Origin of the sequence: Glutamicibacter nicotianae, assembly GCF_006539525.1 — a bacterium.
Classification (GTDB): Bacteria; Actinomycetota; Actinomycetes; order Actinomycetales; family Micrococcaceae; genus Glutamicibacter; species Glutamicibacter nicotianae.
Genome location: NZ_BJNE01000009.1, coordinates 1 through 57,671, shown reverse-complemented (window position 1 = coordinate 57,671; position 57,671 = coordinate 1). Strand labels below are relative to the sequence as shown.

Annotated in this window: 50 protein-coding genes and 1 tRNA gene (1 of these 51 running past the window's edge); 35 read left to right on the top strand and 16 right to left on the bottom strand. The window is 62.6% G+C overall.

Annotation, left to right across the window (positions count from 1 at the left end):
* From ANI01nite_RS11260 to ANI01nite_RS11245, 4 genes are all read left to right on the top strand, one after another.
* Positions 1-407, top strand: partial view of a cytidine deaminase gene (locus ANI01nite_RS11260; protein ID WP_141358061.1) — the 3' portion only. 4 nt of this gene lie to the left of the window's left edge; only the last 407 of its 411 coding nucleotides appear in the window; its start codon lies off the left edge, out of view; the stop codon is at positions 405-407.
* A 43-nt stretch (positions 408-450) separates the two neighbouring features.
* The gene (locus tag ANI01nite_RS11255) at positions 451-1,764 is read left to right on the top strand and encodes a thymidine phosphorylase (protein ID WP_141358059.1); all 1,314 of its coding nucleotides are present in this window, start codon (positions 451-453) and stop codon (positions 1,762-1,764) included.
* Between the two features lie 279 nt (positions 1,765-2,043).
* Positions 2,044-2,718 carry a DedA family protein gene (locus ANI01nite_RS11250; RefSeq protein ID WP_141358057.1) on the top strand — a complete coding sequence of 225 codons (675 nt, stop codon included), beginning with the start codon at positions 2,044-2,046 and terminating at the stop codon, positions 2,716-2,718.
* Positions 2,719-2,821: 103 nt separating this feature from the next.
* Positions 2,822-4,006 (top strand): adenosine deaminase, encoded by a 1,185-nt coding sequence (locus ANI01nite_RS11245; protein WP_121866309.1) that lies wholly within the window; start codon positions 2,822-2,824, stop codon positions 4,004-4,006.
* Positions 4,007-4,082: 76 nt separating this feature from the next.
* On the opposite strand, the gene ANI01nite_RS11240 is transcribed toward ANI01nite_RS11245, so the two are convergent.
* On the bottom strand, positions 4,083-5,573 hold the full coding sequence (locus tag ANI01nite_RS11240) for an aldehyde dehydrogenase family protein (protein ID WP_141358055.1): 1,491 nt from the start codon (positions 5,571-5,573) through the stop codon (positions 4,083-4,085).
* Between the two features lie 110 nt (positions 5,574-5,683).
* Between ANI01nite_RS11240 and ANI01nite_RS11235 the strand changes: the two genes are divergently transcribed.
* The 13 genes from ANI01nite_RS11235 (at position 5,684) to ANI01nite_RS11175 (ending at position 20,409) form a co-directional block, all read left to right on the top strand.
* Positions 5,684-6,382 (top strand): MazG nucleotide pyrophosphohydrolase domain-containing protein, encoded by a 699-nt coding sequence (locus tag ANI01nite_RS11235; protein ID WP_141358053.1) that lies wholly within the window; start codon positions 5,684-5,686, stop codon positions 6,380-6,382.
* A 91-nt stretch (positions 6,383-6,473) separates the two neighbouring features.
* Complete coding sequence (gene eno, locus ANI01nite_RS11230) at positions 6,474-7,754, top strand: phosphopyruvate hydratase (RefSeq protein WP_038989910.1); 1,281 nt, start codon at positions 6,474-6,476, stop codon at positions 7,752-7,754.
* 145 nt (positions 7,755-7,899) lie between these two features.
* Positions 7,900-8,718, top strand: a complete 819-nt coding sequence (locus ANI01nite_RS11225; protein WP_141358051.1) for an FtsB family cell division protein — start codon at positions 7,900-7,902, stop codon at positions 8,716-8,718.
* 29 nt (positions 8,719-8,747) lie between these two features.
* Positions 8,748-9,458 carry a DUF501 domain-containing protein gene (locus ANI01nite_RS11220; protein ID WP_141358050.1) on the top strand — a complete coding sequence of 237 codons (711 nt, stop codon included), beginning with the start codon at positions 8,748-8,750 and terminating at the stop codon, positions 9,456-9,458.
* A complete protein-coding gene (locus ANI01nite_RS11215) occupies positions 9,458-10,384 on the top strand; it encodes a Ppx/GppA phosphatase family protein (protein ID WP_174787683.1) in 927 nt (308 codons plus the stop codon). Before ANI01nite_RS11220 ends, ANI01nite_RS11215 begins: the two co-directional genes overlap by 1 nt.
* A 34-nt stretch (positions 10,385-10,418) precedes the next feature.
* Positions 10,419-11,924 carry a S8 family serine peptidase gene (locus tag ANI01nite_RS11210; protein ID WP_141358046.1) on the top strand — a complete coding sequence of 502 codons (1,506 nt, stop codon included), beginning with the start codon at positions 10,419-10,421 and terminating at the stop codon, positions 11,922-11,924.
* Between the two features lie 190 nt (positions 11,925-12,114).
* Positions 12,115-13,482, top strand: a complete 1,368-nt coding sequence (locus ANI01nite_RS11205; protein WP_141358044.1) for an NAD(P)/FAD-dependent oxidoreductase — start codon at positions 12,115-12,117, stop codon at positions 13,480-13,482.
* Between the two features lie 117 nt (positions 13,483-13,599).
* Positions 13,600-13,681 (top strand) — tRNA-Leu (locus ANI01nite_RS11200).
* A gap of 297 nt (positions 13,682-13,978) precedes the next feature.
* Positions 13,979-14,785, top strand: coding sequence for a Bax inhibitor-1/YccA family protein (locus tag ANI01nite_RS11195; protein WP_083515510.1), 807 nt, complete (start codon positions 13,979-13,981; stop codon positions 14,783-14,785).
* A 214-nt stretch (positions 14,786-14,999) separates the two neighbouring features.
* The gene (locus tag ANI01nite_RS11190) at positions 15,000-16,457 is read left to right on the top strand and encodes an APC family permease (RefSeq protein WP_141358042.1); all 1,458 of its coding nucleotides are present in this window, start codon (positions 15,000-15,002) and stop codon (positions 16,455-16,457) included.
* 192 nt (positions 16,458-16,649) lie between these two features.
* Positions 16,650-17,981, top strand: coding sequence for an AI-2E family transporter (locus ANI01nite_RS11185; RefSeq protein ID WP_141358039.1), 1,332 nt, complete (start codon positions 16,650-16,652; stop codon positions 17,979-17,981).
* Between the two features lie 3 nt (positions 17,982-17,984).
* The gene (ilvA, locus tag ANI01nite_RS11180) at positions 17,985-19,256 is read left to right on the top strand and encodes a threonine ammonia-lyase (RefSeq protein WP_141358037.1); all 1,272 of its coding nucleotides are present in this window, start codon (positions 17,985-17,987) and stop codon (positions 19,254-19,256) included.
* A 151-nt stretch (positions 19,257-19,407) separates the two neighbouring features.
* Complete coding sequence (locus ANI01nite_RS11175) at positions 19,408-20,409, top strand: S-layer homology domain-containing protein (protein WP_170214632.1); 1,002 nt, start codon at positions 19,408-19,410, stop codon at positions 20,407-20,409.
* Between the two features lie 92 nt (positions 20,410-20,501).
* On the opposite strand, the gene greA is transcribed toward ANI01nite_RS11175, so the two are convergent.
* Positions 20,502-20,999 carry a transcription elongation factor GreA gene (greA, locus tag ANI01nite_RS11170; RefSeq protein WP_141358033.1) on the bottom strand — a complete coding sequence of 166 codons (498 nt, stop codon included), beginning with the start codon at positions 20,997-20,999 and terminating at the stop codon, positions 20,502-20,504.
* Positions 21,000-21,289: 290 nt separating this feature from the next.
* The gene (locus ANI01nite_RS11165; RefSeq protein ID WP_052253530.1) at positions 21,290-21,709 is read right to left on the bottom strand and encodes a DUF4307 domain-containing protein; all 420 of its coding nucleotides are present in this window, start codon (positions 21,707-21,709) and stop codon (positions 21,290-21,292) included.
* 239 nt (positions 21,710-21,948) lie between these two features.
* On the opposite strand from ANI01nite_RS11165, the gene mca reads away from it, so the two are divergent.
* The 5 genes from mca to phoH2 all read left to right on the top strand — a co-directional run bounded on the left by mca (position 21,949) and on the right by phoH2 (position 27,752).
* Entirely contained in the window at positions 21,949-22,815 is an 867-nt protein-coding gene (gene mca / locus ANI01nite_RS11160) for a mycothiol conjugate amidase Mca (RefSeq protein WP_052253578.1), read from the top strand.
* 26 nt (positions 22,816-22,841) lie between these two features.
* The gene (locus ANI01nite_RS11155) at positions 22,842-23,141 is read left to right on the top strand and encodes a hypothetical protein (protein WP_141358032.1); all 300 of its coding nucleotides are present in this window, start codon (positions 22,842-22,844) and stop codon (positions 23,139-23,141) included.
* 32 nt (positions 23,142-23,173) lie between these two features.
* The gene (locus ANI01nite_RS11150) at positions 23,174-25,288 is read left to right on the top strand and encodes a thioredoxin domain-containing protein (protein ID WP_141358030.1); all 2,115 of its coding nucleotides are present in this window, start codon (positions 23,174-23,176) and stop codon (positions 25,286-25,288) included.
* 118 nt (positions 25,289-25,406) lie between these two features.
* Positions 25,407-26,168, top strand: a complete 762-nt coding sequence (locus ANI01nite_RS11145) for an isoprenyl transferase (RefSeq protein WP_141358028.1) — start codon at positions 25,407-25,409, stop codon at positions 26,166-26,168.
* A gap of 267 nt (positions 26,169-26,435) precedes the next feature.
* Positions 26,436-27,752: an RNA 5'-3' helicase PhoH2 gene (gene phoH2, locus ANI01nite_RS11140; RefSeq protein ID WP_141358026.1), complete on the top strand. Its 1,317-nt coding sequence runs from the start codon at positions 26,436-26,438 to the stop codon at positions 27,750-27,752.
* On the opposite strand, the gene ANI01nite_RS11135 is transcribed toward phoH2, so the two are convergent.
* Positions 27,749-28,567 carry a hypothetical protein gene (locus tag ANI01nite_RS11135; protein WP_141358024.1) on the bottom strand — a complete coding sequence of 273 codons (819 nt, stop codon included), beginning with the start codon at positions 28,565-28,567 and terminating at the stop codon, positions 27,749-27,751. The genes phoH2 and ANI01nite_RS11135 overlap by 4 nt on opposite strands.
* Before the next feature lie 83 nt (positions 28,568-28,650).
* Between ANI01nite_RS11135 and ANI01nite_RS11130 the strand changes: the two genes are divergently transcribed.
* From ANI01nite_RS11130 to ANI01nite_RS11120, 3 genes are read left to right on the top strand one after another with little or no spacing between them, the layout of a single operon-like run.
* On the top strand, positions 28,651-29,154 hold the full coding sequence (locus ANI01nite_RS11130; RefSeq protein WP_141358022.1) for a prepilin peptidase: 504 nt from the start codon (positions 28,651-28,653) through the stop codon (positions 29,152-29,154).
* 4 nt (positions 29,155-29,158) lie between these two features.
* A complete protein-coding gene (locus ANI01nite_RS11125; RefSeq protein WP_141358020.1) occupies positions 29,159-29,626 on the top strand; it encodes an NUDIX hydrolase in 468 nt (155 codons plus the stop codon).
* Between the two features lie 46 nt (positions 29,627-29,672).
* Positions 29,673-30,242: a GNAT family N-acetyltransferase gene (locus tag ANI01nite_RS11120; RefSeq protein WP_141358018.1), complete on the top strand. Its 570-nt coding sequence runs from the start codon at positions 29,673-29,675 to the stop codon at positions 30,240-30,242.
* A 115-nt stretch (positions 30,243-30,357) separates the two neighbouring features.
* On the opposite strand, the gene ANI01nite_RS11115 is transcribed toward ANI01nite_RS11120, so the two are convergent.
* The 3 genes from ANI01nite_RS11115 to ANI01nite_RS11105 form a co-directional block, all read right to left on the bottom strand.
* Positions 30,358-31,770, bottom strand: a complete 1,413-nt coding sequence (locus ANI01nite_RS11115; protein WP_141358016.1) for a class II fumarate hydratase — start codon at positions 31,768-31,770, stop codon at positions 30,358-30,360.
* A gap of 130 nt (positions 31,771-31,900) precedes the next feature.
* Positions 31,901-32,515 carry a carbonic anhydrase gene (locus ANI01nite_RS11110; protein WP_100339307.1) on the bottom strand — a complete coding sequence of 205 codons (615 nt, stop codon included), beginning with the start codon at positions 32,513-32,515 and terminating at the stop codon, positions 31,901-31,903.
* 81 nt (positions 32,516-32,596) lie between these two features.
* Positions 32,597-33,271, bottom strand: a complete 675-nt coding sequence (locus ANI01nite_RS11105) for a DUF4245 domain-containing protein (RefSeq protein WP_170214631.1) — start codon at positions 33,269-33,271, stop codon at positions 32,597-32,599.
* A 156-nt stretch (positions 33,272-33,427) separates the two neighbouring features.
* Here ANI01nite_RS11105 and glpX point away from each other — a divergent pair, with 156 nt between their 5' ends.
* Positions 33,428-34,462, top strand: a complete 1,035-nt coding sequence (gene glpX, locus ANI01nite_RS11100) for a class II fructose-bisphosphatase (RefSeq protein WP_038989890.1) — start codon at positions 33,428-33,430, stop codon at positions 34,460-34,462.
* An 81-nt stretch (positions 34,463-34,543) separates the two neighbouring features.
* On the opposite strand, the gene manA is transcribed toward glpX, so the two are convergent.
* The 4 genes from manA to ANI01nite_RS11080 form a co-directional block, all read right to left on the bottom strand.
* Complete coding sequence (manA, locus tag ANI01nite_RS11095; RefSeq protein ID WP_141358012.1) at positions 34,544-35,752, bottom strand: mannose-6-phosphate isomerase, class I; 1,209 nt, start codon at positions 35,750-35,752, stop codon at positions 34,544-34,546.
* Positions 35,753-35,818: 66 nt separating this feature from the next.
* Positions 35,819-37,435 carry an LCP family glycopolymer transferase gene (locus ANI01nite_RS11090; RefSeq protein WP_141358010.1) on the bottom strand — a complete coding sequence of 539 codons (1,617 nt, stop codon included), beginning with the start codon at positions 37,433-37,435 and terminating at the stop codon, positions 35,819-35,821.
* 17 nt (positions 37,436-37,452) lie between these two features.
* Positions 37,453-37,983, bottom strand: coding sequence for a 5-(carboxyamino)imidazole ribonucleotide mutase (gene purE, locus ANI01nite_RS11085; protein ID WP_141358008.1), 531 nt, complete (start codon positions 37,981-37,983; stop codon positions 37,453-37,455).
* 71 nt (positions 37,984-38,054) lie between these two features.
* Positions 38,055-39,215: a 5-(carboxyamino)imidazole ribonucleotide synthase gene (locus tag ANI01nite_RS11080; protein ID WP_141358006.1), complete on the bottom strand. Its 1,161-nt coding sequence runs from the start codon at positions 39,213-39,215 to the stop codon at positions 38,055-38,057.
* Between the two features lie 176 nt (positions 39,216-39,391).
* Here ANI01nite_RS11080 and ANI01nite_RS11075 point away from each other — a divergent pair, with 176 nt between their 5' ends.
* Positions 39,392-39,961 (top strand): GtrA family protein, encoded by a 570-nt coding sequence (locus ANI01nite_RS11075; RefSeq protein WP_038989884.1) that lies wholly within the window; start codon positions 39,392-39,394, stop codon positions 39,959-39,961.
* On the opposite strand, the gene ANI01nite_RS11070 is transcribed toward ANI01nite_RS11075, so the two are convergent.
* Positions 39,958-40,686 (bottom strand): TIGR03089 family protein, encoded by a 729-nt coding sequence (locus ANI01nite_RS11070; RefSeq protein ID WP_141358004.1) that lies wholly within the window; start codon positions 40,684-40,686, stop codon positions 39,958-39,960. The genes ANI01nite_RS11075 and ANI01nite_RS11070 overlap by 4 nt on opposite strands.
* Before the next feature lie 288 nt (positions 40,687-40,974).
* On the opposite strand from ANI01nite_RS11070, the gene ANI01nite_RS17110 reads away from it, so the two are divergent.
* From ANI01nite_RS17110 to ANI01nite_RS11050, 4 genes are read left to right on the top strand one after another with little or no spacing between them, the layout of a single operon-like run.
* Positions 40,975-41,499: a WhiB family transcriptional regulator gene (locus ANI01nite_RS17110; protein WP_073706835.1), complete on the top strand. Its 525-nt coding sequence runs from the start codon at positions 40,975-40,977 to the stop codon at positions 41,497-41,499.
* Positions 41,499-44,975: a glycosyltransferase family 2 protein gene (locus ANI01nite_RS16870; protein ID WP_176586724.1), complete on the top strand. Its 3,477-nt coding sequence runs from the start codon at positions 41,499-41,501 to the stop codon at positions 44,973-44,975. The genes ANI01nite_RS17110 and ANI01nite_RS16870 overlap by 1 nt, the downstream gene beginning before the upstream one ends.
* On the top strand, positions 44,975-47,518 hold the full coding sequence (locus ANI01nite_RS11055; protein ID WP_141358000.1) for a DUF5719 family protein: 2,544 nt from the start codon (positions 44,975-44,977) through the stop codon (positions 47,516-47,518). Before ANI01nite_RS16870 ends, ANI01nite_RS11055 begins: the two co-directional genes overlap by 1 nt.
* Before the next feature lie 26 nt (positions 47,519-47,544).
* Positions 47,545-48,474 (top strand): COX15/CtaA family protein, encoded by a 930-nt coding sequence (locus tag ANI01nite_RS11050; RefSeq protein WP_073706626.1) that lies wholly within the window; start codon positions 47,545-47,547, stop codon positions 48,472-48,474.
* A 12-nt stretch (positions 48,475-48,486) separates the two neighbouring features.
* Here ANI01nite_RS11050 and ANI01nite_RS11045 read toward each other — a convergent pair whose 3' ends face one another.
* Positions 48,487-48,945, bottom strand: a complete 459-nt coding sequence (locus ANI01nite_RS11045) for a metallopeptidase family protein (RefSeq protein WP_141357998.1) — start codon at positions 48,943-48,945, stop codon at positions 48,487-48,489.
* 91 nt (positions 48,946-49,036) lie between these two features.
* Between ANI01nite_RS11045 and ANI01nite_RS11040 the strand changes: the two genes are divergently transcribed.
* Together ANI01nite_RS11040 and ANI01nite_RS11035 are read left to right on the top strand one after the other, a co-directional pair.
* A complete protein-coding gene (locus tag ANI01nite_RS11040; protein ID WP_218024321.1) occupies positions 49,037-49,438 on the top strand; it encodes a DUF3499 domain-containing protein in 402 nt (133 codons plus the stop codon).
* Positions 49,439-49,646: 208 nt separating this feature from the next.
* Entirely contained in the window at positions 49,647-51,110 is a 1,464-nt protein-coding gene (locus tag ANI01nite_RS11035) for a TIGR01906 family membrane protein (protein WP_141357994.1), read from the top strand.
* Between the two features lie 71 nt (positions 51,111-51,181).
* Here the strand turns inward: ANI01nite_RS11035 and ANI01nite_RS11030 are convergent, their stop codons facing one another.
* The gene (locus ANI01nite_RS11030; protein ID WP_141357992.1) at positions 51,182-53,023 is read right to left on the bottom strand and encodes an AMP-dependent synthetase/ligase; all 1,842 of its coding nucleotides are present in this window, start codon (positions 53,021-53,023) and stop codon (positions 51,182-51,184) included.
* A gap of 78 nt (positions 53,024-53,101) precedes the next feature.
* Entirely contained in the window at positions 53,102-54,712 is a 1,611-nt protein-coding gene (locus tag ANI01nite_RS11025; RefSeq protein WP_141358163.1) for a dolichyl-phosphate-mannose--protein mannosyltransferase, read from the bottom strand.
* A gap of 68 nt (positions 54,713-54,780) precedes the next feature.
* Here ANI01nite_RS11025 and rsmI point away from each other — a divergent pair, with 68 nt between their 5' ends.
* Positions 54,781-55,641, top strand: a complete 861-nt coding sequence (gene rsmI, locus ANI01nite_RS11020) for a 16S rRNA (cytidine(1402)-2'-O)-methyltransferase (RefSeq protein WP_141357990.1) — start codon at positions 54,781-54,783, stop codon at positions 55,639-55,641.
* Positions 55,642-55,779: 138 nt separating this feature from the next.
* Positions 55,780-57,267: an NAD-dependent succinate-semialdehyde dehydrogenase gene (locus tag ANI01nite_RS11015; RefSeq protein ID WP_073706631.1), complete on the top strand. Its 1,488-nt coding sequence runs from the start codon at positions 55,780-55,782 to the stop codon at positions 57,265-57,267.
* An 82-nt stretch (positions 57,268-57,349) separates the two neighbouring features.
* Here the strand turns inward: ANI01nite_RS11015 and ANI01nite_RS16710 are convergent.
* Positions 57,350-57,671, bottom strand: a 322-nt coding sequence (locus ANI01nite_RS16710; RefSeq protein ID WP_170214630.1) for a hypothetical protein, incomplete at its 5' end; no start/stop codon positions are given.

The following is a 57,671-nucleotide window of genomic DNA, read 5'->3' as shown; positions in this document are numbered from 1 at the left end:
ATAGCATCAACGCGCCGTGGCCGCAGCTCGAAGCAGCGGCCGCGGCCGCGCTGTCCCAGGCCTACGCGCCCTACTCGGAATTCCGGGTGGGCGCCGCGGCCCTGGCCAGCGACGGCCGCCTGGTTTCCGGATGCAATATCGAGAATGCCGCCTACGGTGTCACCCTGTGTGCCGAATGCGCCATGGTGGGCCAGCTCTTCGCCACCGGCGGGGGCACCCTTGAATACTTCCTGTGCTTCGGCCAGCTGCGCGACGGCGAGCTGGAGCTGATCACCCCGTGCGGCCGCTGCCGCCAGCTGCTCTTCGAGCACCGCGGGGCCGATATGAAGATCAAGACCGCCCGCGGAATTCTCGGCATCGACGACCTCTTGCCTGACGCGTTCGGGCCGAACAACCTCAACGCCTAGCGCCGGAGCACACCGGCCAACAGCAGAACGGAAGGTGCCTTACATGGCTGCCGAGCAATTCAGTGCCGTCGAAGTCATCCGCGCAAAGCGCGATGGCGGCGAACTGAGCAACGAGATGATCGACTGGACCATCGATGCCTACACCCGCGGGGTCATCGCCGAAGAGCAGATGTCCGCGCTGAACATGGCCATCTACTTCCAGGGCATGAACCGCAACGAGATCTCACGCTGGACCGCCGCGATGATCAATTCCGGCGAACGCATGGACTTCTCCGCCCTCACCGACCCGTCGGGCAAGAAGCTGGCCACCACCGACAAGCACTCCACCGGCGGGGTGGGGGACAAGATCACCTTGCCGCTGGCTCCGCTGGTCGCCAGCTTCGGCGTGGCCGTCCCGCAGCTTTCCGGACGCGGGCTGGGCCACACCGGCGGCACGCTGGACAAGCTCGAAGCCATCCCCGGCTGGAAGGCGGATCTGTCCAACGAAGAGCTGTTCTCCCAGCTGTCCAACGTCGGCGCGGTCATCTGCGCCGCCGGCACCGGGCTGGCTCCGGCCGACAAGAAGCTCTACGCCCTGCGCGACGTCACCGCCACCGTGGAAGCCATCCCGCTGATCGCCTCCTCGATCATGAGCAAGAAGATCGCCGAAGGCACCGGCACCCTGGTGCTGGATGTGAAGGTCGGTTCCGGCGCGTTCATGAAGGACGAGGCCATGGCCCGCGAGTTGGCAGAAACCATGGTGAACCTTGGCACCGATGCGTCGGTGAACACCGTGGCCCTGCTGACCAACATGGAAACCCCGCTGGGCCTGACCGCAGGCAACGCCATCGAGGTGGAGGAATCCGTCGAGGTCCTGGCCGGCGGCGGACCCAGCGATGTCGTGGAGCTGACCGTGGCCCTGGCCACCGAGATGCTGGCCGGTGCCGGCATCAAGGACGTGGATGTCGCCGGCGCGCTGCAAAATGGCAAGGCCATGGATGTGTGGCGCAGGATGATCGCCGCCCAGGGCGGCGACTCGGATGCCAAGTTGCCGGTAGCCAAGGAGTCGCACACCGTGGTGGCACCGGCCGAGGGCGTGCTGCTCAAGCTCGATGCGATGGACATCGGTCTGGCCGCATGGACCCTCGGTGCGGGACGTGCCCGCAAGGAAGACAGCGTCCAGGCCGGCGCAGGCGTGCGCATGCACGTGAAGCCGGGTGCCCTGGTCCGCCGCGGCGAGCCGATTGCCACCTTGCTGACCGACACCCCGGAAAAAATGGAGCGTGCCATCGAGCTGGTCCAGCGGGCCATCATGATCGGTTCGGCCGATGACCGTCCGGACACTCGTCTGATCCTGGATCGCATCGCGGCCAAGTAGGCGGACAAGAATCCATGGCAAAGAGCCGGGAAACACTGTGCAGTGTTTCCCGGCTCTTTCGTTGCTTGCGCAGCGGGAGATGCCCCATGGAAGTTCCCAGAGATTTCCCGGGAACCAAAACGGACTAGTCAAACGTTGGACAAGTTATCTCCTACCTAGGTAGCGGGTGGGAATTGTCCACAACGCCACCTAAGCAGGATGCGGGCGGGTGAGTTCTCGAGCGAAAATGGATAGAAATTCAGCGCATTGAGCGCATTGGGAAAGTAGATGTAAGCACGCATGGAATTAGTCAATGAAGCAATTGCGCAGGCAGCCAGCGCATGGTGGATCCTGCCGTTATTGTTTCTGTTCTGCATGATCGATGCCATTTTCCCAATCGTGCCGAGCGAATCATTTTTGGTTTCATTGGCCGCGGTCGGCGTCCACACCGGAGTTCCCAACCTCATGCTGATCGGCCTGCTGGGTGCCAGCGGTGCCTTGATCGGCGACCAGATCACCTACGCCATCGGGCGGAAAATCGGATCCCGGGGCTTCAAATGGATGCGCGGGCAACGCGCGCAGCGGGTGCTGGCCTATGCCGAGAAAAAACTTGAAACCTCCGGAGCACTGCTGATTTTCACCGCCCGGTACATCCCCATTGGCCGTGTGGCCGTCAACCTGACCGCCGGCGCCACCGGGTTCAGCCACAAGCGCTTCACCCTCTTCGACACCATCGGCGTGCTGACCTGGGCCACCTATTCCATCAGCATCGGCGCACTGGCCGGCAACTGGATGCACGACAACAAGCTGCTGGGAATCATCGTCTCGATTGTCATTGCCGTGGTGCTCGGCTTCGTCATCGACCGGATCGTCAGCTGGGTGTTGGGGCGCCTGCATCGCCGTGCCGAGAAGCGCGAAGAACACGCGGAAGAACGGGTCCGCGAGACCGTGCCGCCAACCGGTGACGAGGGTTAACCTGCAGTATTGACCAGGGTCACATTGCGGCTTGCAGATCTTTACCCGCGGGAGCTGTCAGTTCAGCGAAAATGCGACTAGGCTCAGTGGTGTGACTGAAGAAATGATTCATACTGACTACGATCCCGAGTTCGACTTCCGGGATCTGCCTAAAGTTTCGCTCCACGACCACCTCGACGGTGGCCTGCGCCCTCAGACGATCATCGAGCTGGCCGCCGAGATTGGACACGAGCTGCCAGAGACCGAAGCCGAAGCATTGGGCGAATGGTTCCGTGAATCAGCCGATTCCGGCTCGTTGCCACGCTACCTGGAAACCTTCGAGCACACCGTCGCGGTCATGCAGACCCGCGATGCGCTGATCCGCGTAGCCCGCGAATTCGTCGAGGACCTCGCCGAGGACGGCGTCATCTACGGCGAAGTCCGCTACGCCCCGGAACAGCACCGCCGCGAGGGCCTGAGCCTGGACGACGTCGTCGACGCGATCCAGGAAGGCCTGGACCAGGCCTGCGAGCAGCTCAACGCCGAAGGCCACCCAATGCAGATCGGCCAGATCCTGGTCGCCATGCGCCATGGCGACCAGGGCGTGGAAATCGCCAAGCTGGCCCTGCGCCACCGCGGCCGCGGCGTGGTCGGTTTCGATATCGCCGGCGCCGAAGACGGGTTCCCGCCATCGGCAATGAAGGAAGCCTTCGACCTGCTGGCCGAGAACCTCTTCCCGACCACCGTGCACGCCGGCGAAGCAGCCGGGCTGGACTCCATCAAGGAAGCCATCCTGGTCGGCCGCGCCCAGCGCCTGGGCCACGGCGTCCGCGTTGCCGAAGACATTGAGATCGAGTTCGGCGCGATCGACGAGAACGGCGAAGAACTCAGCGACGATACCGGCCTGGTCTCCCTGGGCCCGGTCGCGAACTGGGTTCGCGAACGCGGCATCCCGCTGGAAGTCTGCCCGTCTTCGAACCTGCAGACCGGCGCCACCGCCAAGTTCGGCGAAGGCATCGAGAACCACCCAATCGACCTGCTGGTCCAGACCGGTTTCAATGTCACCATCTCGCCGGATAACCGCCTGATGTCAGGCACCAGCTTGTCCGACGAATTCGAGCTGCTGGTCGAAGCCTTCGACTACGACCTGGAAGACCTGCTGGATTTGACGCTGAATGCCGCCGAAGCCGCCTTCGTCCCGCTGGAAATGCGCGAGCTGCTGGTCGAGTACATCAACGACTACTACGACAACCTGCTGGATGACGAGGAAGACTACGACGAAGACGAATACGAGAACGTCGCCGACTAGTTCCCGGGATTCAATTCCCAAACAGCGAAGCCGCCCGTGCAGTGCACGGGCGGCTTCGCTGCATCCGGGAGGATGCCTAGAACGGGTACTGCTTCTTGGTGGACTGCACGCCGACCCAGTGGTCGGTGGTGAACTCCTCGATGGCCCATTCGCCGTTGAAGCGGCCCAGCCCCGAATTCTTCTCGCCGCCGAACATCACATGCGGTTCGTCGTTGACCGTGATGTCATTGACGTGGGTCATTCCGGCCTTGATGCCGCGGGCGAAGGCGACGCCCTTCTCCAGGTTCTGCGTGAACACTGCCGAAGACAAGCCAAATTCGGTGTCATTGGCCAGTTGAAGCGCATGCTCTTCGGAGTCGGCCTTGGCGATGCCCACGACCGGACCGAAAATCTCCTCGCGGAACAGTTCCATGCCGCTGGTGACATCGGCGAAGACGTGGGGAGAGACCACCCGGCCAGTAATCGAGCCGGAGAGGACTTCGCGCGCACCCTGCTCGCGGGCGGTGGCGATCTTGCCGCTGACCGACTCAAGCTGCGCATCATTGATGATCGGTCCCACGAGGTTGGCCGGATCCGCGGCATCGCCATAGCCGAGCTTGCTGACCTGCTCGATGAACTTCTCGATGAACGCCTCGTAGACCGGGGCCTGGACGATGATGCGGTTGATTGCCATGCAGATCTGCCCCTGGTGCAGGAACTTGCCCAGGGTCGCGGCCTTGGCCGCTTCGTCGAGGTCGGCATCTTCCAGCACCACGAAGGGCGCGTTGCCGCCAAGTTCCAGCGCTACGCGCTTCATGTGCTCGCCGCTGACCGCGATCTTGCCGACGTTTTTGCCTACCGGGGTCGATCCGGTGAAGGACACCAGCGACGGGGTCTTGTGCGCCACGAAGTAGTCGCCGATTTCCGAACCGGAACCGACCACCGCGTTCAAGACGCCCTCGGGCAGGCCAGCCGCGGAGAACGCCTTGGCCAGGACCAGGGCGCCAACCAATGGGGTGTCCGAGGCAGGCTTGAGCACTACCGCGTTGCCCAGTGCCAGGGCGGGAGCCACGGATCGGGCGGAGAGCAGCATCGGGAAGTTCCAGGGGCTGATGATGCCCACCACGCCGACCGGTTCGCGGTAGACCCGGTTCTCCTTGCCTTCGGCATTCGAGGGAAGGATCTTGCCGTGCACCCGGGTGGGGAAGGTGGCGGCTTCGCGGATGGCGGCGATGGTGCCGCCCAATTCGATGTTCGCCTTCAGATGGGTGGAACCGGACTCGGCAATCAGCAGCGCCAGGATGTCCTTGAAGTTCGCTTGCAGGTAGTCTGCGGCCTGGCCCATGATCTTGGAACGCTTGCCGGGGGAGAGCGCCGCCCAGCCGGCCTGGGCCTGCTCGGCGGCCTGGTAGGCGGCGTCGACGTCGTCGGTCGAGGCCTGGCGGATCTCGGCCAGCAGCGAGTCATCGAACGGGTTGGCCGTGCGCAACACGCTTTCGGACCGCCCTTCAACCCACCGGCCGCCGATGAAGAGCTTGGCTGGAACCTGCTCCAGGAATTCGAGCCGGGCGGTATCTTGGATGGTCATTGGCAATCCTTCGCGTCGTCGGGATGAACTACGGCCATGCTAGCCCGAATAGGCAGTGAATGGGACCGAATCGGCCGCCAGCTGAACACCCGCTTCGATAGCATGGCCATATGCCGGAGAACAGAACGCAACTCGAACAGCTCGCCGCCACCGTCCGGACCCTGCGCAGCAGATGCGCGTGGACCAAGGCGCTGACCCACGAGTCGCTGCGCACCTACCTGATCGAGGAAAGCTATGAGGTTCTCGATGCCATCGCGGAGCAGAACCCGGCCTTGCTCAAGGAGGAGCTGGGGGACTTGTACTTCCAGATCCTGCTGCACTCGCTGATCGCCGAGGAGCACGGGCACTTCGGCCTGGAGGACGTTGCCGAAACCCTGAATGCGAAGCTGCTGCGCCGCAACCGGCATATCTTCGACGAGCAGGGGCAGGTCCGCGAAGACATCATCACTGACATCGATGAAATCATCCGGGTTTGGGATGCGGCGAAGCAGACCGAGCGCGCCGGGCAGCCGAAGAAGCGGAAGAATGCGGGACTGCCCGCCGGGCTGCCTTCCCTGGCGCTCGCGCAGAAATTGCTTGACCGCCATGCCAGGGCCGGGTCGGCGCAGCCTGCTGACGGGCTTGTCACCGAGCAGGTTCGCCAGCGGATCACCGATGAGCAGTCCTTGGCCAATGAACTGATGGCCCTGTCAGCGCGGGCCGAGGAGCTGGGCCTGGACGCAGAGTCGGTGCTGCGCTCGGCCTTGAACCAGCAATACGGCGCGGAACTGGATGACATAACATCGCGTAAATCACCATCGAAGCGCTAGGCTAGAGACAGGCAATGGCGCCGACGGTCTAATCAGCGACCGCTGGTTGGCCTGCCCCAAGACCACCCCTTTCTACAAGGAGTCCATACTCATGGCATTGATTGACGCCATTCACGCGCGCGAAATCCTCGATTCCCGCGGCAATCCGACCGTTGAGGTCGAGGTCCTGCTTTCCGACGGCTCGCACGGCCGTGCTGCTGTTCCTTCCGGTGCATCCACCGGCGCCTTCGAAGCGGCAGAGCGCCGCGACGGCGACAAGGACCGCTACCTCGGCAAGGGCGTACTGGGCGCTGTAGAGTCCGTCATCGACGAGATCGCCGACGAGCTGGAGGGCCTGGACGCCACCGACCAGCGCTCCATCGACGCCGCCATGATCGAGCTGGACGGCACCGCGAACAAGTCCAAGCTCGGCGCCAACGCCATCCTCGGCGTCTCCCTGGCCGTGGCCAACGCCGCGGCAACCAGCTCCAACCTGCCGCTGTTCAAGTACCTGGGCGGCCCCAACGCGCACGTGCTGCCAGTGCCGCTGATGAACATCCTCAACGGCGGCTCCCACGCCGACTCCGACGTGGACATCCAGGAATTCATGATCGCCCCGATCGGCGCACCGACCTTCTCCGAGGGCCTGCGCTGGGGCGTCGAGGTCTACCACAGCCTCAAGTCCGTGCTGAAGGAAAAGAACCTGTCCACCGGCCTGGGCGACGAGGGCGGCTTCGCCCCGAACCTGCCAAGCAACCGCGCGGCACTGGAACTGATCACCGAAGCGATCAAGCGCGCCGGCTACACCCCGGGCCAGGATATCGCCCTGGCGCTGGACGTCGCCTCCTCCGAGTTCTACGAGAACGGCGCCTACCAGTTCGAAGGCAAGGCGCTGTCCGCCAAGGACATGAGCGACTACTACGCCGGCCTGGTGGCCGACTTCCCGCTGGTGTCCATCGAGGATCCGCTGGACGAGGACGACTGGGATGGCTGGAAGACCCTGACCGACGCCATCGGCGACAAGGTGCAGCTGGTGGGCGACGACCTGTTCGTCACCAACCCGCAGCGCCTGGCCGACGGCATCGCCAAGGGCACCGCCAACTCGCTGCTGGTGAAGGTCAACCAGATCGGCACCCTGACCGAGACCATCGATGCGGTGACCATGGCGCAGCGTGCCGGCTACACCACCATCACCTCGCACCGTTCGGGCGAGACCGAGGATGTCACCATCGCTGACATCTGCGTGGCAACCAACGCCGGGCAGATCAAGACCGGTGCACCGGCCCGCTCCGAGCGCGTAGCCAAGTACAACCAGCTGCTGCGCATCGAAGAGGACCTGGGCGCCTCGGCGGTCTACGCTGGCCGCAGCGCGTTCCCGCGTTTCAACAGCTAATATTCAGCAATAGCGAATAAGCTCGTCGGTAGTGGATACCGGCGGGCTTTTCGTTATTTAATGGAATTATCTTGCCAAGTCCACGGCAAGACCGCACGACAAGCACCATGGGAATTGGGGGAGTATGGCTCAGCGACCACCGCGAATGCCTCGCCGTAATACTCCGGATCCGGCTAAAGACGCCACAGTAACCCCGGTTGACCAGGCAAAACACGCCGGCGCGGATTCCCAAGCTGAACCGCCAACCGACGCCTTGCGCATTGTCGAGCCGCAGCCGGCGGCCAAGCAGGCTCCCGCGAAACCTCGCCGGGTGAAGGATGCCTCCTCCGCGCCGAAGCCGAAGAGCGCTGCCGCCAAGCCGAAACAGGGCGCCTCCCCAGCGTCAGATGCGTCACGTGAGCCGAAAAAATTTGCCGGCAACTACGCGCAGAAGCCCAAGGTGCCGCTGCGTGAACGCGCCAAGGAAAAGCAGAGCGAACGCCGCCGCGATGACCGGCTGAAGTTCTCCGCCGCGGTCCGCCGCAAGCCGGGAGAAAAGCCGGTGGACCAGAACCAGGTCCCCGAGGGCGAACCCGTTGCGGCGCACCGTTTTTCCGGCCGCATCGCCGCGCTGATCGTGGTCCTGGCCTTCTTCGCAGTGATGCTGGTGCCGACGGTGAATTTCTACCGCACGCAGATGGCGGAACTGAACGAGCTGCATGCCTCGATCGAAGCGCTGGAGGCGCAGCGCGATGACCTCAAGGAGGAAATCGCGCGCTGGGATGACCCGCTGTACATCAAGCAGCAGGCACGCGAGCGGATAAACTTGGTCATGCCTGGCGAGAAGCTCTACATGGTGGTGGGCGAACGCCCCAAGGATGAAGAGACGCCCGCCGACGGCAATGGAAGCACCTTCGAGGTGCGCCAGGAACTTCCATGGGTTGATGCGCTGCTCGACTCTGTTCGACGTTCTGCCACCGACTAACCACTTTAAACACGAAGAGACCAATAACCGTGACTGAACAGCCAATCCGCGAAGCCCTTGACGCCGCCGGACGAGTACCGAGCGAAGCCGACCTGGACACCCTGTCCCGCCAGCTGAACCGCCCGGTGCGCGATGTGGTGGAGATTGGTGCGCGCTGCGTGTGCGGCAATCCGCTGGTGGCGACGACCGCCCCGCGGCTGTCCTCGGGCATCCCGTTCCCGACCACTTACTACCTGGCGCACCCGGTGATCACTTCGGCTGTTTCCCGCCTGGAGGCGGCCGGGCTGATGAACGAGATGAATGACCGCCTGGGCGAGGACGTTCAGCTGGCGCAGGCCTACGCCGCGGCCCACGAGTCGTACCTGGCCAACCGCGATGCCATCGGCCAGCGCTCGGGCACCGGCGCCGTTCCGGAAATCGCCGGCGTTTCCGCTGGCGGCATGCCGACCCGCGTCAAGTGCCTGCACGTGCTGGTGGGCCACTCGCTGGCAGCCGGCGAGGGCGTGAACCCGCTGGGCGACGAGGCGCTGGCCGCCATCGCCGAGTGGTGGACCAAGGACAAGTGCTACTGCGTTGGCGCGTGGGACACCGAATCCGAGGCGCCGAGCCGTGACCGCTCGCGCCACGTGAAGACCCAGGAACAGCAGGACCCGGAGGCCAAGCGCGCAGAGCGTGCCCGCAAGCGTGCCGAGCGCGAGGCGGCCCAGACGGCCGAGTCCGCCGAGCAGGGTGATGCCTGATGCGCGTTGCCGGTATTGACTGCGGAACCAACTCCATCCGTCTGCTGATCGCCGATGTCGATGCCGATGGCCAGCTGGTCGACGTGCTGCGCACCATGCGCATCGTGCGCCTGGGCCAGGGCGTCGACGCGACCGGCGCCTTCGCATCCGAAGCCTTGGAACGCACCTTCGAAGCCGCCCGCGAGTACAAGAAGCTGTGCGATGAGCACCAGGTGGAAGCGATCCGCTTCGCCGCGACCTCCGCAGCCCGCGATGCATCGAACCGCGAAGTCTTCTCCGAGCGGATCACCAAGATCCTGGGCGTGGCCCCTGAAGTGATCAGCGGCGAGGAAGAAGCCTCCCTGTCCTTTGCCGGAGCGGCATCGGTCCGGGCGGGGCAAAGCGGCAAGTCACTGGTGATCGACCTCGGCGGCGGATCCACTGAATTCGTGCTCGGTGATGCCACCGGCCCGCTGGCGGCCAAGAGCCTGGACATGGGGTGCGTGCGCGTCACCGAGCGCTTCCACCAGACGGGACTGCGTTCGGATGAGGCGCTGGAATTCATGGACAGCACCTTGGAAACCCTGTCCGGAACCGTTGATGTGACGCAGGTGGATGCGGTGATCATGGTTGCCGGCACCTTCACCACGCTCACCGCCCAGGCCCTGGGTCTGAAGCAGTACGAGTCCGAGAAGATCCACGGGGCGCAGCTGAGTTTCGCCCAGATGCGCCAGGCGACCGCAAGCATGCTGTCCTACACCCGGGACGAGCGCGCCGCGCTGGGCTTCATGCATCCTGGCCGCGTCGACGTGATCCAGGCCGGTGCCGCAATTGTCCAACGCATCCTTCATTACCTCGAAAAGGCCAGCGGAAACCGCGAAATGGTCCTAATTGCCTCGGAACACGATATCCTCGACGGAATCGCGGCTTCAGCTGCCGTGGCCTGAACCTGTCATCCAGTCACCGACCCAAGGAGTTGTCTTGAGCTCAGCTTTGCGCGCCAGGAATAGAACGGGCTTGATCAAGCTCAGCTCTCTGCTCGTCGCAGCACTGCTGGCGGCCACCCTGCTCAGCGTGGGCGCTCCGGCCCGCGCCGACAACATGCGCGAGTCCGAGTACTGGCTCGATTCCCTGGGCGTGACCGAAGCGCACAAGACTACCAAGGGCGAAGGCGTCAAGGTCGCGGTCATCGACACCGGCATCGATACCACTCATCCGGATCTGAAGGGTGCTGTGGTCGGCGGTGCGGACATGTCCGGCTCGGGCGGCGAAAAAGGCAACAAGCCGATTGGCGTAATGAGCGAGCACGGCACCCTGGTGGCGACCCTGCTCGCAGGACGCGGGAACAACAAGGGCGAGATCAAGCGGATCAAATCCGAGAACGAGCGCTTGAAGGCCGCGTGGGAAAAGGCCAAGAAGCACGCCGAGGAAGAAGACGAGGACATTCCCGAGGAGCCTGAATACGAAAAGGTTCCCAAGCTGAAGAGCGGCAAGGACGGCGTGCTCGGCGTCGCCCCGGCAGCGGATCTGCTGTCAGTGTCGCTGTGGATGGGCGAGGGCAACCCGTCGAAGATTCCGGTGGAAACCCAGATTCCCCGCGCGGTGAAGTGGGCCGTGGATTCCGGAGCCAAGGTCATCAACATGTCCCTGGGCTCCACCAGCCCGGCGTGGCCGGAAAGCTGGGATGACGCATTCAAGTATGCAGAAGACCATGACGTCGTCATTGTCGCAGCGGCGGGCAACCGTTCGGGCGGCATGAGCCAGGTGGGCGCCCCGGCGACCATTCCCGGGGTGCTGACCGTGGCCGGCGTCGATACCAGCGGCAAGGCGTCGCAGGATTCCTCGACCGAAGGCATCTCCATCGGCGTGGCGGCCCCTGCCGAGCAATTGGTCGGCGGCTTGCCGGATGACGGCTACGCACGCTGGTCGGGCACCTCCGGCGCGGCCCCGCTGGTGGCCGGCGTGGCAGCGCTGATCCGCTCGCAGTACCCGGAGATGAAGGCTCCCGCGGTCATCAACCGCATCCTGAAGACTGCCAAGGACACCGGCGCACCCGGCGTGGACAACCTCTACGGCTACGGAATCATCGATGCCCAGGCTGCGGTGACGGCGACCGTCCCTGCAGTTTCGGAAAACCCGCTGGGCACGATCAGCGAGTGGATCCGAGTGCATCGCCGCAACACCGAGAAGACCACCGATACCCCGGCTCCGGGTGTTTCGATGGAGAAATCGGACCTCAAGCAGGTCGCTGCGCCCAAGCCGATCCTTCCGGACGACTCGGCACCGGCGCTGCAGCCGGTGCTCATCGTGGGCGGGGGAGTGCTCCTGCTGCTGGTGCTCATTGCCGGCTCCACCCAGACCCTGGTGCGCCGCCGACGCGAGAAGGCCGCGGCGCAGCTCGGTTCGGCGTCGTTGAGCTCGCTGCAAGTCCCGGACCAGTCAGATGGACGGGACCTGTTCGACGAGATTCCCGAGGAAGAGAAGTAAATAGCGTTTCCAGCGGGGTGGATCCTGAAGATCCACCCCGCTTTTGCACGCTTTCCATCCGTTAATTCGACGCCTGGGGGCACGTTGTGCCGGTACGAAGTTCCGCAGCCTGGCGAAGACGTGACACACCGAACGAAAATAGTTAGTGAATGTTTTCACTAACTCGGAAAATCCGCGTAGAATCAACAGTATGTCGATCATCGAAACCTCCCAGAAGCGTCCGCGCATCCTGATCGTCGGCGGTGGCTACGTAGGCCTGTACGTCGCGATGAAGTTGCAGAAGAAGGTCAAGGCACACGGCGGCATCGTCACCGTTGTCGACCCGAACCCCTACATGACTTACCAGCCTTTCCTGCCAGAAGTTGCAGGTGGCCAGATCGAGCCACGCCACGTTGTGGTCTCGCACCGCCAGCACTTGAAGCACTCCGAGCTGGTCAACGGCAGCGTGCTGAGCGTCGACCACGCCAACAAGAAGGCCGTGATTGCTCCGGTCAATGGCGAGCAGTTCGAGCTGGAGTACACCGACATCGTGATGTCCGCTGGTGCGGTTACCCGTACCTTCCCGATCTCCGGCCTGGCTGAAACCGGCATCGGACTGAAGACCATCGAAGAGGCCGTCGCCCTGCGCAACAAGGTTGCCGAGCGCATCGAGTCCGCTTCGAACATGACTGATCCAGTGGCCCGCAAGCGCGCACTGACCTTCGTCGTTGTCGGTGGCGGCTTCGCCGGCATCGAAACCATCGCAGAGCTCGAAGACATGGCTCGCCACCTGATCAAGCTCAACGACCGCATTGACGAAAAGGAAGCACGCTTCGTTCTCGTCGAGGCCATGGGCCGCATCATGCCAGAGGTCACCGCCGAGCAGGCCGAGTGGGTTGTCGAGCACCTGCGCAGCCGCGGCATCGAGGTACTGCTGAACACTTCGCTGAACAACGCTGAAGAAGGCAACCTGGAACTGATCAACATGGCTGACAAGTCCCCAGCGGGCGAGTTCGGTGCAGACACCCTGATCTGGACCGCTGGCGTCATGGCCAACCCGATGGTCCGCTCCACCGATTTCCCGATCGAGCAGCGCGGCCGCATCGAGACCCGCACCGACCTGCGCATCAAGGACGCCAACGGCGAACCGCTGGAAGGCGCCTGGGCAGCCGGCGACATCTCGGCAGTCAAGGACGTTACCGGCGGCCTGCCAGACGGCACCTGCGTTCCGAACGCGCAGCACGCTGTGCGCCATGCCAAGCTGTTGGCGAAGAACCTGTATGCTGCCCGCTACGGCGTTGGCACCATCAAGGAATACAAGCACAAGAACCTCGGCGCGGTCGCCGGCTTCGGCAAGAACAAGGGCGTTGCCAAGGTTGTCGGCATCAAGCTCAAGGGCTGGCCAGCATGGATGGCGCACCGTGGCTACCACGGCATGGCCATGCCAACCTTCGAGCGCAAGTTCCGCGTTGTCGGCGACTGGCTGGTTGCGCTGTTCTTCAAGCGCGATGCGCTGCAGCTGAACAACCTCGAAGCGCCACGCACTGCTTTCGAGGAGTCGGCCAAGCCAAAGAAGTAGGCTTGGGACGCAGATGATCGACGATGATGCGAGGGGCCAAGCGATTGGCTCCTCGCATGCGTCAGCAAAGCTGAATTTTCTATTTGCTTTGCCGATCACGTAAAATTTGAGAGTCCTGCCCCTATGGTGGAATTGGCATACACGGCTGACTTAAAATCAGCTGCCGAAAGGCTTGTGGGTTCGAGTCCCACTGGGGGTACAGAGTAAGGCCGACGTGTTCCGGATTTTCCGGTCCGCATCGGTCTTTTCTCTTGCCGTCAGCAAGGGCACGTTCGCCGTCCACCCTCCGGCATCGTTCCTCGACCATATTTTCGTCTTACGCAACCATGATGCTGGAAGTTTCAAGAATATCGCTGAGAGAGTAGTTTTTCCTCGGGAAATTGCCCTATATCATCCTTCCGACTGAGTGATTTCACAGCAATCCTCAATAGGATTAAGCAAAAGATCTTCAGCTAGCCAAGCGGCTGGCGAATTCGCAATCTATAGGGGAATGACATTGGGCAATCCAATTTTTGGTTCTAGCAGCCGCTCCGATGCTTGGGGAACCAAGCCTGGAAGTCCTGTTGGATTCCGCGACACCGAAAACATGAGCGCAGACCAGCTGAATCAGATGTACCAGCAGCCTGCCGCAACCAGCGCCGACACTGGCCGCATGACCATCGGTGACACTATCAACAAAACCGTGTTCTGCCTGGCCTTGGTTGTCGTTGGCGCCGCGATTGGTTGGGTCATGCCGGCACTCATGCTGCCAGGCGCCCTGGTTGGTTTCGTCCTCGGCCTGGTTAACGCTTTCAAGAAGCGCCCATCTCCAGTGCTGATCCTCCTGTACTCTGCAGCCCAGGGCTTGTTCCTCGGCGGTCTGTCCGGTTTCCTCGAGAACATGCAAGGCATGCAGGGAATCGCGATCCAGGCTGTGCTTGCGACCCTGTGTGTTGCCGGCGTAACCCTGGCGCTGTACCGCTCGGGCAAGTACCGGATGACGCCTAAGCTGAACAAGATGTTCATGATCGGCATGGTCGGCCTGATCGTCTTCTCGCTGCTCAACATGGTCCTGATGCTCACCGGCGTGATCGACGGCATGTTCGGCATGCGCGGTGGCGTGCTCGGCCTGGTTATCGGTGTCGTTGCCGTACTGCTGGCAACCTACGCACTGGTTGCCGACTTCACCATGATCGAGGAACTGTCCAACCAGGGCGCTCCGGCCATCATGGCTTGGCGCGGTGCCTTCGGCCTGACCATGACCCTGATCTGGCTGTACACCGAAATCCTTCGCATCCTCGCGATCCTGCGCGGCGACGACTAGCCGCAGCAGCACAGCTTGCAAGGACCAGCGCCCATTCAGGGCGCTGGTCTTTCTGCATTAAGCGGCTGTTCAAATATGAATCCAATATGTACTGCCGAAACCGCCAATGCGATGGAAAATGACAGCTGATTGGGCAGCTACGCGAATCCTTGGTTAGATTTCCCTGTAGCTATTCAGTTATCCAACTCACAGTTATTTTGACAGGAAGAGCGCAATGGCAGTCGAGCAAGCAGAAGGAAATTCGCCGGGTCTGGTGAAGTCCCTGGGCAACCTGGATGCCCTGGCCCTGGGGTTCGGAGCGATGATCGGCTTCGGCTGGGTGGTGCTCACCGGTGGATGGCTGGATAACGCTGGCACCATGGGTGCTGTGCTGGCCATGGTCGTTGGCGGTGGCATCATGGCTGTCGTCGGCTTGACCTATGCCGAACTGACCGCGGCCATGCCGAAAGCCGGCGGCGAGCACAACTTCATCCTGCGTGCTTTGGGAGCCAGGCCGTCATTTATCGGTTCCTGGGCGATCACCGGCGGGTACGTGACCATCGTGGCTTTCGAAGCGGTCGCCTTGCCACGGACTGTGGAATACATCTTCCCCGGCATGAGCCGGATTCCCCTGTGGACCATTGCCGGTTTTGAAGTAAACCTGACCTGGGCATTGGTCGGCGTGCTGTCGGCAATCATCATCACCTGGATCAATATTCGCGGCGTGAAGCAAGCCGGGGTGCTGCAGACTTTCGTGGTGCTGTTCCTCGTGGCCATCGGCCTCTTGATGATAGCCGGGGCCTTTGCCGGTGGCGAAGCCAAGAACATGGAACCGTTCTTCACCCCGGGAACCAGCGGGTTCTTTGCCGTACTGGTGGCCGTGCCCTTCTTGTTCATCGGCTTCGACGTGATTCCGCAGTCTGCCGAGGAAGTGAAGATTCCGGCCAAGCAAATTGGCAAGCTCGTGGTCCTCTCCGTCATCCTGGCCACCGTCTGGTACGTGATGGTCGTCCTGACCACGTCCTCGGCGATGCCGGCAGCGCAACTGGCCGGAGCCGACATTGCAACGGCGGATGCGTTCGGAGCCTTGTTCGGTTCGGATCTGATGGCCAAGGTGCTGATCGCCGGCGGCATCGCCGGCATCCTGACCTCGTGGAACTCGCTGCTACTCGGAGCCTCCCGGCTGGTCTACTCGCTGGCCCGCAGCGGCATGCTCCCATCCTGGTTCGGCAAACTGCATCCCAAGTACCGCACCCCGGCCAACGCCCTGGTCTTCATCGGCGGAATCTCCATGCTGGCCCCATTCTTCGGTGCCGAAATGCTGGGATGGCTCGTTGATTCGGGAGCGCCAAGCATCATCGTTGCCTACTTCCTGGTCTCGGTCACCTTCCTGGTGCTGCGCAAGCGCGAACCGAAGATGGACCGGCCGTTGCGCGTCGGCGGCACCGGAAATGCTGGAGCGGTCATCGGCTGGATTTCGGTCCTGCTTACCGCTGCGCTCTTCAGCCTGTACATGCCGGGCATGCCTGCATCATTGAGCTGGGAACCATGGGCCATCTTCGCCATCTGGTGGGCCTTGGGCGCAATCTACTTCTTCAAGGTGCCAGCCGGTATCAAGCCCGGCGAAGACGCCGAGGAAAAGGTCCTTGAAGCTGTCATGCGCCGCCGGAGCAAGGGTGCGCGAAACGCCTGATGAACCGTGGCTTCCACGCCCCATGTCCAGGATCGGGCGGCCTGCGCAATCTGGTTACCTGCGGCGGAGTGAAATACACATATTGAATTAGATTTCTAGGACCAGTGCCCATATCGGGCACTGGTCTTTGGAATTTGTCACAATTGAGACATGGATCAAGACGCTGTCTGGCAAACGCGATAGCGTAGTTCCATGAAAAGCAGCCGGTTGGAACGTCTACGCCGTATTCGTGTCTCGCTTCCGAGCAAGCCGGCGGAAATCCCTGCCGCAACGAGCCCAGACCTGACGGATTTCAAAAGCGCCGAGGACATGCCCTACGCAGTGCGCATGGCAGCCGCGTGGGCCTGGCGTTTCTTGATCATCGTCGCGGCCGTGGGCGTACTGGTGTGGGCGCTGTCAAAAGTCTCCCTGCTGGTCATCCCGGTTCTCGTCGCGGCGCTGCTGGCCGGGCTGCTCTCACCGGTCGTGAACACGATGAACCGCAAGCTGGCGGTGCCCCGCGGGTTGGCCGTCGGCATTACGCTCATCGGGTTCCTGGCGCTCGTTACAGCTGGACTCTCGGTTGCAGGGCAAAAGCTCTCAGCCGGATTCACCGCCCTGTGGACCCAAGCCCTGTCGGGCATCGAGCAGGTCCAGGGTTGGCTGTTCAACGGCCCGCTCAAGCTGACCAATGACGACCTGCAAAACGTGCTGGACGACGCCCTGGTCCAGCTTCGCGGCAATGCCACCAACATCCTGAGCGAGGCCATCAGCTGGACTTCGGCGATCGGGCAGATCCTGACCGGCACTTTGCTGGCAGTCTTCGCGCTGATTTTCCTGCTGCTCGACGGACGCAAGATCGGCTTGTTCCTGGTGAACCTCTTGCCGCGCCGCGCCCGCCCGGCGATGGACGGGGCCCTGACCCGCGGCTGGGGGTCGCTGGTCCGCTACGTGCGCGTCCAGATGGTGGTGGCGCTGATCGACGCTATCGGCATCGGGTTCGGCGCCTTCTTCCTCGGCGTGCCGCTGGCGATGCCGCTGGGCGTGCTGGTCTTCGTCGGCTCCTTCATCCCGATCGTCGGTGCGCTGCTTACCGGCGCCCTGGCAGTTTTGCTTGCCCTGGTCGCCAATGGCTGGATCAACGCGCTGATCATGCTGGCCGTCGTGCTGCTGGTCCAGCAAGCCGAATCCAATATCCTGCAGCCGCTGATCATGGGCAAGGCCGTGAGTCTGCATCCGCTGGCCGTGGTGCTGGCGGTAGCCGGCGGCACGATGCTCGCAGGCATCCCGGGCGCGCTGTTCGCTGTTCCGCTGCTGGCCGTGCTCAACGCCGTGATCAGGTATCTCTCGCACAGATCATGGGAGACCGATGCGCACGTCATCAAGCTCTACGGCGAGCAGATTATCAAGGCGGGTTCTGCAAAGAATCCGCCGGTAAAGAACCCAGCCCCAGCAGTCCCGCCGGCCGATATCGACAGCCCGGCTGCCACCCCGCAAACTTCGCCGGAGCTCCGGCATCCTGAAACAAAAGCAGATGAGGAATAATCCATGAGCACTGAAACTACTTTGCCGGTCACCTTGGCTGACATCGAAGCCGCAGCGAAGGTTCTCAAACCGGTTATTGCCCGCACGCCAGTAGAGCACTCTCGCGTGCTCTCCCAGCACCTGGGCTCGGAAGTTTTCCTCAAGTGCGAGAACATGCAGCGCGCCGGCTCCTTCAAGGTCCGCGGCGCCTATGTGCGCATTTCCAAGCTCAGCGACGAGGAAAAGGCCCGTGGTGTGGTCGCGGCCTCGGCAGGCAACCATGCCCAGGGCGTGGCGCAGGCAGCCAGCCACTTGGGAATCAAGGCACGCATCTACATGCCGCGCGGTGTTGCGCTGCCCAAGCTCACCGCCACCCGCGACCACGGCGCTGAAGTCGTGCTCTTCGGCGACACCGTGGACGAGGCATTGGCCGAAGCCCAGCGCTTCGCCGATGAATCCGGCGCGGTCTTCGTGCATCCTTTCGACCACCCGGACATCATCGCCGGCCAGGGCACCATCGGCCTGGAACTGCTTGAGCAGCTTCCAGAGGTGGACACCGTGCTGATGGGCGTGGGCGGCGGCGGCCTGCTGGCCGGCGTGGCCATCGCGCTGAAGGAAAAAGCCCGGGAACTGGGCCGCGAGATTAAGGTAGTCGGCGTGCAGGCGGAGAACGCCGCAGCCTACCCGCCATCGCTGGCCGCTGACGCGCTGGTGCCGCTGGATACCGTGCACACCATCGCCGACGGCATCGCCGTGGGCAAGCCGGGCCAGCTGCCCTTCGCCATCATCAAGGAACTGGTCGATGACGTGGTGACCGTGTCCGAAGATGCGCTGGCCCGCGCCCTGGTGGTGCTGCTGGAACGCAACAAGCTCGTGGTGGAACCTGCCGGCGCGGTGGGCGTGGCAGCTTTGCTGGAGAACCGTCTGGAAGAGCACGGCATCAACCCGGCAACCACCGCGGTCATCCTCTCGGGCGGCAACATCGATCCGCTGCTGATGCTCAAGGTGATCCAGCGTGGCCTGTCAGCGGCCGGCCGCTTCTTGACCATACGCATGATGCTTCCAGACCGCCCCGGCTCGCTCGCGCAGATCTCCAACATCATTGCCGAATCGGATGCGAACGTGACCCGCTTGGACCACACCCGCATCGGCGGTTCGCTGTCCATGGGCGACGTGGCGATCACCATCGATCTGGAAACCAAGGGCCATGAGCACTCCAAGCAGGTGCTCAACAACCTGCGGGCCGAAGGCTTCGACCCGCAGATCACCAACAACGCCGGCGGCTCCGTGGCCTAAAGGCCGCTGAATGCAGAAAATCCCCAGAACAGCTTGGAGAAGCTGGTCTGGGGATTTGTTCGTCTATACTCCCATTAATCAATTAGACTTTTATTTGAAAATGGGGCTCTGCCCAGGGTCCTTGTTCCACCGTGCATATCGAGGAGATTTCATGGATTGTCTTTCCCGCAGGTCATTTCTAACGGCGGCGATTGCTGTTCCGCTAATCGCTACAGCAAGCGCTCCATCCGCATTGGCCCAAACCTCGGAGTTCGGCGATTTGGTATTGGAGATCAATCCTGAAGTCGATAGAAGGCAATTCTTTACCGGCGAACTTTCCGCAAAAATCTATGAAAACGGAATAGCTGTCACTAGACGCGGACTGACGATGGCCCGTAAATCGAAAGCCGCCATGGCTAAGCTTTGGCGTCCATCATTCGGTTTCCCCACAGATGATATTAGTTATCAAAGCAACGGCTCCTACTATCAGGAATTTACCGGCGTAACAACTTATTGGTCGGGCGGAGATTTTATAGGATCGGAAACGATCCACCCATCAGCTGAATGGGAAACGAACACTTTCAAAGATGTGCCGGAAAGCCATGACCTGTACCGGTACGTGGAGATTCTCTCCAAACTGGGAGTTACTAATGGCTGGCCCGACGGAACCTTCCGCCCGCAGGCACCTGTACTGCGTGATGCGTTCGCCGCATTCTGCTACCGCATCAACGGGTCGCCTGCTTACACTCCGCCTAATGCCTCTCCATTCAAGGACGTTGCGCGAGACAACATTTTCTACAAGGAGATTTGCTGGCTACATGCCCAAGGCATCGCGAATGGATGGCCAGACGGCACATTCCGGCCATTGGCTCCAATATTGCGCGATGCCATGGCGGCGATGTTGTACCGGATGACTCCAAAATCGGTCTATTCATTTACACCCCTCGCGGAGAGCGGCTTTCGGGATGTAGCTAAATCCAATTTGTTCTATCGCGAAATCGAATGGATGCGTGCTACCGGAATCTCAACGGGCTGGCTGACCGACTTCGGCGAATACGAAGAATGGTATGTAGAGTACAAGCCTTTCGCCAAGGCGACACGTGCTGAAACAGCCGCCTTCTTGGTTCGGTGGTTCGATCTGTTCGGCGATCGAAGGCTGAACGTGATTTCGTAAACGCGGCGAACCGGGTGGTAATCGTCCTGAACGCAGAAAATCCCCAGAACAGCTTGGAGAAGCTGGTCTGGGGATTTCTTTTGCTCAGGCGCTTACTTTGCTCCGTAAGGCTTGGCGGAGATGATCTCGACCTTGATGTCGCGGCCGTTTGGAGCCAGATACGACAGCTTGTCGCCCACCTTGGCGCCGTGCACGGCAACGCCGATAGGGGACTGCTCGGAGTAGACCTCGAGGTCGGTGTCGCCGGCAACTTCGCGGGAGCCGAACAGGAAGGTGGTTTCGTCGCCTGCGATATTGGCGACTACCAGCATGCCAGGCTCGACAACTCCGTCATCGGCAGGAGCTTCGCCTACGTCGGCGCGACGCAGCAGATCCTTCAGGTACAGGATGCGGGCTTCGGCCTTGCCCTGCTCTTCACGAGCGGCGTGGTAACCGCCGTTCTCCTTCAGGTCACCTTCCGAACGTGCCTGCTCGATACGGGCAACGATCTCGGCACGTCCCGGGCCTGAGAGGAAAGTCAGTTCGTCCTGGAGCCGATCGTAGGCTTCCTGAGTCAGCCAAACGACAGGTTCGTTGCTGTTGGTGCTCACGTTGTACTTCCTTTGGTCAGTAGGGACTTCGCTCTGCCTTGGGAACCTGCAACAGGTCCTAAAGCCGAACGCCACCGGAACGGTGGCGTCGACGAAGTCGGATTCGGTACGGATCTGCGGGCTCGCACGTTATTGGAGATGCAAGCAAAGACCCCGCTAGGCTCATGTCCTTTTGCTTTGCTAGAACCATGCGCCGATGCGGGGCGAAACGTATCTTTTCAACGATAGTAGTCGCCAAAACGCTTTAAGCCCAATAGATTCAGCTATTAGGGGATGAACAAGCTGAAATGTTAACCCTTGTATTCTTGCGGAACCTCGTAGCAGGACTCCACGCCAACGGTGGTCGCAAGGTTATCGGTGTGCAGGTCGACATCCAGGCGCTGGGTGATGTGCCCGGTAGCTTCTCCTGGATCAAGCAAGACGGTTTCGTAACCGACAATCGCCTTGGATTCATTCATCGCTCGAATGTCGCACTGCACGCGGTGCTTGGCGTTGTATTCAACCGCGACAATGGCCTTGGCCTGGGTTGCGGAAACGACCTCGAACTCGATGTCCTGCGCCTGGATGGCAGTGTAATTGCTGAAGCCGAAATAAGCGGCCCCGGCAACGCCGACGGAGAGCGCGGCAGCAATCAGCCAATTACGCGTTTTCTTAGGAAGACTGCGTTTCTTGGGGTTGTTGTAGCGAGCCGTTAAGCTTGGATCAGACATTACTTGCCTTGCACCACTCTCTTGCCTGGCGGAATTTGAATAGGGAATGCCGTATAGAGGTTCCCTGCTCAAGTTTACCGTCTTTCGGCATGGGGGAATAACCGGTGGTCGGCTATGAGTTGTTATGGATGACGGGCAGATTTGAGGCTTCGGGCTGTCCAAAAACGTGGCATAAGGAAAGAAGATAAGTGGAGATTCACGACGTGAAGAAAATTGCTCCTTCGCAGGGTCTGCGGCTCATGGCTATTCACGCGCACCCGGATGACGAATCTTCGAAGGGCGCCGCAACGATGGCCGCCTATGTCGATGCCGGCGCCGAGGTCATGGTCGTTTCCTGCACCGGCGGAGAGCGCGGAGATATCCTCAACGCCGCCGCTGGCGAACTCGCCCATGCGCACCGCGACCTCGCGGGCGTTCGTCGCACCGAAATGGCCGAGGCCGCTGCGGTCCTGGGCGTCAAGCACCGCTGGCTGGGCTACGTCGACTCCGGCCTGCCGGAAGGCGATCCGCTGCCCGAGCTGCCTTTTGGTGCCTTCGCCTTGCAGCCAGTTGAAATCGCCGCTGCCGGGATCATCAAGCTGATCCGGGAATTCCGTCCACATGTCATCACGACCTATGACGAAAATGGCGGCTACCCCCACCCGGACCATATCCACTGCCACAAGGTTTCCACCTTTGCCTTCGAGCATGCGGCCAATCCTGAAATGTACCCGGAGCTGGGCGCCCCATGGTCGGTCAGCAAGCTGTACTACGACCGTGCCTTCGCCTCGGATCGCTTCCGCACCTTGCACTACGCGATGCTGGAAGCCGGCTACGAATCCCCGTACACCGAGCGCGTTGCGCAGTGGGAAGCAGACGAAGGCAACCAGATGTTCAAGTGGGTTTCCCCACACACCACGACCACCCAGATCCACTGCGCAGACTTCTTCTCGCAGCGCGACCAGGCGTTGCTGGCGCATAGAACCCAGATTGATCCGGAAGGTTTCTTCTTCGCCGTGCCGGAACACGTCTACGCGGAGCATTGGCCGTGGGAGGACTACACGCTGATCTCCTCCAAGGTAGCCACCGAGTTGCCCGAGACCGACCTGTTCGCCGGACTAAGATAGTACTAAGCGCTTTTCCAGTACTAGAAATGAGTTGTCTTTACATCGTGAATACGATCTTTGAATCCTTGGCTCTGACTTCCTCGACCTTGGGTTTCGGCACGGAGACTGCCAGCGATTACGGTCCAGGATTCCTCGGATTCATTTTCACCGCAGCCATGGTCGTTGCCGTGATCTTCCTGATCCGCGACATGATCCGCCGTGTCCGCCGCGTGCGCTACACCTCGGAAGCAGAGGCAAAGCAGCAGGAGATGGTGTCCAAGGGCGAAGAGCGCAAGCTCCAGGAACCCGATGAGCCGCACGACCCGAAGACCGACGAGCAGCAGTAGGAGCTTTGTGAGCTGCGCGATAGCATGATTGCGTGGCACAACGACTCGCTGGCTCATCCAGCCAATACCTCAGACAGCATTCGCATCAACTAGTCGACTGGTTCCCCTATGGGGACGAAGCCTTCGAACAGGCCCGGTTGCGCGACGTACCGGTGATGCTTTCCATCGGCTACGCGGCCTGCCACTGGTGCCACGTGATGAGCCACGAGTCCTTCGACGATCCCGAGCTCGCGGCGCTGCTGAACGAGAACTTCGTCGCCATCAAGGTCGACCGCGAAGAGCATCCGCTCGTCGACGACACCTACATGCTGGCCACCCAGGCGCTCACCGGTGCCGGAGGCTGGCCGATGACCATTTTCGCGCTGCCCGACGGGCGAACCGTGCATGCCGGCACGTACTATCCGAAGAAGCCCCGCGGCAAGACCCCGAGCTTCCGCCAAGTGCTCGATGCGGTCCATGAAGCCTGGGAAACCAAGCGCGAATCGCTGGAGGAGCAGGCCCAGATGCTCGCCGGGCATCTGGCCGAACTCGGAAGCCGGCAAAGCTCGCTGTTGTCCCTGCAATCCCAGGAACCAGCGGACAAGGCCTTCGGGGCAGCGCTGGACCGGTGGATTGCCGGCACCAAGCCGGAAGGCGGCTTCACCCCTGCACCCAAATTCCCTCCGACCTGGGCCCTGAAAACACTGTGGCGTGCAGTAATCACCACCCCTGATCGGGCCGAAGAGGCCTTCACCGCCGCGGCCACCCACCTCGAAGCAATGTTCCTCGGCGGCTTGCAGGATCACGTTGAGGGCGGTTTCGCCCGCTACTGCGTCGACGAGAACTGGTCGGTCCCGCATTTCGAGAAGATGCTCTACGACAATGCCGGGCTGCTGTCGCTGGCGGCACGCACCAGCGCGCTGGCCGCTGAATTCTCCCGCACCTCCGAAGGGGAAGCGGCCCAGCGCGCGCAGAAGCTTGCAGGACTGGCCCGGCGCAGCGCCGAAGGCATCATCGATTTCCTCAACGAGGAACTGCTCACCGCGTCGTCCGCCGCTCCGGCCTTCGCCGCGTCGCTGGATGCCGATTCATCCCGTGATGGCAAGCAGATCGAAGGCGCGTACTACACCTTCAACCGCGAGGAGATGGCGCTGGTCTCCGACCCGCTGATTCATCGCCTGCCCAAGGGGCTGCTGCGCTTCGCGCCGGTGGCCGAGGAACCGCAGAACTTCTGCTTCTCGCTGCTGCGGGCGCCCGAGCCGAGCGAACTTGGCGTCCTGCAGGAACTGCGCGAGGCAATGCGGGCGCTGCGCCGCTCGCGGATCATGCCGGTCCGCGACGAAAAGGTGATCGCCGGCTGGAACGGCCTGGCCATCGAAGCCCTGGCTGAAGCCGCGCTGCTGCTGGACCAGCCGATGGCCCTGGAGCTCGCCGAGAAGGCGGCCAATTCTGTGTGGCAGATGCAGTGGGATGAGCGTGCCCGACGGCTGGCTCGGGTGAGCTTCTCCAACCGTGCCGAGCACGGCAACGAAGGCACCTTGCAGGACTATGCCGCCTTGGCCCTGGGCTTCTTGGCGTTGGGCCAGGCCAGCGGCCAGAAGCAGTGGGCAGCGAGGGCCAGCCAGTTGCTGGGACGTGCAGCCGACTTCGTGGATCCGGAAACCGGGGTGCCGCGCGACGCGGTGGGCGCCGATGCGCGGATCGCCGCCCAGCGCGGCAACATCGCTGCGGTCACGGTGCTTGATGACGCGCTGCCGGCTTCGGGGGCGCTCTACGCCAAGGCGTTGGCAATGCATGCGCTGCAGTCCATGGCTGCAGGGGAGTACAGCGAAGCTGATGCGGCGGCCTTGGACAGCGCCCGCGTGCTCTCGGCCCATGCGCTGGCGTTGGCCAGCGATGCGCCGACACAGGTGGCGACCGCCTTGGAAGTGCAATGCATCGTTTCCAGCCCCGTCCAGTATCTCGCGATGTCGCAGTGGGATTCGGCAGAAGCCAAGCGCGTGCGTTCCGTGGCGTTGAGCCTGGGGATGAATGCGCGCCACGATCCGTCGCTGCCCGGCGCGGAGAACGGCCTGCAGATCCAGCCGTGCCGCGAGGAATTGTGCCAGATGCCAGTGGCCGGGATGGACGGATTCTTCTCGCTGTTCGCTTCGGGAAAGGACGCCTGAGCCCAGGGCGAAGCGTCCGCCGTGGACGCGGTGCGGCGGGCAGATGCCCGCGCTTGGTGATAAATAGCGGTAGATTTAGAACCTAGAGTTTTGGAATTTACCGAAAGGAAGGGACAAGGTGCAGCTACCGAACCTTGCGTACCGTTACTACGAACGGCGCTTGGCGAAGTCCCTTCCAGCCGACAAGCTTCCGCACCATATTGGCGTGATGGTCGACGGCAACCGCCGGTGGGCCAAGCTGGCCGGCACCCCGACCGTTGCGGGCCACCAGGCCGGTGCCGACAAGATCCTGGAATTCCTCGACTGGTGCGAGGACCTGGATATCCAGATGGTCACCTTGTACATGCTCTCCACCGACAACCTCAACCGGGAAGCCGGCGAGCTGCGCGACCTGCTGGAGGTCATCGGCTCGACCCTGGACCGGCTGGGCGAGACCAACCGGGTCAAGGTCCAGCAGGTGGGAGCGAAGGACCTGCTGCCTGAGGACTTGGCGCAGAAGCTCGCCGCCCTGGAAACCGTGACTGCCAACCGCACCGGCGTCCATGTGAACGTGGCCATCGGCTACGGCGGGCGCCGCGAGATCCTCGATGCGTTCAAGGCGTTGCTGTGCAAGGCCGCCGAGGATGGGCGCACGATCGAGGAGCTAGCCGAGGGCCTGTCTACCGAAGACATCGAATCGGCACTCTACACCAAGGGCCAGCCGGATCCGGACCTGGTGATCCGCACCAGCGGCGAGCAGCGCCTGTCCGGCTTCCTGACCTGGCAAAGCGCCTACTCGGAGTTCTACTTCTGCGAGGCGCTGTGGCCGGATTTCCGCCGCGTTGACTTCCTGCGCGCTCTGCGCGACTTCGCTGACCGCCAGCGCCGCTTCGGAACCTGAGCCGAGCGCGTTGCGCCAGGCTCGGCTGTTCAACTAATCGTTACCTGAACGTAGTGTGTGCGTCGTCTCTTGGTGGCGTTTCGGGGTCTAAGGTGATCATAAGGCCGGGGCATCAAGTCCCAGCTGAGCGAAGGGTTCCACACTAGATGACCAAATGCAGCGCCAGCCGGATTGCTATCCGGAATCGCCTTGGGCATCCGGTGCCGGGATTCCCCACTGACGCGTGGGGAGAGTCCCCACGCCGGATTCGAGAATGGGTGCGCTGCCATGACACGAACTGCCGAACAGGGTGTACGAACCTACGTCATTGATACGTCGGTCTTGCTTTCCGATCCGAAAGCCATGTTCCACTTCGATGAGCACCATGTCGTGATTCCGCTGACCGTAGTCACCGAGCTGGAACACAAGCGCAAGGACCCGGATCTGGGTTTCTTCGCACGCCAGGCCTTGCGGCTGCTTGATGACTTGATCGCCAGCCATGGCGGGCTGGCCCAGGCGGTACCGGTGTCCAAGACCGGTGGAACGCTGCGCATCGAATTGAATAATATTGCCCCAGAGGTCCTCCCGGTGGGCATGCGCTCAGGCGATAACGATTCACGCATCCTGGCTGTCGCCAAGCACCTGCTGGATGAAGGCCTCGACGTTGCCCTGGTGACCAAGGATCTGCCGATGCGCATCAAGGCCTCGGCCATGGGGATCCTTGCCGAGGTGTACCGCAATGAGCTGATCGCCTCAACCGGGTGGAGCGGCATCCAGCAGCTGGAACTGGACGAAGAGACCATGGCCAAGCTCTACGAGCATGAGCAGCTGCTGAACCACCCTGCGGCAGCCGATGAACCGATCAACACCGGCTTCGTGATCACCTCACCGCGCGGAAGCGCCCTGGGCCGCAAGGTGGATGCGAATACCGTGAAGCTGGTGCGCGGAGACCAGCAGGCCTTCGGACTGCACGGCCGCAGCGCGGAGCAGCGCATCGCCCTGGACCTGCTGATGGACCCTTCCGTGGGCATCGTGTCGCTGGGCGGCAACGCCGGCACCGGCAAGTCCGCGTTGGCGCTGTGCGCCGGCATGGAAGCGGTGCTCGAACGCAGGGAGCACCGGAAGATCACCGTGTTCCGTCCCCTGTACGCTGTCGGCGGCCAGGAATTGGGCTACCTGCCCGGATCCGAAGGGGAGAAAATGGGACCGTGGGCCCAGGCGGTCTTCGATACCCTCGGGTCGATCGTGTCGAAGAACGCCATCGATGAAGTGGTGGAACGCGGGATGCTGGAAGTGCTGCCGCTGACCCACATCCGCGGGCGTTCGCTGCATGATTCCTACGTCATCGTCGACGAAGCCCAGTCCCTGGAACGCAATGTGCTGCTCACGGTGCTCTCGCGCATCGGGCAGAATTCCAAGGTGGTGCTCACCCATGACGTGGCGCAGCGCGACAACCTGCATGTGGGCCGCTACGACGGCGTCGCCGCGGTGGTGGAACAGCTCAAGGGGCACGCGCTCTTCGGGCATGTGACCCTGACCCGATCCGAACGCTCTGCCATCGCCGCGCTGGTCACCAACCTGCTGGATACTCCGACACTGGCCTAGGACCGGCGTTCGCTGCGCAGCTCCCACGGAATCGGTGCCCGGACATCGGTCAGCGTGGGAGCTGGGGCCGTGAACAGCGAATCGATGTAGTACTCGTTGTGCGCGAGAACCTGGAGCGAGAGTTCCGGGGCCGGCGGCACCCCGGTTGAGGCGGCCAGCACCCGGCGGCTCAGGCAGACGCCGGTTGCCAGATCCAGGACCAGGAGGGTCCGAGCGCCTTCGGGAACCAGGGGAGCGCTGGCCAGCGTGGGCTGGTAGGTATGCCCCGCGGTGAGGACGGCGGCCAGCGCTGGCCGGCCGTCGTGAGTGATCTCGGCCAGCTCGTGGATGTAGGTGGGGTGGTCGAATGCCAGATCATGCGAGGCGGGCTCGGTTCCGGCAAGCTCCACGGGATCGAGCATCGATTCCCAATGCTCCAGTGGCAGCAGCCCGTTGAAGCCGGAAATATCTGGACGGCGCAATATCAACTGGTCCGAGGTGTACACCGGGGAGGTCAGCGAGGCAGGCAGCTTCCAAGAGGAATTCGTGGCAGCGACATAGCCGCGGCTGCGGTCCGCGGTGAACTTCTCCTGCTGGTACACCAGCTGCCCATCTGCCGAACGCACGGCAATGGCTTCGCGCTGGCGGATGATGGCGGTCAGCGTTCCTTCCAGGCCATCTTCCGGCTTGGCGTACTCGCCCGGGACCTGGACCTGGAACTGCAACGAGGTGCTCAGCCAAGGGGCTGAACGGGCCAGGGCGCGGAAACGGCGCCGGGCAGCGGATTCAGGGGCAGACTGCCCGGGGAAAAGAAGTGGAACTGCTGGAACGTCCATACACTAATTGTAGAAGCGGCAGAATTATTCACAAGGGGAATACCCCTCTGCCGTACAGGCGTGGACATGCCTATGCTCTACACATGTCAGAAATTTGGAACGTGGCCCAGGAAGGCCCGGCGGTCGCGGCAGCAGTCGTTATCCAGCTGGCCTGCTTTGCCGGCTTCGGGTTCCTCCTGGCGAAGGAAGACATCGCAACCCATCGCCTGCCCAATCGGCTTATCGCGTACTGGCTGGCCGCCAGCGCCGTGGTGATCGTGTTGCTGGGCACCCTCCGTTTTGATGCTCATGGCGTGCTCATGGGCCTGCTGGGGTTGCTGCTGCTGGGCGGAGGATATCTGATCATTACGCTGATCTCCGCGGGCGCCATGGGCATGGGAGATGTGAAGCTGGCCGGAGTGCTGGGAATGAACCTGGGCTACTATTCTGTGCCCAGCTTGTTCTTCGCAACCGTGCTCACCTTCGTGCTGGCGACCTGCTGGGTGATCGGGGGAATGGCAGTGCGGAAATTGACACTGAAATCGGCGGTCCCTTTCGGCCCTTTCATGCTGGTTGGAGCATTGGCCGTACTGCTTGTGGCACGATGAAATCATGGCAACTCCTGAATTCATCACCCATCTTCGGCAACGTATCGGACATGAACCGCTGTGGCTCTCCGGGGTGAAAGTCGTTGTCTTCCAGGACAGCCGAGTGCTGCTGGTGCGCCGTGCCGACAATGGGCAATGGACCCTGCCGGCAGGGATTATCGACCCTGGCGAAGAACCATCGCACACTGCGCATCGCGAAGTCCTGGAAGAGACCGGCGTTGAATGCGAAATCACGGACCTATTGGGTGTCGGGGTGACCGCGCCAACGGTCTATCCCAATGGGGATCACGCCCGATACCTCGACGTGGTCTTCAAGGCCCGCCATGTGTCTGGCGATGCGAAGGTCAATGACGACGAGAACCTGGAAGTGGGATATTTCGAGCTAGCTGATCGGCCAGAGCTCCCGCCGCTGCACGAACGGGCTGTGCAGTGGGCCCTGTCCCCGCGGCCCGGCGGATACTTCGCCAGCTGATGAGTCCTGCAATCACTTGCCGATGGCATGAGCATAGGCTTGCTCCATGACCGGGATTGAACTGATTGAACCAACTGCCTCACTCCACGCTTCTTTCATACGGAGCACTGCTGAATGGGCGGGAACGGATCAAGACGGCGCCTCGGTCTTCTTCGCTGCCAAATACGGCTGGGATCTGCACAACGCGGACGACTTCGCTCAATGGGTCCAGCTGCTCAAGGATCTGGAAACGCCGGACTTCACGCCACCAGAAGGTTTCGTCGCGCAAAGCACACTGTGGCTAGTGCATGGCGATGAATACTTGGGTGCAGCCAGCTTGCGTCATGAGCTGGGCAATGATTTCCTCCGCGAAGTTGGCGGGCACATCGGCTATGGAATACGCCCGAGCGCCCGCGGAAACCGCCTGGCCAGAATCGCGCTCGCCGGATCCTTGGAACAGGCGCGCAACCTGGGCCTGCCACGAGTCATGCTCACGTGCAACGACTCCAATATTGCTTCGGCGAGAACTATTGAAGCTTGCGGAGGAGTCCTCGAAAGCATCGCTCCGGTTTCCGAAATCGGTCCTCGCTTCGGCTCCCGGGAGGACCTGCGACGCTATTGGATTGAACTGGGCTAGTTCGCTGGAGGCACCCCACGTCGGCTCATTTAGCTGTGCCCCAACTGATTAAGCAAGCTACCGCGGCCAGTTGCCGGCAACTGTCCGCGGTAGCTGAGCTTGGAATAGCTCGGTGCTAGTGCTTGCCCACCATGGTGGAAACATCCAGCAGCTCATCGAGCTGCTCCTCGGTGACTTCGCCGCGCTCGACGAAGCCCAGAGCGATGGTTGCCTCGCGGACGGTCAGACCCTCGGCCACAGCCTTCTTGGCGATCTTGGCGGCATTCTCGTAGCCGATGAGCTTGTTCAGCGGGGTGACAATCGATGGGGAAGCCTCGGCCAGGAAGCGCGCGCGTTCCACATTGGCCTTGATGCCGTCGATCATCTTCTCAGCCATCACCGTCGAGGTGTTGGAGAGCAGGCGAATGGATTCGAGCAGGTTCGAGGCCATGACCGGGATGCCCACGTTCAGCTCGAAGGCTCCGTTGGTCCCGGCCCAGGCGATGGCCGTGTCGTTGCCGATGACCTGGGCTGCCACCTGGATGGTTGCCTCCGAGATGACCGGGTTGACCTTGCCGGGCATGATGGAGGAACCGGGCTGCAGGTCTGGGATCGCGATTTCGCCCAATCCGGTATTCGGGCCGGAGCCCATCCAGCGCAGGTCGTTGGCGATCTTGATCAACGAGATCGCGATGGTGCGCAAAGCAGCCGATGCCTCGACCAGGCCATCGCGGTTGGCTTGGGCTTCGAAGTGGTTGCGCGCCTCGGTGATGGGCAGCCCGGTGTCTTCGCGGAGGAATTCGATGACCCGCTGGGGGAAGCCATCCGGGGTGTTGATGCCGGTGCCTACTGCGGTGCCGCCCAAGGGAACTTCGGCAACTCGCGGCAGCGCGGCTTCGATGCGTTCAATGCCGTAGCGGACCTGTGCTGCATAGCCGCCGAATTCCTGGCCAAGGGTGACCGGGGTGGCATCCATCAGGTGGGTGCGGCCCGATTTGACTACATCCTTGAACTCGGCAGACTTCGCTTCGAGTGCGGAAGCCAGGGTGCCCAACGCCGGGACCAGGTCGTTGATCAGCGCTCCGGTGACGGCAACGTGCACGGAGGTGGGGAAGACGTCGTTGGAGGACTGCGACGCGTTCACGTGGTCGTTCGGGTGGACCTCGGTGCCGCTGCCCTTGGCTTCCAGGGCACGGGTTGCCAGTTCGGCGAGCACCTCATTGGTGTTCATGTTCGAGCTGGTTCCGGATCCGGTCTGGAACACGTCGATCGGGAAGTGCTCATCGTATTGGCCGGTAGCGACCTGATCGGCCGCGGCCACGATGGCGGTGGCGCGTTCTTCATCCAGCACCCCCAGCGCCAGATTGGCTTGGGCGGCGGCTTTCTTGACCTGGGCCAGGGCCTTGATATGCGAGGATTCCAGGGTCTTGCCCGAGATCGGGAAATTTTCGACGGCGCGCTGGGTTTGCGCGCGGTACAGGGCCTGAGCGGGAACCCGGACTTCGCCCATGGTGTCATGTTCGATGCGGAAATCGTCACTGTTAGTCATGAGCCCAGAGTACGCCCGAACCGCAATCAAAGGACAGGGCTCTGACGTAAACATCACAACCAACAGTGACGCTTCGCCGAAATGGGAATAAAAGCCGTTTTACAAGGCTTTTCCCGAGAACTTCGAGTTCTTAGTCGAGACCCAGGCTGGAGACCAGCTGGGCACGGCCATCGTGCAGGTGGTAGGACACGCCCGCGACTGCGGTCCGGCCTTCTTCGATAGCCAGCGCAATGATGCTGGACAAATCGACGAGGCGGTCGGTGGTCTGCTTGACGTGCTCGACGACGGTGCCGTTCACGTCGGTGATGCCCTTGCGCTCGGCGGCCTGGACCGATGGGGTGATGTGCTCAACGAGGTCGCGCACGAAGCCCTTGGGCATGTTGCCCGATTCCTTGACCTTGATGGCGCTGGTGACCGCACCGCATGAGTTGTGCCCGAGGATTACGATCAATGGGACGTTGAGGATGTCGACGGCGAATTCCAGCGAACCGAGGCTAGCCGGGTCCAGGACGTGGCCCGCGGTACGCACCACGAACATGTCACCCAATCCCACGTCGAAAATGATCTCAGCGGCAAGCCGGGAATCCGAGCAGCCGAAGATGACAGCGAAGGGTTCCTGGCCGGAAATCAGCTTCTCGCGTCGTGCACTGTCCTGGTTAGGGTGCTGGGTATCGTCATTGACGAAACGGAAATTTCCTGCGCTGAGCTTTTCCCACGCCTCTTGAGGAGTCATGGATGGTTTTATTGATTCTGGGTGCATGACTCAGATTCTACGGGAATGTATTCGAATATCGAATATGTGACTGGCTATCCCCGTTAACGTGACTTAACCCAGTTCGCTGGCAACCTGTTCAGCAACAACGTTCAGCTGCACGTCAGAGGTGTCGCTGGACAGCACTACGGTGGAGTCCTTGAACTCGGAGATCAGGTAGGTGCCCTGGTCCTTGGTGCGCACTTCCCACTGGGCTCCGCCGATGGTGCGGGTCTCGGTTGGCACCGCCGCATCGGTGATCAGGGCAATCCAGGTCGGGTTGGCTTCAGCGGCTTGGCGAACCCACACGAAGTCCTTGTTCTCGAAGACCAGTCCGCATTCCCAATAGGGGACGCCCTGTGCGGTATTAGCCTGCCAGCGGGCGAAGTTCGCATATTCCTTCTCGCCCAATTCCGGGGCGAAGATCTCAAAGCCTGAAATCTTCTCCGTCTGTTCTGCGGTGGCCTGCAGGTTGACGTCGCTTTCAAACGCGTCGTCCTTGGGCGCAGGGTTGAGCATGAGCACCGGAATGAGGATGGCAATAGTGAAACCGATGGACAGCACCATGCCCTTGAAGGTCTGGTTCGCGCGCTTGGCCTGCTTCTCGGTCAGCTGCGGCTTGAACGGCAGGTCCTCGAAGGTGGCGTTGGGATCGTCGAGGCTTCGACGAGCCGTGGCAGGCATCTGCGTACCGCTTGCCGCATTGGCGGCTGCCTGGGCGTTGTTCTCGGTGTTGTTCTCAGGTTCCACGCCTTCCATTCTCCCCGAAGATTCTGTGTAATTCGAACTGGAGTGCCCAATCGCACGTCCACCGATGATCAGGCGCGCCCGACACGAACTGTAAAGGGAAAACCCTAGGGGATAGAATGGCCTTGTTTGCATAGGCGCAATGACTACGACTCAGTGATGGGATCTTTCGTGACCGAAAAGAACAATTTTGCCCACCTTTCTCCGCGACTGTCGGTTTCCGACGCGGAGCCGGACCGCAACCTGGCACTGGAGCTGGTGCGCGCAACCGAAGCGGCAGCCATCGCTTCCTCGCCATGGGTTGGTTTCGGTGACAAGAACGCCGCAGACGGTGCCGCAGTCGACGCCATGCGCGGCCTGCTGTCCACCGTGAACTTCAATGGCGTTGTCGTGATTGGCGAAGGCGAAAAAGACGAAGCTCCGATGCTGTTCAACGGCGAACAGGTTGGCAATGGAACCGGCGCCGAGTGCGACGTCGCAGTTGACCCGATTGACGGAACCCGGCTCACCGCCCTGGGCCTGAACAACGCCCTGTCCGTGCTGGCTGTTGCCGACCGCGGTTCGATGTTCGACCCTTCGGCAGTGTTCTACATGGAGAAGCTGGTCACCGGGCCAGAGGCAGCCGAGCTTGTCGACCTCCGCCTGCCGGTGAAGCAGAACCTGCACCTGATCGCCAAGGCCAAGGGCAAGAAGATCAGCCAAGTGACCGTGACCATCCTTGACCGCCCACGCCACGCCGGGTTGATCGAAGAGATCCGCGCGGCTGGTGCGCGCACCAAGCTGATCATGGACGGCGACGTTGCCGGCGCCATTGCCGCAACCCGCGAAGGCACCGGCGTTGACGCGCTGATGGGTATCGGCGGCACCCCCGAGGGCATCGTGACCGCCTGCGCCATCAAGGCATTGGGCGGCGTGATCCAGGGCCGCCTGTGGCCAACCGACGACGATGAGAAGCAGAAGGCCATCGACGCAGGCCACGAGCTGGACCGCGTGCTGACCACCAACGACCTGGTGACCTCGGACAACTGCTACTTCGCGGCGACCGGTATCACCGATGGCGATCTGCTGCGCGGGGTGCGCTACAAGAACAGCCGCATCCACACCCAGTCGATCGTGATGCGTGCCAAGTCCGGCACCATCCGCTTCGTCGATGGCGAGCACCACCAGGACAAGTGGGAAGCGTACACCCGCTAGCTGCTTGCAAAACTGCGAGCCATGGACTTGAAACAAGTCCATGGCTCGCAGTTTTCGTTTCGGGGTTTTGCGGCAGCGCGGCTAGTCGATCTGGGCGCTGGCGGCGAAGAGCTGGCCCGGCACGATGCCCTGCAGCGTGGCGGTGGCCGGTAGCTCGGCCGCGCTGAGGAACAGCGACTGCCCGCGGCTGATGTGATGCTCGCCTTCGCGGGTGGCCACCAGGAACTCGCCGGCAGTGCACAGCAGGACGGCGGCACCGTGCAACTGCAGGTCGGCGGCCAGGCCGGGTTCGGTGGGATCGAGAACCTGCAGCTGGAACTCTTCGAAGTCCGGCTTGTACAGCCGGTCGTGGGTATCCAGCGCCACCGGCTCCAGTAACGGGGCAGGGGAGGGCTGGGCGATGGTGACATCGAGCAGTTCGGGAACATCAATATGCTTGCTGGTCAGCCCGCCGCGCAGCACATTGTCCGAATTGGCCATGACCTCGATGCCCAAACCGCGCAGGTAGGCGTGGACGTTGCCCGCACCCAGGCTGATGGCCTGGCCCGGTTCGAGGAAGATCAGGTTCAGCAGCAACGCCACCAGGACCCCTGGATCGCCCGGATAGATCTTGCTGATCGACACCAGTTCGGCGAAATGCACGTTGCGCTGCAGCTCGCCGCTGGCCGCCACTGCATCGCTGATCTGGCGTACCAGCTGGGAGATTTCGTCCCCGGCGGTCAGCACATGCTTGAAAATCGCGGCCAGCGGATCGCTGCCCTGCAGCAGGCCGACGAGCTGGCTGACAGGGGCCTGGGCCGAGTCCGGCAGGTGCGCTGCCAGCAGCTGCAGGTCCTCGGCAATCTGCGCTGGCTGGCGGAACCCGGAGAGCGCCACGAAGTCGGTCAAGGCGAACAGCATTTCCGGCTTGTGGTTGTCATCGCGGTAGTTGCGGTCGGCGGCATCCAACGGCTTGCCCTGGGCATTTTCCTGGGCGAAGCGTTCCTGCGCCTGCTGCAGCGTCGGGTGCGTCTGGATCGACAGCGGCTGCGTCGCCGAGAGCACCTTGAACAGGTACGGCAGGCGTCCGAAGCGCTCGGCAACCGCCGAACCCAAAATGCGCTCCGGGTCCTGGGCAATGAAATCGTTGAGCGCGGTGCCGTCATCGGAGAGCCGGCTCGGGCACCCGGGGTGGGCGCCGAGCCACATTTCGGCCTGCGGGGCGGTTTCCGCAGGCAGATCCAGCAGATCGGAAATCTGCGAAGCAGATCCCCAGTGGTAGTCCCTAATCGCGTTTTTCAACTCGAACACGTCTTTTGACCATAGCCTTTCAAGAGCGGTAAATGGGTCGCATGGCGGTCGGGGGGTCTTAACCGTTTATGGAACCGAGCATTCGTCGTTGTTTGCCGCGATCTCCGAGATCAACGTGCGGTAGCCAGCCATTTCCAGATTCACCAAGTATTGTTCGGTGATCGGGCTGCCATCTGGCTGGGTGAATTCCTGCTCTTCCTTGTTGGAGAGCTTCGGAGCATTGTTCACGTCGGTGGTTTCCGACGTCTCTTCAGAGGCCTCGGTGGTTTCTTCCGGAGCCGAGGACTTGGAGGAATCCTCGCTCTTCTCGGCCTTGTCCTTCTTTTCCTTCTTCGGTTCGTTCTGCTTCGCGATCAGCGACTGGATACGCTCTTGCAGCTTGTCGAAGTCCGGGTAGGTGGAGAAGCTGCGTTCGAAGTCCGGGGCACCGAGGGTCAGGCGTGCCATCGGCTCCTTGGACACCTTTTCGGCCAGGGAGACGAAGGAACCGAGCTGGCCGGCAGGAATGTCGGTTTCCACCAGCTGTTCGCCAGCGGACATGATGGAGGTGAAATTGGTCAGGATCGTCTGCGGGGTGAACTGCTTGATGATTGCCTGTTGCAAGCACTGCTGGCGCTTGATGCGGTGGTAGTCATCGGTGAAGTCGCGCGAGCGGGCAAACCACAGGGCCTGCTTGCCGGTGAATTCATGGGTTCCCGGGGCAAACCAGTGGGTGCGCACGGTGCTGTTCTCGTAGTACTTGCCGTTGTACGGAACCCAGCCGCCGGAGTTGATGGTGACGCCACCCAGGGCGTCGACGAACTGCTCGAAGCCGGCCATGTTGACCATGACGTAGCCCTGGACCGGAAGGCCGGTGGTGCCTTCCAGCGCGTCCATGGCCGCCTGCGCGCCGACGTTCTTCACCGAGTCGGGGAACGCATCGGCATGCTCCATTTCGGCGTTGCGGTAGATGGAATTGAAGATGCACTCGTCACCGCAGTTGTAGCCGTTCGGCCATATTTTCTCCATCGGGGAGCCAGGTGCGAAGCGTGCGTTCTGGAAGTTACGCGGTACCGAGATCAGCAGGCTCTTGCCGGTCTTGGCATCCACGGACAGCAGCGCCGCAACGTCGGTGCGCACGCCGTCGCGGTTGGCACCGGAGTCGGCGCCGAACACCGCGATGTTGTATCGGCCGTCGATGGGATCGAAGGCCGGGCCCTCGTCGAAAACTGCCTGAATCGTTTCGCGTCCGGTGTTCAGCATCGAGGCGCCATAGACGAACAGGCCGCTGGTGGCCACCACGGCTGCCAGGGTGAAGACGGTGACGATGGCACGCATGCCCGGGGCCAGCAGCTTGGGCCGGATGATCACCAGGGTGTTGATGAACATGATCAGCCAGCCCAGCGCCAGCGTGCCGAGCACGATGATCAGGAACAGCTGGAAGTTCGGGTGGGCCGCCCAGCCGAGCAGGATCGAGCGGTCAATGAAGTACAGGGCCACCAGCGCCAGCACCGCCACCCAGCAGAGCATAGTGATGGACACCGCGATCCGTCCGAGCTTGCGATTTCCGGCAACCAGCTGGGCGCCGCCGGGGAAGAAGATGGTCAGCAGGACCAGGATCAGGGCACGCTTGCTGCGCTGCGGAGAGCTGATGGTCTCCGGCTGGCGCAACGGACTTGGTGCGCGGTGACTGGCAGAACCCATGTACTTTTGGACTTTCCCTAGGAGGCGAAATTCTCGTTGGCAACTTCAGCGCGCAGAGCAGAGCCCTTGGCATGGGCCTGCTCGCGCAGCGAATCTGCAAACTGAAGCAACTTTACCTGTAACGACTCGGCTAGCTCATCGGTTCCCGCTGCGAGCATGCGCACGGCCAGCAGGCCGGCATTGCGTGCTCCGCCAATGGAAACAGTTGCTACGGGGACTCCTGCAGGCATCTGGACGATGGAGAGCAGGGAGTCCATTCCATCTAGTTTAGCCAGTGGAACTGGAACTCCGATCACTGGCAGCGGTGTAACAGCTGCGAGCATGCCGGGAAGATGCGCTGCGCCGCCTGCGCCGGCGATGATTGCGCGCAGCCCGCGTTCGTGGGCCTTCTTGCCGTAATCGATCATTTCCTCGGGCATGCGGTGCGCCGAAACGACATCCGCTTCAAAGGGGATGCCGAATTCGGCCAGCGCCTGCGCGGCCAGGCGCATCACCGGCCAATCGGAATCAGAACCCATTACGAGGCCGACGAGTGGTGCTTGAGTCATCAGATATGTCCTTGCAGTGCTTCAGTAAGAGCCGCTGCCCGGCAGGCAGCGGCTCTTGATTAATATAAATGCTAGTTGGCGGTGCCGGCGCCGTCGCGGATTAGCGCGGCCACCTTGTTCGCCTGCGAACGAAGTTCATCTACGCTTTGCCCTGCGTTTGCCACGACGTTGACGTGGCCGATCTTGCGGCCCGGTCGCACGGACTTGCCGTAGGCGTGCACCTTGACTTCCGGGCCGGCGGCCAGCGCGGCCTGGAACGCGGAGTAGAGGTCCTGGTTGGCGCCGCCGAGGTAGTTCTTCATGACGGTCACACCCAGCTCGCGGGTTTCGCCCAGCGGCAGATCCAGCACTGCACGCAGGTGCTGCTCGAACTGGCTGGTGACCGAGCCGTTCATGGTCCAGTGCCCGGTGTTGTGCGGGCGCATGGCCAATTCGTTGATCACGAAGCCGGCGCCGACGCCCGGGGTTTCGAAGAGCTCGGCGGCCATGACGCCGGTGACGCCGAATTCCTCGGCGATGCGCAGGGCGGCTTCGGCCGCGGTGGCAGCAGTAGCCTCGTCGATGTTCTGGGCGGGCGCGATCACTTCGTCGCAGACCCCATCGACCTGGATGGTGTGGACCACCGGCCACGCCTTGGCCTCGCCCGAAGGGGTGCGGGCCACCAATGCGGACAGCTCCCGGGAGAAGTCAACCTTGTCTTCGGCCAGCAGCGGGCCGTTGGCGAACCAGTCGGCGGAATCCTTGGCATCTTGGATGCCGTCGAGCATGCGCACGCCCTTGCCGTCGTAGCCGCCACGCGGGGTCTTGAGCACAATGGGCCAGCCGGTCTGCTCGCCGAAAGCGATCAGCGCCTCGACGTCGTCGACTTTGGCCCATGCAGGGTTGGGCAGGCCGAGGCGCTCGATGGCCTCGCGCATGACCAGCTTGTCCTGGGCATGGATCAGCGCTGCCGGACGCGGCTGGATGTTCACGCCCTCATTGATCAGGGTGGTCAGGAATTCATTGGGAACGTGCTCGTGGTCGAAGGTGACGACGTCCTTGCCCTTGGCGAATTCGCGCAGGGTATCGAGGTCCTTGTAATCGCCTACCGGTGCGTCGGGAACGCAGCGCGCAGCCGAAACATCCGGACCTTCGGCGAGAACATGCAGTTCAAAACCTAGGTTCAAGGCCTCGGGGGCCATCATTCGGGCCAGCTGCCCGCCACCAATCACACCAATTTTTGGAAAGCTCACGATTACAAGGGTAACGAAAGCGGCGTGGAGAATCGCATGCGCGATGTCTGATTACTCTCAGAATTCGGCCAATTTCCAGAAAGTGCCGATAAAATGGCAAGATCGCGCGCTTTTCCCAGTGCTGAGCGCGCCTTGTTACTGCTAGCCAGACGGGAACTTCATTCCCTGGAGGACAATTGCTCGAGCGCATCAAACTCAAAATAGCCGGACTCATCTCGCTGCTGTGGCGTGAGGTGGCGAAGTTCGGCGTGGTCGGTGGCGTTGCGTTCGTCATCGACTCGGGGATCTACGTCTGGCTCCTGCATGGTCCCATGAGCGATTCGCAGGTCAAGGCAAAGATCGTCGCTGGTGTCGTCGCGACGATGTTCTCCTGGGTAGCCAACCGCTACTGGACCTTCCGCCACCGCCGCCAGGCCAATGTGCTGCGCGAACTGGTGATGTTCATCATTATGAATGCCATCGGCCTGGGCATTGCAGCGGCCTGCGTGTGGGTCACCAAATACTGGTTGGGCCTGACCGATCCAACCTCGGTGTTCATCGCAGGTTCGGTCGTCGGCCTGGTGCTCGGCACGATTTTCCGTTTCTTCGCCTACCGTTTCTGGGTCTTCGGCAAGGAGATGGACCAGGAAGAAGCCTTTGCCCATGACCACGAGGTTCTGGGCAAGCACAAGGCCGATACCGACACCGAACCAGCGGGTTCCGCTGGCCAGGGCGATACCGGCACCGTGCCGACGGTGGTTCGCTAGTCCTGAGGCGAATAGTCGAAGCTGATGCGTTCGCCGTCGCGCAGGCGCGCGGTCACTTCCACTCCATCTTCGACTAGCACAATTCCATCTCCTGCCGCCCACTGGCCGATGGCATAAGGCAGCAAGTCGAGCACAGGCAGCTCGGCACGCACGAGAATGGTTCCTTGGCTCTTCGCCTCGGCACCGAAGAGCGTGGCAAGGCTGATCGGGGCGCCGCCATTGGTTGCGATGGCTGTTGCACCACCAGCAACCGGCGAGGGATAGAACTGGTCGCCATAGGAACGCACGGAGGCATTGAAGTCTTCTGCGACCGGGCCGAGATCCGAGCCGAAGGACAGCGCGAGAGCTGCCGGGTTCACGGCGAGGATTTCACAGCTGCCGGGGATGCGCTCATCATTCGGCTGGGCGGTAACCCAAAGCGTTGCCTGCTGGGCATCATCATGCTCGGCATCAACCAGCGTGGCGCCATGATGCAGGGCGGCCAGAGCCACCACCAGCGACTTCCAATGCGCTGGCAGGTCAAGCACCACGAGCGAGTCTTCTTCGAGGTCGAAAACCTCGCCCAGGAGATTGGCGCTTTTCGCGACCCAATTGTCGAATACCCGTCCGGAGAGCTCGATGCGTTCCCCGCTGGCGGAGTACCAGGTAAGCCACGGCGAGGCCGAGGCGCGCCGCGGCGCGAGGAGATTCTCCACAAAGGTTCCTGATTGCAGGGTGTTGCTCATTGGGTGTCCTTAAATTTAATTACTGAGAATTCACCGAGAATTCAGCCAAGACAGGACATGCCCGTCTCATCTGCATCTTTTGACGGCGTGTTGTGCCGGGAGTTTCCTGAGAAGTCTTCTTAGAATGACCTCCCCACTTGACTCTAGCGGAGTTACACGGCTGTAATTAGATGGTGAGTCCCGGCAGGTTCATCACTTTTCGCTAGTTCGATGGAATAAATGCTGCCGGATGGATCGGGAGCAGTGATGGTCCGATCTTCTCAAACCAATCGAAAGGTCAACATCACCATGGCGAATCTGGAGCAGGGGTACTCCGAATTTTCGACCTCGGCTGTTGCGTCGGCTCAATACGGGCTGGAGGACGCACCATCCGACTGGTTTGTCGATCCTCAAGCCGGTGAGTCCGCACGGGTTGCAGTTGCAGCCGATCTGGAGACCGCGGCCGACAACTTCTTGAAAGAACACGACACGTTATCCGACACCGAAGAAATCTCCTCGGTTGGATCCTGGGCGCCGGAGCTCGATGAAGATGACGAAGTGCGCGAGACCATCAAGGCAGTATGGCTTGGTGTTGGCGGAGAAGTTGACGAGGGTGAGCTGGGCTGGCAGGCCCGTGCCCTGTGCGCACAGACCGACCCCGAGGCATTCTTCCCTGAAAAGGGCGGCTCGACCCGCGACGCGAAACGTGTCTGCGGCGCATGTGTTGTCCGTTCGGAATGTCTAGAATATGCCTTGAGCAATGATGAGCGCTTCGGAATCTGGGGAGGGCTCTCAGAGCGTGAACGTCGCCGTCTACGGAAACGAGCAATCTAATTCGTCCGCCAATTCACGTCACCGCCATCGTTGCTTCGCACGATGGCGCTGACTTTTTACCACGCACTTTGGCCGCACTGCGCAACCAGTCGCGGCCTATCGAACGCTTTGTCGGAGTCGACGCATCGTCCTCCGACGCATCGCTAGAGGTCCTGCGGGCGAACTTGCCGTCGAACGCCGCCCTGCTGGTGGCCGATGAGGGGTCGTTGGGACTGTCGCTGGAAGTGGCGGTGTCGCAGCTGCCCGAAGCGCGTGCGGACCGCGACGAATGGCTGTGGATCATCCACGATGACTCCATGCCTGCTCCCGACGCGCTGGAACAGCTGACCCGCACCGTCGAGGCTTCCGAGTCCGTCTCCATTGCCGGATGCAAGCTGCTGGACATCGACAACCCCCGCCACCTGGTGGAAGTGGGCCTGAGCGTCGACCGCAAGGCCCAGCGCCTGACCATGATCGACATCGACGAAGTCGACCAGGGCCAGTACGACGGACGCAGCGACTACTTCGCCGTGTCCTCCGCCGGCATGTTCATCCGCCGCGAGGTCTTCGAGCAGCTGGGCGGATTCGACCCGGCGATCCCGGGCCGCGGCGACGACGTGGACCTGTGCTGGCGCAACCGCCTGGCCGGGCACCGTGTGGTCGTGGTGCCCAGCGCCAAGATGTACCACCAGGTCGAAGTTGTCGACTCGCTGGCTGGTCCGCGCGAAGCCAAGCGCTCCGAAGTCTTCCAGCGCCTGAAGTTCGCTTCGCCAGCGGTGCTGCCCTTCTTGTGGATCGGGTTGCTGCTCGGCGGCATCGGCCACTTCCTCGTGGCCTTGCTGGCCAAGGACCCGGGCCACGGGTTCGGCCATTTGGGATCGGTACTGCGCGGGCTGTTCTCCCCGGGCAAGCTGGCGGCCTCGCGCCGCAATGTCGCCCAGATCCGCGAGATTCCGCGCCGCCAGGTCCGCAAGCTGATGGTCTCCGGTGCCCAGGTGCGCGAGTACCGCCGCAATGTGAATACCGGACGTGCCGATGGCGAAGTCTATGGCGATGGCAGTGGTGCCGACGCCATGGTTGAACCCAGCGGCGACAACTTCTCCGACTTCGTGCGGATCGCCCGTCCGCCGCGCACCACCGCGGTGCTCTCGCTGATCCTGGCTCTGCTGCTCTCCGCGGCGGCCTCCCTGATCGCATGGCGCAGCCTGTTCGGCTCCACCGCGCTGTCCGGCGGCGCGCTGCGCCCGCTGTCCAACAGCAGCCGGGAAATCGGCGCCAACGCCCTGTCCTGGTGGCAGAACATCACCACCGGCTTGAGCGCCCCGCCGGATAATTCCGACTTGCTGTTCTGGCTTTTCTCGCTGGTGACCTTCAACCATGCCAATGAAGCCTCCGTCTATCTCTTCTTCGCCGCGATGCCGCTGGCAGCACTCACCGCCTGGTGGGGGATTGGCGCGGTCAGCCGCTCCCGCGCGGTGCGGTTCCTTGCCGCGCTGATCTGGGCGCTGCTGCCGTCACTGATTTCTTCGCTGGCCTCCGGACGCATCGGCTCGGTGCTGATCCACATCTTGCTACCGCTGTTCTTCCTGGCGATTATCCGCGCCATGAACGCCCATGTGGCGATCGAGGGCGCGAAGCCGAAGAACGCGAAGCAGCAGTCGGTTTCCGCGTGGACCGCCTCGGCCAGCGCCGCATTGCTGCTCTGGGTGATCTCCGCCGGCTCCGTCTCCTTCTTCCTGACCGCGAGCATCCTGGTCTACGTGCTGGCCTTCTTCTCTGTGCGCCGCGCACGCAGCCTGTGGTGGATCCCGCTGCCTGCGATCGTGTGGAACCTTCCGCTGCTGTTCGCCGGCCTGGGCGATGCACGGCTGCTGTTCACCGAGCCCGGCGCCGCGAATGCGTTCACGCCGGCTGCCCCGTGGCAGATGCTGCTGGGCTTCCCGGAATCCTTCAACGCCAACGCCTCTCTGGTGGGCTGGGACTTCCTGCCTGCCGGACCGTGGGCCCTGGTCGCAGCCCTGCTGGTCGGTGCCCCGATCGTCGCGCTGGCGGTCTTCGGAACCTTGAGTTCTTCGTTCAGCCACAGCGCCAGCATGCGCCGCAACTCCCGCCGCCTGCTGTGGGGCGCGGTGCTGTCGCTGGCAGCGGGCTGGGCCGTCGGCTTTGTGCCCTTCACCCTGGACTCGCATACCACGGTGAGCGCCTACACCGGCCCGTACGTTTCCTTCGCCATGTTCGCGCTGCTGGTAGCTGCCGCCAACGCGTTGGCCGCCCTGCGCCACGAGGACCAGCCGCGCTCAATGCGTGCCGCCGGTTCCCGTCCGGCGATGAGCATGATGGCCGCTTTCAGTGTGCTTGCCGTGCTGGCCTCGGGCTGCGTGCTGCTCGGCGCCCAGCTGAATCCGGCAGCCGAATCCGAAACGCTGACCGCGATGAACTCGGCCCAGCAGGTCCACGGCTCGCAGCCGCGCACCCTGCCGGCAACCGCAGCCGATGCAGGCCGCTCCGAGTTCCAGAAGCGCACCCTGGTGCTCAGCCCGCGGTCCTCCGGCGAGATCGACAGCCAGCTGGTCTCGGGTTCCGGCGAGACGCTGGACAGCATCAGCCGCTACTCGCAGGTCAAGCAGCTGGCCGGTCCGCTGCTGGAGCCTGAGCGCAATGAAGATTCCGCCACCGCAAAGGTCCAGAGCAATGCCGTAGCGATGCTGCTGTCCGAATCCGCGTTGGACTCGCGCGAGTCCTTGCGCGACTTGGGCGTGGGCTTCGTGGTGCTGAACGAAACCGGCGAATCCGTCCCGGCGACCGTACGCACCTTGGATGCGGCAACGGGGTTGGCGTCGGTTGGCCAGACCGACAGCGGCTGGCTGTGGCGCGTGGACTACGAAGCCGATGACGAGCAGCAAAGCGCTGGCTTTGCCCGGATCGTCTCCGCCGATGGAGACGTGACGGTCTTGCCGACCCAGCGTGGCAAGATCACCAATCTGCAGATCCCGTCCGCGGATTCCGAGCGCACGCTGGTCCTGGCTACCGCGTCGGATCCGAAGCTGCGCGCCAGCGTCGATGGCGAATCCCTGCGTTCGGTGGCCTATCCCGAGGATTCGGAAACCCGTTGGGCCCAGGCCTACGAGCTTCCTGCCGAGGGCGGCAAGCTGACCTTGTCGCACAAGGACTCCATGGCCATTCCGGTGCTGCTGCTCAGTGCAGTAGTTCTGCTGATCACGGTGCTGCTGGCCATTCCAGTGCCAAGTTCGCGCCGATTGGCCAACTACCGGAACATCGAATACCGCTTCCGCGAACCACGCGGCGAGAATGAAGAACTTGCCGATGGTTCGGCAGTTCTGGCCGCGGCCGAAGTCCAGAGCCCGGCGACGGCCACCGGAACGATGCCGTTGAGCCGCCGCGAGGCACGCGAACGCGCCAGCGAGATTCGTGAGAACTTGACCCCGAAGCTCAGCGACCGGATTTCGGATGCTGATGCCGAGCAGGAGAAGAAGTAGTGAGCGACGAGAAGAACGTGGACTCAGCGGATTCTGCTGACCAGCCAACTGCACAAACCCCGGCCCCGAAGCCGGTATCGGCACAGCCGGAAGCCAAGGACGCCACCCCGGTGTCGGCGACGCTCTCGCGTGCCGAGGCCAAGGCCGCCAAGGCCAGGGCCAAGGTCGATGCCAAGCTGGAGAAGGCTCGCGCCAAGGAGGCCCAAGCCCGGGCCAAGACCGAGGCGAAGGAAGCGGCGAAGGCCGCGAAGGCTGAGCCCAAGGCCGCTAAGCAGGAAGATCCAAAGCCAGAACAGCTGCCCGAGGCGGACTCCGGCGCAAAGGACAGCAAGGTAACCTCGCCTGCTGCGGTTCCGGCCGACGAGCAGGCTGAAGACAAGCGCGAAGCACAGGAACAGGCACCCAAGCCTGATTCCGTTCAGGACGGCTCAGCCAAGGACGACTCCGCCAAGACCAGCACGGTGGCCCCCGAAGCCGCGCCCGCCAAGCCGGCAACGGCTGGTGAGTCCGCTGCCGGCAAGACCGATGCAGCAGCCAACCCAGAACCGGTTGCCAAGCCGGATCACGTCGCCGAGGCGGAGCCTGCCAAGGAGGAGAGCGCAACGGCAGTAGCCGGCAATGCCGATTCTGCACCTGCGCGCGAGGTTGAGCCGAAGACCTCCTCCGCCCAGGATCCAGAAGCTGGTGCCGCCGCGGCAGCCGTTGCTGCCGCAGGGAAGGCCAAAGCCGGCGATTCACAGTCCGGAGAAGAAGCCGCGACGGCACAAGCACCGGAAGATCCGAAAGCCGCCAAGCGCCGCCAGAAGTTGGAGAAGGTCCGCGCACGGAAAGCCGCGAAAGCTGCTCCTGCGGCTGCCAGCACGGCTGCTCATCCGGCAGCCGAGCCGGAGGCGGAGCCTGCAGACGGCAAGGTAGCCGAGCGCCGCCACAAGCTGGACAAGGCCCGAGCCGCGGCTTCCAAGGATGCGGTGTCCGCGCCGGTGCGGAAGAAAACCGGCGCGGTACTGCTCAGCCTGGCTGCGGTGGTGGCCGCCGGAGCTGTCGTAGGCGCCGGATCGATTTTTGCCCCGGCACCGGCCGAGAAGTCGTTGCCGGCTGCCGTGACGAACCTGCCCGCCGGCGACTCCAGCAGCGTCTGCCCGGGAACCCCGCAGCTGCTCAAGGGCGTGGAAGGCACCGACGCGCAGTTCGCCCCCGGTGCCAAGGATGTTTCCAGCAACCTGCGCAGCATTGCCGTATCGGATCTGGCCAAACGCATTCCCGGTTCATCCTTCACCAAGCTTGATGGCAGCGATGCGCGTCAGCTGACCGAGCGCATCGCCGAGGATGAAGCTGCCGAGGCCCGTGGCGCCGATGAGGAGGGGCTGACCGGGCGCGCCAGCAAGATCTCAACTGCCAACGATATCGATGACACCCAGGTCTACACGTTGCAGCCGCTGGGCCAACTAGCTTCGAAGGGCAGCGCCCTGCGCAGCTACCAGGCCAAGGACGGCGACCTCGCCGGACTTGCCGCCGCAACATGCCAGGCTCCGGCATCCAACTGGCGCTTCACCGGCCTGCAGACCAGCACCGGATCCACCAGCGTGATGCATTTGGCCAACCCAACGCACACCACGGCCCAGGTGTCCCTGCGTCTTCGGGGCCCGGACGGCCTGATCGACACCTCCACGCTGCAGAACATTGTCCTGGCAGCGGGGGAGAGCCGGGCGATCGTGCTCGGCGGCTATGCGCAGGACTTGAATTCCATTTCGGCCGAGGTCACCAGCCTCGGTGGCAAGATCACCGCCTCGGTCCAGCAGGCCGCCTTGCGCGGCTTGACCCCATCGGGTGTTGAACTGGTCGGCGCGAACGCGACGGCATCCAACAGCCAGGTGATTCCGGGCGTGTGGATCGAGAGCAAGGAAAATGTTTCCAAGCTGAGCAAGGACGACAAATCCCTGGTTCCGCAGCTGCATGTCTCGGCGACCGGCTCCTCGGGCGCCGGATTCAAGGTGAAGGTCCTGGGGGCTGACGGTGAAGTTGCTGCCAGCTTCGACGAGAACCTTGCCGTTGATTCGGACGCCACGAAGGTCGTGAACCTGAACCAGTTGGCTGGCGGGTACTACACGGTGGTCGTCGAATCCGATGCCCCGGTCACCGCAGCGGTGAAGATGGTCCGCGGCGCTGATCCCAAGGATTCCTCGGACACTGCGTGGGCGGCCAGCTCCAATGTGCTCGCCGGGACGCAAGCCATGCCGCTGTCGGCTAACGGCACCGGCAAATTCGCCATCGCCGCCGTCGCGGCGGACTCGGCGGTGGAAGCAGTGGTCGTCAATAAGGACGGCAAGCTGGAGGACCCAGAGAAACTGCAGATCAAGGCCGGCCAAAGCATTGTCTTTGATCCGAAGTCGGTCTCCGACGACGCCCAGGCAGTCATCTTCTCGACGGATGCCAACGCCTACCTGGCCCAGCTGGTGCTCGGCTCGGACCGTTCCATCGCCTGGGCTGCCATGCCGCAGGCGAATGCCGGACGCGACGGCATTGTGGTGAACATCGGCGGCTAGGAACGCGCCATTAAGGAACTGGAACTTTGACGACTCCCTTCGCGTGGCTGGCGCAGCGGATCAGGCTGGAGCGGCGCTCGCTCAAGGCGGCCTCGCTCTCGGCGATGATCGCGGCAATCCTGATTATCGTCGGCGGCGGTGTCGTGCGCGTCACCGGTTCCGGGCTGGGTTGCCCGGACTGGCCAACCTGCACCGGCGGTTCCATCGCCCCAACCGCTGAAATGGGAATTCACGCGACCATCGAGTTCGTGAATCGGCTGCTCACCTTTGTGCTGTGCGCCGCCGTCGGCTGGGTCATCATTGCCGCCCGCCTGCAACGCGAGCCGGTTCCGGGCATCACCCGATGGGCATGGTTCCAATTCTGGCTTGTCGTGCTCAATGCGGTCATCGGCGGAATCACCGTTTGGGTGAAACTGAACCCCTATGTCGTGGCCGCGCATTTCCTGGCCGCAACCTTGCTGCTCACCGCCGCGGCGGCAACTTGGGACAAGGTCCAGAATCTGGGCTTTGCCAGCGAGGCGGCCAGCACCGATTCGCTCAAGTCGATGGGAACCTGGCTCGTGGCGATCAGCGCACTGCTGGTCATCATCGGCACCGGGGTGACCGGATCAGGCCCGCATGCAGGGGACTCGGCCGAGGTCCCGCGGATGGGCTTCGACTGGCTGCAGATCACCATCGTGCATGCCGCCGCAGCTGTCGGCGCGCTGGTTGTTGCCCTGGTGCTGTGGCATCAGGCAAGACAGCAGCAAGTTCCGGTTGTGGCGCACAAGGCCAAGCTGTTCATCTGGGTATTGGCCGGGCAGGGGCTGATCGGGGTGGTCCAGGCCGTGACCAGCTTGCCAGAGCTGCTGGTGGTGGCCCACTTGGTAGGTTCTGCGCTGGTCTGGATCGGCGCCGTGCGCGTTGGCTTGGCCTCTCATGCAACGGCACGTGGCATCCAGCCCCAAAACAGCTAGGGAAATGTCCGCTTAGAAGTCAGGATCCTCAGGGAAATACATGGGATCGACTTCCGAGATCGGCTTCATCCAGAGCTGGGCGACCTCATGCACCACGCACTGGTGGACCAGGTCCAGGAGTTCGCCGGCGTTCTCCGCAATCTGCTCGATGGGCAACCGGTAAATGACGATGCGCGCTGGCCGGCCGGGCGCAGCCGGCTTGGAGGATGCCAGCGGCACCCGCTCGCCCAGCGCGGCAGCCTGTTCCAGCAACTTTCCGCTGGGCACCGGATCGATCAGGAAATCTATCTTCTCGATTTCTCCGGGCCAGCGATGCGACAGCCGTTGCGCGCTGGCCATCACCGCATCATCGAATCTTTCCGGGCGCGAACGGTAGGCGGGAAGATGCATGGGCATCAGCGGGCCACGCCGCCCGCGTCCGTGGCGGCCGCGCCGCGGACCGCTGGGACGATCAGGCAACTTAGAGCTCATTAATTCAGCCTAGCGCGTCGGGCGCTGTGCCGATGCACATGAGCCCGCAATTGGGCGAAGATCCCAAAGATGTGCCGGCCGGCGAAGTAGAATGGGAAGCGTGGAAGGTCTTCGTCTTTGTTCTCGCCCTGCCTGCCGTGAAGCGGCCCGCGCTACTCTTACCTACGTATACGCAGATTCAACTGCCGTTCTTGGACCTTTGGCGACATACCCCGAACCGCATTGCTATGACCTGTGTGCCCAGCATGCCAACCGCCTGACTGTTCCCAGCGGCTGGAACCTGATCCGTGGAGCCATCCCGGACGTGCTGGAACCGGAGGACGAACTGAATGCCTTGGTGAATGCCGTCCGCGATCGGGAACCGAAGGTTCGCCAACCACGCCACGCATCGAATTCGCCCATTGATTCGGTCCGTACCCGCGAAACCAGTACCCAGCGCTTCGACTCCCGGGTCCGCTTGGCTGTTCTTCCGGCGGCCGACGAAGAATCCTAGACCTCTTTCCCACGAATTCTTGAAGCTGCCTCCGTTCGTTGGCGGCATTTGCCCCACCGCTTTGTGTCCTAGCTGAAACCCGTTTTTGGTGTGGTAATCCGCCGGATGGCTGGGCGTGCTGGATATGCTAAAGGCGCATGGGCCGTGTTCGGCCCATGATGCGACCCTGAAACAGCACACCATCGCGCGAATTGCAGGAGGACTCCTCATGGCTGAGGCGGCGAAGAACCCCACTGGAGGGCAAGGATCTACGGGCCAGCCGGCACCGGCTGCCACTGGCAACGTGCCAAGCCCACAGGCCAGCCTGAGCCAAAAAGCTGAAGAGCTCACTGCGCGCCTGGAACAGCACAAGAACCAGGCCCAAGCCGACGCCGTTGCCCAACGGGAAAAGGCCCGCAAGGAGGCTATCCGCCGCGCGATGTCAGGCAAGACCGAAGCCGATGCCAAGAACCCTGCTCCAGCACCAGCGGACAAGGCGCGGCCTGCCCCGGTAAAGCCAGCCGCAGCCAAGGCCCCGTCAGCCAAGGCCCCGTCAGCCAAGCCAGCCGCAGCCAAGGCACCTGCAGCCAAGCCAGCTGCGGCCAAGCCGGCCGCGGCGAAGCCAGCCGCCGCCAAGCCGGCTGCGGCCAAGCCGGCCGCCGCCAAGCCGGCAGCCAAAGAGCCGGTGGAAGATGTCATCCGCGCCATCAAGCTGCCGCACGAAATCGAAGCCGAGAAGCGTGCGCAGAGCGAAGCCAAGGCAACAGCTGGAAAGACCGCAGAGCCGCAAGCCGACGAGAAGAGCTCCACTGCGCAAAGCGTGCCGCCGGTGTCCGCCGCTCCGAAGACCGGATCCCTGCCGACAACCAAGGCAGCCGTCGCCCAAGCGCGCAATCGCGTCTTCGGCAGCTACGCCCCAGAGCCAGAACCCTCCGAAGCGGCGATGAAGCGCAGGGTTGCACGTGAACGGGCGCTGAACTCGAAGCCTGCCCTCGGGCGCACGGCGCAGGTGATTGTGGCGCTGGTCTTCCCGTTGCTGACCCTGATTGCCGCGATCCGCTTGGTCGCTACACCGGCGTTCCTTGCCCTGTCCTACGGCCGCCCTGGATTCCCTAGCGATTCCTTCGGCTTCACCGATGCCGAGCGCCTGACCTACGGCAGCTACGGGGTGGACTACCTGAACAACTTCGCCGGACCGGAATACCTGTCCGGGCTGAAGCTTTCCACCGGTTCAAGCATGTTCACCGAGGGGGAGGTCCAGCACATGGTGGACGTGAAGAACCTCATCGGGTTCGCCTACATCCTCGGAGCGGTGCTCGCGGTCATCTTGATTATCGGGATCTGGTATCTGGCCAAGCGCTATGCAGGCGGCGTACGCCGTGCGTTGTTCTCCGGAGCCATCTTGGCCTTGGTCGGCATTGCAGCCTTGGCAGTCTTTGCGATCATGGGATGGGATAACTTCTTCACCCAGTTCCACGCGTTGTTCTTCTCAGACGGCACCTGGACCTTCAACGTCAGCGATACGCTGATCCGCCTGTACCCGGAGCAGTTCTGGCTCGATAGCGCGATCGCCATTGCCGTGCTGGTGCTGGCCACCATCATCGCCGTGATCATCAGCTGCTGGCCTACCGGGCGCCGTCGCGAGGCAGCCCGGCTGCGCCAGGAGGCCCGCGCCTTCGGCATTGGCAACTAGCCGGCACAGGCTATAAACAGCAGGGGAGCAGTTCACCATGAACTGCTCCCCTTGGCTATTTCCAGCGAGAATTATTTGCGGTAGAGGGCTTCCACCCGGTCTTCGAATTCCTCGAGAACGCTCTGGCGCTTGAGCTTCAGCGAGTTCGTCAGGTGCCCCGAAGCTTCGGTGAATTCCTCTTCCAGCACCACGAACTTGCGAATAGACTCGGCCTTGGAAACGGTCAAGTTGGCGGTATCCACGTAGCCTTGGACTTCGGCGATCACCGCAGGATCAACTGCCGCCTCAGCCAGGGTCATTGCCCCAAGGCCCTTGGCCTTGGCCCACACTGCCAACTCTTCGGGATCGAGCGTCATAATGGCCGTGATGAATGGGCGCTGTTCGCCGGCCAGCACGCACTGGGCCACGATGCGTCCGGCGCGGACCATCTCTTCCAGCGGGCCTGGCGAGACATTCTTGCCCCCGGCGGTGACGATCAGTTCCTTCTTGCGACCGGTCACCTGCAGGAATCCGCCATCATCCAGGACACCGGTATCGCCGGTCTTGAAATAGCCGTCTTCGTCGAAAACCTCGGCCGTGGCTGCAGGGTTGTTGTGGTAGCTGGCGAAAACTCCGATGCCCTTGACCAGGATTTCACCGTCATCCGCGATCTTGATGGAGGTGCCGGGAATCGGACGGCCCACGGTGCCCACGCGGTTTCGCGATGCCTGATTCACCGTGGCCGGTGCGGTGGTTTCGGTCAGGCCGTAGCCCTCCAGCAGCTGGATGCCGGCGCCGCGGAAGAAGTGCGCCAGATCCGGATTCAGCGCACTGGCTCCGGAGATCGCGTAACCGCACTGGCCGCCGAAAACCGCCTGCAGCTTCGGGTAGAGCACCTTGCTGAAGATGGCATGGCGGGCACGCAAGCCCAACGGCATGCGCGCCTTGAGGCCACGCGACCGCGCATCACGGATCTTGGAGACCTCGATGGCCGCCTGCTCGGCTTTGAGGAAGAGGTCAGCCTTGCCGCCGCGTTCAGCTGTGGCAAGGGCGCTGGTGCGGATCTTCTCGAAGACGCGCGGCACGGCCAGCAGGAAGCCGGGCTTGACCGCGGACATGTCCTCGACCAGGTTGGCCATCGAGCTGGAGTGCGCAATCACCGATCCGCCGTGGATGCAGGTTTGCTGGACGGCACGAGCCAATACGTGGGCCAGCGGAAGGAACATCAGCGTCCGGCGTTCTTCACCGAGCACTTCGAGCATGTTTCCGGCCAGGTTGTGTGCCACCATGGCGAAGTTCGAATGGGTCATATTGCAACCCTTGGGGCGTCCGGTAGTGCCCGAGGTGTAGACCATCGTGGCCACATCCTTGAGGGCCATGGATGCGCGGCGTGACTCGATCAGCTGCTCGTCGATCTGATCGGCCGGAACCATCAGCTGGTGCAGACCGGCGGAGGGGATGAGCGTCGTATCGTCCGCGTCGGAGCCCTCGAAGATATGGGTGCGCACCGGTTCGCCGAGCTGAGCCGCCGCCTGGCGGACGGTAGCGCGCAGCTCATGGTTTTCGGCGAACACCACGCGCGCACCGGAGTCGCGCAGGATCCATTCGACCTGGAAAGCGCTGGAGGTTTCGTAGATTGGCACCGACACGCCGCCGGCGAACCACACGGCTTCCTCGGCCAAGGCCCACTCGTAGCGGGTGCGGGAAATAATGGCGACCTTGTCGCCGGGCTGCAATCCATCATTGATCAGCACCATTGCCAGGCGCTTGACGTCAATGAGGAAATCACCGGCGCTGAGATCATGCCAGGTGCCGTCTCGCTGCACGCTGAACAGCGGGCGTTGTGCGCCGCGTGCTACGCGATCAAGGAGCAGGTTCGTCGTGTTGACCTCTGGTGCCAGATCAGTCAGCAGCTCGACGGTCACTTCTTGCATTGAGGAATTATCCTTTGGAAATCGATGGTCGTCTTAGTGGCCTATTTCATGGAAACAGGTGGCCAAGCCACGGGCGGCCTAGCCCCAGCTGGGGAGCCACACGTGCAAGCGCCAGTAGTCATCCGCGATCATTTCCCCACTCCAGATCGGCCAGAAAAAGGCCGATGTGACTAGGAGCAGCGCCATGAATGCGGTGACCGCGATGACGCGTGACCGGTACACGGCACCGGAATTCGGATGGCGTGGAATGAACCTGCCAATCATATACGTCAATGCGAGCACCATGAACGGGACCAGCGGCAGGGTATAGAAGAAGAACATGGTGCGTTCCGGGTACATCAGCCACGGCAGGAACCCGGCCGCCACCGAGGAGAGGATCGCTCCGGCGCGCCAGTCCCGGGCGCCGATCCACCAGAGAATCAGCAGGAACATGCTGATGGTGCAGGCCCACCACATCAGCGGGTTGGGCAGGTCGGTGATGACCTCGGTGCAGCGGTCCAGCTCGCAGCCGTTGACGCCCTTGTCGTAGCCTTCGAAGTAGAACAGCACGGGACGTCCAGCGAACGGCCACGTCCACGGCGAGGACTGCCAGCCGTGCTCGGAATTCAGCCCGGTATGGAATTCGTAGCCGGCCTGGTGATAGTGCCACAAGGAACGCAGTGGAGCTGGCAGCCAGCTGATGCCTTCGCCGGGGTTCTCCTCGGCCCAATGGCGGTAGCGTCCGCCCTGGGTTACCAGCCATCCGGTCCAGGTGGACAAATAGGTCAGCAGCACCAGCGGCATCATGGTGAAGAAGGAATACACGCCGTCGCGGATGAATGCCGCCGATTGCCACTTGTGGATTCCTGCGGTGCGCCGCGCGCCGAAATCCCAGAGCACCGCCATCAGGCAGAAGACTGCCACGAAGGACAGCGCCGACCACTTGATGCCAACGGCACCGCCGAGCATGATTGCGGCGATCAGCCGCCAAGGACGCCACCAGAGCATGGGGCCATGCATGAGCAGGAAATCATCGGGGCGATTGCCCTCGGGCACCGAGAGCTTCCGTGCCAGCGCGGTTCTGCCATGGATCCGGTCCTTGAGCAAGGCATAGAACGCTGCAAGCACGAAGAACATCAAGAAGATGTCCAGCAATGCGGTGCGCGACATGACAATTGAATGCCCGTCGATGGCCATGAGCAACCCGGCGATGCCGGCCAGGAGGTGGGAACCGAAGAGCAGTCGGGCGCACAGGGTGACGAGCAGAACCGAAAGGGTGCCGATCAGGGCCGTGGAAAAACGCCAGCCGAAGCCGTTGAAGTCGCCGAACAGGAGCATTCCCACGCCGATCATCCACTTGCCCAGCGGCGGGTGGACGATGAAGGAAGATTCATTTTCCAATTGCGGATTGCCTGCGATGAACTGCTCGTCGCTGTCGTCGGCCCATTCGCGCTCATAGCCGCTTTGCAGCATCGCGAAAGCATCCTTGACGTAGTAGGTTTCGTCGAAGATCAGCAGGTGCGGGTGGGCGAGATTGACCATGCGCAGCAGGCCGGCAATGGCTGTTACGACGAGCGGAACGATCCACATCAGCGGGCCGCCAGGGGCCACCACAGGCAGGAGCCGCTGTTTCAGGCTCTCGAAGGTGAAGGCCTGTCGCGCCGAGCGTACGTGGCCGGTGTGCGGAGTGTCTAAAGCCGAGGTGCCCATCACCAGTTCATGCTACCGGTGGAAAGTCCAGAAAGTGGGCTTTTCCTGCGTCGCGTAGGGTTAAGAATGTGCAGAACTCAGATAATGAGGGCGTAATCGTCCTGGGTGCCACCCCGATTGGCAACTTGTCCGATGCTTCCCCGCGTCTGCGGGAGATCATGGCCAGCGCCGATATCATCGCCGCGGAGGACACCAGAAACTTCCATCACCTCGCCAATGCCTTGGGCATCAAGATCACCGCGAAGGTGATGAGCCTGCATGAGCACAACGAGGCCCACAAGCGCTCCGAGGTGATTGAACTGGCCGCCGAGGGCGCTACCGTGCTGGTGGTCTCGGATGCAGGCATGCCGGCGGTCTCGGACCCCGGGTACCCATTGGTGGCAGCCGCTATGAGCGCTGGCATCCGGGTCACCGCGGTACCTGGGCCTTCGGCGGTGCTCACCGCGCTGGCCCTGTCCGGATTGCCCACCGGCCGCTTCACCTTCGAAGGTTTCCTGCCGCGCAAGGCAGGCGAACGCCGCAAGCGCTTGGACTCGCTGCTTGCCGAGGACCGCACCATGGTGTTCTTCGAAGCTCCGCACCGGCTCAACGATTTCCTGGACGCTGCCATCGAAGCCTTCGGCCCGGATCGCCAGGCCGCCGTAGCCCGCGAGCTGACCAAGAAGTTCGAGGAAGTCCGCCGGGATTCGCTGGCGGGACTGCGCGCCTGGGCGGAAGACGGCGTCCGCGGGGAAATTGTCGTGGTCATCCACGGCGCCCCGGAAGCCGAGGCCGCCTCGATCGAGGACCTGCTGCCCAAGGTTGCAGCACTGGTTGACGAAGGCATGCGGATGAAGCAGGCCGTGGCCGAAGTGGCAGAAAAATCCGGCGTGAAGAAACGCGAGCTCTACGAGGCGGTCCTGGCAGCACGTCACGAAGCGGAAAAATAGCCGTGACCGCATAGGCTAAATGCACAATGAATGCTCGCTTCCATGGTGCAGACGGAGATTTACAGCTGCCATCTGCCGGGAATAGCGTAGACATCAAAGACGATCAGTTTTCATTATTTTCTATCAGGAGATGCTCGTATGTCGATTACTGCCCAGCGCGAAGCAGAGCTGCTTGCCAAGGTACCAACCGGCCTGTTGATTAATGGCGAATGGAGGGATGCCTCCGACGGCGGCACCTTCGACGTGCTTGACCCGGCTACCGGCGAGAAGCTGCTGACCCTGTCCAGTGCTACGAGCGAAGATGCCATGGCAGCCCTGGATGCGGCCGACGCTGTCCAGGCCGAATGGGCACTGACCGCACCACGCGAACGCGCAGAGATCCTGCGCCGCGCCTTCGACCTGGTCACCGAGCGCAAGGACGACTTCGCGCTGCTGATGAGCCTGGAAATGGGCAAGCCGCTGGCCGAGGCCTACGGCGAAGTGACCTACGGTGCCGAATTCCTGCGCTGGTTCTCCGAGGAAACCGTACGCCACTACGGCCGCTACATCACCACCCCGGAGGGCAAGAACAAGGTGCTGGTCCAGCACAAGCCGGTTGGCCCCTGCCTGCTGATCACCCCATGGAACTTCCCGCTGGCCATGGCTACCCGCAAGGTCGGACCGGCAGTAGCGGCTGGCTGCACCATGGTGCTCAAGCCAGCCAAGCTGACCCCGCTGACCTCCCAGCTGTTCGCGGCCACCATGATGGAAGCAGGACTTCCAGCTGGCGTGCTGAACGTCGTATCCGGCGCTTCGGCCTCGAAGATCTCTGGCCCGCTGATGGCCGATGACCGCCTGCGCAAGGTGTCCTTCACCGGCTCGACCCCAGTGGGCAAGCAGCTGATGAAGGACGCGGCTGACAAGGTCCTGCGCACCTCGATGGAACTGGGCGGCAACGCTCCATTCATCGTCTTCGAGGATGCCGATCTGGACGCCGCTGTCGAGGGCGCCATGGCCGCCAAGATGCGCAACATGGGCGAAGCCTGCACCGCAGCCAACCGCTTCCTGGTTCACGAGGATGTTGCCGAGGAATTCACCGCCAAGTTCGCCGCGGCGATGAAGGCGCTGAAGCCAGGACGCGGCACCGAAGCCGACACCACCGTGGGCCCGCTGGTCGAGGAAAAGGCCCGCGACGAGGTCCACTCGCTGGTCGAGGCCGCCGTGGCCGCCGGCGCGACCGCCGTCACCGGCGGTGCCCCAGTTGAGGGCCCGGGCTACTTCTACCAGCCAACCGTGCTGGCCAATGTCGCCAACGACGCCAAGATCCTGTCCCAGGAAATCTTTGGCCCAGTGGCACCAGTGACCACCTTCAAGGACGAGGCCCAGGCAATCAAGCTGGCCAACTCCACCGAATACGGTCTGGCTTCCTACATCTACTCGCAGGATCTGAACCGCATGTTCCGCGTTTCCGAGCAGATCGAATTCGGCCTGGTTGGATTCAACGCTGGCGTGATCTCCAACGCCGCTGCTCCATTCGGCGGCGTCAAGCAGTCGGGTCTGGGCCGCGAAGGCGGCGCCGAAGGCCTGGAGGAATACACCACCGTGCAGTACATCGGCATTGCCGATCCATACGCAGCCAAGAAGTAGATTCTCCAGCTCCAGCCAAGGCCCAACCGGAATGCCGGTTGGGCCTTGGCCGGTTAAACCCTCGCCCGATTATATCGGTCTGCTACAGTTTGGCTTGCGTGGACCTGCCCGCGCGGGAATGGCGCGGGTGCATGGAGGCCGGGAACAAGATAGCCATGATGCGCTGGATCAGGCTCAGCTCGCCGCGCAGATTGGACTGGATCGTGTGCAAGGCATCCAGCAGCGTGGAAGCGTCATCAGCGCCCAGATGACGGTTGGCGTAGAAGCTTTCATGGATGACAGTTCTCAAGGACTGCAATTCGTTGGCGATCTGGGGGTGGTCTTCGCCCAGCCGGGTGGTGTAGTCGCCGGCCGACTCGTGGTTGCCGGCTGGTTCCCGGTAATCGGCCCCGATCGCCTGTAGC

Excerpts from the sequence above, each read along its gene's own strand:
- ANI01nite_RS11255 (WP_141358059.1), top strand. The coding sequence starts at position 451 with ATGGCTGCCGAGCAATTCAGTGCCGTCGAAGTCATCCGCGCAAAGCGC.
- ANI01nite_RS11250 (WP_141358057.1), top strand. The coding sequence starts at position 2,044 with ATGGAATTAGTCAATGAAGCAATTGCGCAGGCAGCCAGCGCATGGTGG.
- ANI01nite_RS11245 (WP_121866309.1), top strand. The coding sequence starts at position 2,822 with ATGATTCATACTGACTACGATCCCGAGTTCGACTTCCGGGATCTGCCT.
- ANI01nite_RS11240 (WP_141358055.1), bottom strand. The coding sequence starts at position 5,573 with ATGACCATCCAAGATACCGCCCGGCTCGAATTCCTGGAGCAGGTTCCA.
- ANI01nite_RS11235 (WP_141358053.1), top strand. The coding sequence starts at position 5,684 with ATGCCGGAGAACAGAACGCAACTCGAACAGCTCGCCGCCACCGTCCGG.
- eno (WP_038989910.1), top strand. The coding sequence starts at position 6,474 with ATGGCATTGATTGACGCCATTCACGCGCGCGAAATCCTCGATTCCCGC.
- ANI01nite_RS11225 (WP_141358051.1), top strand. The coding sequence starts at position 7,900 with ATGCCTCGCCGTAATACTCCGGATCCGGCTAAAGACGCCACAGTAACC.
- ANI01nite_RS11215 (WP_174787683.1), top strand. The coding sequence starts at position 9,458 with ATGCGCGTTGCCGGTATTGACTGCGGAACCAACTCCATCCGTCTGCTG.
- ANI01nite_RS11205 (WP_141358044.1), top strand. The coding sequence starts at position 12,115 with ATGTCGATCATCGAAACCTCCCAGAAGCGTCCGCGCATCCTGATCGTC.
- ANI01nite_RS11190 (WP_141358042.1), top strand. The coding sequence starts at position 15,000 with ATGGCAGTCGAGCAAGCAGAAGGAAATTCGCCGGGTCTGGTGAAGTCC.
- ANI01nite_RS11185 (WP_141358039.1), top strand. The coding sequence starts at position 16,650 with ATGAAAAGCAGCCGGTTGGAACGTCTACGCCGTATTCGTGTCTCGCTT.
- ilvA (WP_141358037.1), top strand. The coding sequence starts at position 17,985 with ATGAGCACTGAAACTACTTTGCCGGTCACCTTGGCTGACATCGAAGCC.
- ANI01nite_RS11175 (WP_170214632.1), top strand. The coding sequence starts at position 19,408 with ATGGATTGTCTTTCCCGCAGGTCATTTCTAACGGCGGCGATTGCTGTT.
- ANI01nite_RS11165 (WP_052253530.1), bottom strand. The coding sequence starts at position 21,709 with ATGTCTGATCCAAGCTTAACGGCTCGCTACAACAACCCCAAGAAACGC.
- mca (WP_052253578.1), top strand. The coding sequence starts at position 21,949 with ATGGCTATTCACGCGCACCCGGATGACGAATCTTCGAAGGGCGCCGCA.
- ANI01nite_RS11155 (WP_141358032.1), top strand. The coding sequence starts at position 22,842 with ATGAGTTGTCTTTACATCGTGAATACGATCTTTGAATCCTTGGCTCTG.
- phoH2 (WP_141358026.1), top strand. The coding sequence starts at position 26,436 with ATGACACGAACTGCCGAACAGGGTGTACGAACCTACGTCATTGATACG.
- ANI01nite_RS11135 (WP_141358024.1), bottom strand. The coding sequence starts at position 28,567 with ATGGACGTTCCAGCAGTTCCACTTCTTTTCCCCGGGCAGTCTGCCCCT.
- ANI01nite_RS11130 (WP_141358022.1), top strand. The coding sequence starts at position 28,651 with ATGTCAGAAATTTGGAACGTGGCCCAGGAAGGCCCGGCGGTCGCGGCA.
- ANI01nite_RS11125 (WP_141358020.1), top strand. The coding sequence starts at position 29,159 with ATGGCAACTCCTGAATTCATCACCCATCTTCGGCAACGTATCGGACAT.
- ANI01nite_RS11120 (WP_141358018.1), top strand. The coding sequence starts at position 29,673 with ATGACCGGGATTGAACTGATTGAACCAACTGCCTCACTCCACGCTTCT.
- ANI01nite_RS11115 (WP_141358016.1), bottom strand. The coding sequence starts at position 31,770 with ATGACTAACAGTGACGATTTCCGCATCGAACATGACACCATGGGCGAA.
- glpX (WP_038989890.1), top strand. The coding sequence starts at position 33,428 with ATGGGATCTTTCGTGACCGAAAAGAACAATTTTGCCCACCTTTCTCCG.
- ANI01nite_RS11090 (WP_141358010.1), bottom strand. The coding sequence starts at position 37,435 with ATGGGTTCTGCCAGTCACCGCGCACCAAGTCCGTTGCGCCAGCCGGAG.
- purE (WP_141358008.1), bottom strand. The coding sequence starts at position 37,983 with ATGACTCAAGCACCACTCGTCGGCCTCGTAATGGGTTCTGATTCCGAT.
- ANI01nite_RS11070 (WP_141358004.1), bottom strand. The coding sequence starts at position 40,686 with ATGAGCAACACCCTGCAATCAGGAACCTTTGTGGAGAATCTCCTCGCG.
- ANI01nite_RS17110 (WP_073706835.1), top strand. The coding sequence starts at position 40,975 with ATGGCGAATCTGGAGCAGGGGTACTCCGAATTTTCGACCTCGGCTGTT.
- ANI01nite_RS11045 (WP_141357998.1), bottom strand. The coding sequence starts at position 48,945 with ATGAGCTCTAAGTTGCCTGATCGTCCCAGCGGTCCGCGGCGCGGCCGC.
- ANI01nite_RS11040 (WP_218024321.1), top strand. The coding sequence starts at position 49,037 with ATGGGAAGCGTGGAAGGTCTTCGTCTTTGTTCTCGCCCTGCCTGCCGT.
- ANI01nite_RS11035 (WP_141357994.1), top strand. The coding sequence starts at position 49,647 with ATGGCTGAGGCGGCGAAGAACCCCACTGGAGGGCAAGGATCTACGGGC.
- ANI01nite_RS11030 (WP_141357992.1), bottom strand. The coding sequence starts at position 53,023 with ATGCAAGAAGTGACCGTCGAGCTGCTGACTGATCTGGCACCAGAGGTC.
- ANI01nite_RS11025 (WP_141358163.1), bottom strand. The coding sequence starts at position 54,712 with ATGGGCACCTCGGCTTTAGACACTCCGCACACCGGCCACGTACGCTCG.
- ANI01nite_RS11015 (WP_073706631.1), top strand. The coding sequence starts at position 55,780 with ATGTCGATTACTGCCCAGCGCGAAGCAGAGCTGCTTGCCAAGGTACCA.